Origin of the sequence: Streptomyces sp. NPDC093261, from assembly GCF_044753645.1 — a bacterium.
Taxonomy (GTDB): domain Bacteria; phylum Actinomycetota; class Actinomycetes; order Streptomycetales; family Streptomycetaceae; genus Streptomyces.
Genome location: NZ_JBIVNO010000010.1, coordinates 1 through 57,671 on the forward strand (window position 1 = coordinate 1; position 57,671 = coordinate 57,671).

Below are 57,671 nucleotides of genomic sequence, written 5' to 3' on the forward strand. Positions count from 1 at the left end.
CGCCACCGGCGCACGGTCGCGCGATCAGTCTCCAGCCGTGCGGCCACCGCGGTGTTGTTCAGCCCGTCCGCACAGGCCAGCACGATCCGGGCCCGTCTGGCCAGACCCTGCGCGGTCGTCCGGCGTTTGGCCCACCCCTGCAACACCAGCCGCTCGTCATCGGATAACACCAGCGGCTGCAGCCTGCTGTCGCCCACACCTCCAGCAGACCGCAGCCGACTGGCCGCTGTCACCGCCCAGACTGCAATCTGAAACGAACGACGACTCACGTGGCGAAACGTGAACTCAAGACCAGATCACTAGGGACCGGGCCCCAGGGCCTACCCGTTCGGCACGTGGCGGCGGGCCCGCAGTGCCAGGCTCAGGGCCAGGACCGTCTGCGGGTCGTCGAGGTCCGTGCCCAGCAACTCCCCGATCCGGGCCAGCCGGTTGTAGAGGGTCTGCCGGTTCAGATGCAGCTCGCGGGCCGTCTCCGCCTTGCGGCCCGCGTGCGCCAGATAGGTCTCGAGGGTGGGCAGCAGCGGCGGCCTGGAGCGGTGGTCGTGATCGCGCAGCGGACCGATCGCGCGGTCCACGAAGGCCGCCAGGTCCGGATGGTCGCGCAGCCGCCACAGCAGCAGGTCGATGTCGAGGCGCCGGGCATCGTGCCAGGGACGCTCCGGCAGGCCCTGCGCCGCCGTCGCGGTCTCCGCCGCGTGCCGCAGCCCGGCCGACGCCGCCGCCCAGCCGCCCCCCGCCCCGACCACCACGACCGGTGGCCGGGCGCCCGGACGCTGCGTCCCGGCCCGCTCCACCCCCGACCGCAGTGCCGCGGCCACCCGGCCGGCGACCGCGGAACGCTCCGACTCCGAGCGCAGGCCCAGCAGCAGCGGCACCCGGCCCTCCACCGGCCGCACCCCGAGCAGCACCGGCACGCCCACCGACCCCAGCTCCTCCGCGACCGCCCGCGCCAGCACCGCCCAGCCCCCGCCGCCCGGCGCTGGGCCGTCCGCCAGCCGCATCACCACCGGCAGCAGCGGGCCGCCGCCCGGCTTGAAGCCGAGCACCCGGGCCTGCGCCGGGGCGTCCTCGGCGGTGATCCGGCCTTCGGCGAGGTCGGTGAGGAAGTCGCCGCGCCCGCGCGCCGCCAGCTCCTCCTCCTGCCGGGCCTGCATCAGCACCACCGCGAGGATGCCCGCGGCCCGCTCGGCGGCGATCCGGTGCACCGGTTCCACCGGCGCACCCACCGGCAGCAGCACCAGCCGGGCGCGTACCGAGCCCGTGCCCGGCCCGCCCCCCGGCACATCCACGATGATCGTGCCGGCCGGGGGCGTGTCCTTGTGCTGTCCGCGCAGTCCCTCCCACACCTGGAGCGGATCCGTGTACGCGGGCCCGGTCCCGGCGGCGTACAGCAACTGGCCGTCGGCGGTCTCCAGGAACACCGGGTTGCCGCCGAAGTCGGCCAGGATGCCGAGGACCTGCGGCGCCCCGCCCCCGCAGAGCACCGCCTCGGTGCACCGGCGGTGCACCTCCTCGGCCCGCTGGAGGAGCGCGTAGTGCCCGTTGACGATCTCGGTGTGGATCTCCTCGGTGACCGCCACGAACGGCACCTCGCGGTGCAGCTGGACGAGCGGCAGCCCGGCGCTGCGGGCCGTGTCCACCAGGGCGGCGGGCAGCCGGCTGAAGCGCGGGCCCAGCTCCACCACCAGGGCCGCGATGCCACGCTCGGCCAGGGTGCGGACGAACGCGCGCTGGTCGGCGGGGCGGGTGCCGAGGCCGTAGCCCGTCGTCAGGAGGAGTTCGCCGCCCTTCAGCAGCGAGGCGATGTTCGGGACTTCGCCCGCGTGCACCCAGCGCACCGTGCGGTGCAGCCGGTCGGCGCCGGCGAGCACCTCCGGCAGCCCGCCGCGCAGCCCGGGCAGCTCCAGCGCCCGCTGCACGGTGATGCCGGTGCCCTGGGAGCCCGGGGGGTCGAAACGGCTGTCCATGCGGTGACGCTACCCGCGCGGACGCCCCGGGCGCACCGGGGCCCCGGTCGGGCGGCGGTCGGGCGGAGGGTGAGCCAGGTCAGAGGGGCTGGATGTTGTGGTTGTAGCGGAACACGTTGTCCGGGTCGTACTGGCGTTTCACCCGCGCCAGCCGGTTGAGGTGCTCGGTGCCGAGGCCGGCCACCACCCGGTCCCTGCCCTCGTCCCCGATGAAGTTGAGATAGACCGCCCCGGTGCTCCAGGGGCGGGCGTCGGCGCGCACGCCCCGCACCCACCCCAGGGCCCGCTCGTCGTCCGCCGGGTCCGCCCAGACACCGAGCGGGTGCACGGCCCAGGGGGCGTCCCGGAAGGGGACCGGATACCCGGCGGGCCCGGAGGCGATCGCTCCGCCCTGTGGGAAGAGCAGCTGCCGACAGGCCGAGGGGACGGGCATCGAGGGGGCGCGGGCGCAGAAGGCGTCGACCAGCTCGTCGGGCAGGGCCCGCACATACTCGACCGACCAGTGGTTGCGCAGCCCGGGTGGAGAGTCGAGCAGGCACTGCACATCGGCGTACGGCATCGTGGCGACGACCTCGGACTCGTGTGGCAGCGCCAGCAGCGGCCGGGCGAGCTTGCGCAGCCCCTCCTCGCCGCCGGCGTAGGTGACCAGCACACCGCACAGCAGGGTCCCCACCGGGTGCCCGGGGACGAACGGTGCCGGCGCCCCGGCCACGTACTGCACGGTGCCGCCCAGCTCCGGCGCGCCGGTGTCGAGGAGGTCGCGGTAGGTCCGCACGGCCTCCGGTCCCCTCTCGGGCGGGAACATGAGCAGGGCGATCGAGAACTCGGGCAGCTCGTGCAGCTTGAGGGTGAGTGCCGTGGCGACCCCGAAGTTCCCGCCGCCGCCGTGCAGCGCCCAGAACAGTTCGGGATGCTCCTCGGCGGTCGCGAGGACCGGGGTGCCGTCCGCGGTCACCAGCTCCACGCCGAGCAGGTTGTCGACGGCCAGCCCGAAGACCCGGTCCAGCCAGCCGGTGCCGCCGCCGAGCACGAAGCCGCCGACACCGGTCGTGGAGACCCGGCCGCCGGTGGTCGCGAGACCGTGCGGCTGGGTGGCGCGGTCCAGATGGCTCATCAGGGCGCCACCCTCGACCCGTACCGACGCGGACCCGGGGTGGACCGTCACCCGGTGCATCCGGCGCAGGTCCACCACCAGCCCGTTGTCGTTGACCGCCATCCCCGTGACACTGTGGCCGCCGCCGCGGACCGCGATCTTCAGATCGAGGTCCCGGGCGAAGCGCACGGCACGGATGACGTCGACCTCGCCCGCGCACTGCGCGATGACGGCCGGACGGCGGTCGATCATCGCGTTGAAGACGGCCCGGGCGTCGTCGTAGCCCCGATCGCCGGGAGCGAGGACCTCGCCCTCCAGACGCGCACGGAGCGCGGCGAGCGCCGCACGCGCCTTCGAAAGGGGAGCCATGGCGACCGGCCCCCTTCCCGCAGGGGACAGAACTGCCTTCAGCCTAGGCGGACCCGGGGCGCGGGTCCTGTTCGGCCGGGGCGCGGGAGCCGGCCCCCGGGCCACGGTGCGTGCCGTGGCGGCCGTGGGCGGCGAAGCCCCTGGCCGGCCGGGCGCTCACACGGCGAGGGCCCCGCCCGGTTCCTCCGCGGCGTGCGCCTCCACCGCAGGGGCGTGCGCCGGGACAGGGAGGCCGCGCTGTCCCGCCATCGCGGCCGCGACCACGAGCAGCGGCCGGGGCCCGCCGGACGCCGCCGCTGGTGGTGAGGTCGGGCGTGACGGACAGCACCATGCCGCCGGCCCGCCTCCTCAGCCCCCGTACGCCCCGGACGCCGTCAGGCGCAGTGCCGTGTCGATCAGCGGCACATGGCTGAAGGCCTGCGGGAAGTTGCCGACCTGGCGCTTCAGGCGCGGGTCCCACTCCTCGGCGAGCAGGCCCAGGTCGTTGCGCAGGGCGAGCAGCTTCTCGAAGAGTTTGCGGGCCTCGTCCACGCGGCCGATCATCGCGAGGTCGTCGGCCAGCCAGAAGGAGCAGGCGAGGAACGCGCCCTCGTCACCCGGCAGCCCGTCCACGCCCTCCTCCTCGCCCGCGGTCGGGTAGCGCAGGACGAAGCCGTCGGGCGTGGACAGCTCGCGCTGGATCGCCTCGATCGTGCCGATCACCCGCTTGTCGTCCGGCGGCAGGAAGCCCATCTGCGGAATCAGCAGCAGCGAGGCGTCCAGCTCCCTGGAGCCGTAGGACTGTGTGAAGGTGTTGCGCTCCTTGTCGTAGCCCTTCTCGCAGACGTCCCGGTGGATGTCGTCGCGCAGCTCGCGCCACTTCTCCAGCGGGCCGTCCGCGTCCCCGGACTCGATCAGCTTGATCGTGCGGTCCACCGCCACCCAGGCCATGACCTTGGAGTGCACGAAGTGGCGGCGGGGGCCGCGCACCTCCCAGATGCCCTCGTCCGGCTCGTCCCAGTGCTGCTCCAGATAACGGATCAGCTTGAGCTGGAGCAGAGAGGCGTAGTCGTTGCGGGCCAGGCCCGTCATATGGGCCAGGTGCAGGGCCTCGGTGACCTCTCCGTACACGTCCAGCTGCAACTGGTGCGCGGCGCCGTTGCCGACGCGCACGGGCGCGGAGTTCTCGTAGCCGGGCAGCCAGTCCAGCTCGGCCTCGCCCAGCTCCCGTTCGCCCGCGATGCCGTACATGATCTGGAGGTTCTCGGGGTCGCCCGCCACGGCGCGCAGCAGCCATTCGCGCCAGGCCCGCGCCTCCTCGCGGTAGCCGGTGCGCAGCAGCGAGGACAGGGTGATCGCCGCGTCGCGCAGCCAGGTGTAGCGGTAGTCCCAGTTGCGGACGCCGCCGATCTCCTCGGGCAGCGAGGTGGTGGGCGCGGCCACGATGCCGCCCGTCGGGGCGTAGGTCAGGGCCTTGAGTGTGATCAGGGAGCGGACCACGGCCTCACGGTAGGGACCGTGGTACGTGCAGTGCTCCACCCACTCGCTCCAGAACTCCTCGGTCGCCTCCAGCGACTGCTCGGGCTCCGGCAGCGGCGGCGGTTTCTGGTGTGAGGGCTGCCACGAGATGGTGAACGCGATCCGGTCACCCGGTGCGACCGTGAAGTCCGCGTAGGTCGTCAGCCCCTTGCCGTAGGTCTCGGCGGGGGTGTCGAACCACACGGAGTCGGGCCCGGCCACGGCCACCGTGCGCCCCTCGTGCTTGTGCACCCACGGCACCACTCGCCCGTAGGAGAACCGCATCCGCAGCGCCGAGCGCATGGGCACCCGGCCCGTGACACCCTCCACGATCCGGATCACCTGGGGCGCGCCGTCGCGCGGCGGCATGAAGTCGATCACCCGGACCGTGCCGCGCGGGGTGTCCCACTCGGACTCAAGGATCAGGGACTCACCGCGGTAGCAGCGCCGGGTGGCCGCCGGCGGCGCGACGTCCGCCGCGTGCGCCGGGCCCAGCCTCCAGAAGCCGTGTTCCTCTGTGCCGAGCAGCCCCGCGAAGACGGCATGGGAGTCGAATCGGGGCAGGCACAGCCAGTCCACGGTGCCGTCCCGGCAGACCAGCGCCGCGGTCTGCATGTCTCCAATGAGTGCGTAGTCTTCGATGCGCCCGGCCAATGCAACTCCAGTCGAACGGCCACGTCGCCCCAGGTGGGGCGGTTGCTCTTGCGGTCAGGGGGTCGGTGAGACAGACGTTGTTCACCGATTCATTCGAAAATGAAGCAGTCGATGTTCAACGAACTGACGAGCTGTTGTAGTTCCGGTGACGGCCGGGGTGGTGCCGTTTGCCGGGGTGCTCGGCAGCGATGGTCCGAGCAGGATACGACGCACGTGGATGGTCCGCGTGCCTGTCCGGCCAACGGTACGGCTCCGAACGAGTGAGGGGGGAGAGGCGGCGGGGGCTCCGTGGTGAGATGTGCGCGAAGCGTGGCCGGAAGCAGCCCCCTCCGGGCGCTGATACGCTGGTAGCCCGTGGACCGGTGGGCACGAAACCCCCGAACCGCAGCGACGGCACCGCCGGACATCCTTCGGAGGCGAGCCGGACCGCACCCCAGACCGCGACCACGGGAGCCCCCTCTTGGCCATGCCGCCCGCTGCTTTCCGAAACAGCACAGCCACGACGACCAAGCACATCTTCGTCACCGGGGGTGTCGCCTCTTCGCTCGGCAAGGGTCTGACGGCCTCCAGCCTGGGCATGCTGCTCAAGGCCCGGGGCCTGCGCGTCGTGATGCAGAAGCTCGACCCGTATCTGAACGTGGACCCGGGCACGATGAACCCCTTCCAGCACGGTGAGGTGTTCGTCACCAACGACGGCGCCGAGACCGATCTGGACATCGGCCACTACGAGCGGTTCCTCGACCGCGACCTGGACGGCTCCGCCAATGTCACCACGGGCCAGGTGTACTCGACGGTGATCGCCAAGGAACGGCGCGGCGAGTACCTGGGCGACACGGTCCAGGTCATCCCCCACATCACCAACGAGATCAAGCACCGCATCCGGCGCATGGCCACCGACGAGGTGGACGTCGTGATCACCGAGGTGGGCGGCACCGTCGGCGACATCGAGTCGCTGCCGTTCCTGGAGACCGTCCGCCAGGTCCGTCACGAGGTGGGCCGCGACAACGTCTTCGTCGTGCACATCTCGCTGCTGCCCTACATCGGCCCCTCCGGCGAGCTGAAGACCAAGCCGACCCAGCACTCGGTCGCCGCCCTGCGGAACATCGGTATCCAGCCGGACGCGATCGTCCTGCGCTGCGACCGCGAGGTGCCGACCGCCATCAAGCGCAAGATCTCGCTGATGTGCGACGTGGACGAGGCCGCCGTGGTCGCCTGCCCGGACGCCCGTTCGATCTACGACATCCCGAAGGTCGTCCACTCCGAGGGTCTGGACGCCTATGTCGTGCGCAAGCTGGACCTGCCCTTCCGCGACGTGGACTGGACGACCTGGGACGACCTGCTCGACCGCGTCCACAACCCCCAGGACGAGATCACCCTCGCCCTGGTCGGCAAGTACATCGACCTGCCCGACGCCTATCTGTCGGTGACCGAGGCGCTGCGCGCGGGCGGCTTCGCCAACAGGGCCCGCGTGAAGATCAAGTGGGTCACCTCCGACGACTGCAAGACCCCGTCCGGCGCCAAGGCGCAGCTCGCCGACGTGGACGGCATCTGCATCCCCGGCGGCTTCGGCGACCGCGGTGTGCTCGGCAAGGTCGGCGCCATCCGCTACGCCCGCGAGAACCGGATTCCGCTGCTCGGCCTCTGCCTCGGCCTGCAGTGCATCGTGATCGAGGCCGCGCGCAACCTCGCCGACATCCCCGACGCGAACTCCACCGAGTTCGACCCGGCCACCGCCCACCCGGTCATCTCCACCATGGCCGAGCAGATGGACATCGTCGCCGGTGAGGGCGACATGGGCGGCACCATGCGGCTCGGCATGTACCCGGCCAAGCTGGCCGAGGGGTCGATCGTGCGCGAGGTGTACGACGGCAAGGAGTACGTCGAGGAGCGCCACCGCCACCGCTACGAGGTGAACAACGCCTACCGGGCCGAGCTGGAGAAGAAGGCCGGCATCGTGTTCTCCGGCACTTCGCCGGACGGCAAGCTCGTGGAATACGTCGAGTACGCGCGCGATGTGCACCCTTACCTGGTGGCCACGCAGGCCCACCCCGAGCTGCGCTCCCGCCCGACCCGGCCGCACCCGCTGTTCGCCGGGCTGGTGAAGGCGGCCGTGCAGCGGCAGCGGCAGGAGACCGCGGGCAAGAACGGCAAGTGACACAGGCGGTACGGTGGCCGGGGTACGCGTCCTTCGGGAGGCGTGCCCCGGTTTCGTGCAAGGCGTGGGAGGAACAGGGCGACATGACGATCAAGGACACCCCCGAGGAGTGGGAGATCCGGGCGAGTGAGACCCCGTTCGTCGGCAAGAAGACCTCCGTCCGCGCCGACGACGTGGTCATGCCGAACGGTTCGGTCGTCCGCCGTGACTACCAGGTCCACCCGGGATCGGTGGCCGTCGTCGCCCTCGACGAGCAGGACCGGGTGCTGGTGATCCGGCAGTACCGCCACCCCGTACGCCAGAAGCTGTGGGAGATCCCGGCCGGCCTGCTGGACATACCAGGGGAGAACCCGCTGCACGCCGCCCAGCGCGAGCTGTACGAGGAGGCGCACGTCAAGGCCGAGAACTGGCGGGTGCTGACCGACGTCTACACCACGCCGGGCGGCAGCGACGAGGCCGTGCGGATCTTCCTGGCCCGCGATCTGTCCGAGGCCGACGGGCAGCGCTTCGAGGTCGAGGACGAGGAGGCCGACATGGAGCTGGCCCGGATCCCGGTGGACGACCTCGTCCGCGGTGTGCTGGCCGGCGACCTCCACAACAACTGCCTCGTCGTCGGCGTTCTCTCCCTGGTCGCGGCGCGCGGCGGCGAGGGCCTGGACGCCCTGCGGCCGGCCGAGGCGCCCTGGCCGGCCCGGCCGTTCGAGGCCTGACATCCGTCCGGGCCGCGGCTCCGCAACCCCCCGCCGCGGGGTCCCGGGCGCGGGATGCCGCCCCGACGCCGCCGGTCGTACGATCGCCTGATCCGATCGGGGGATGTGTCCGCCCCGCTCCACCGGGATCGTCGCAGAGCGTGAACTAGGCTCTGAGGGACGACCCGCCCCAGGACCCGGCGGGCCTGTGTGAGCAGTGGGACGGGAGCGTGGCCCGTGACGGATCAGGCGGTGGCGGCCGGCGGCGACGAGCTGTCAGAGGACGCTCGGCGTCCCGCCGCCACGGAAGGTCGGTTCCTCGGCCGCGCAAGGGAGTTGAGAGAACTCCACATCGACATCGAGCGCGCCGGGCTCGACACGATCTCCGGCCGCAAGGCACCCCGCGCCCGGGTGCTGCTCATCGCGGGACGGCCCGGCTACGGGCGCACCGCGCTCGCCGAGGAGCTGGTCCGCCAGGTCGCGCACCGTTACCGGGACGGCGTGCTGCGCGCCCGCCTCAGCGAACCCGACGGCACCCCCGTACCGACCGAGCGCACCGCCCGCGAGCTGCTCGCCGGCCTCGGCCTGCCGGCCCCGGCCGGCGCCGACGAGGACGAGCTGGGCCAGGCGGTACGCGAGGCCCTCGCCGATCGCCGGGTGCTGCTCCTGCTGGACGACGCGGTGGCCGCCGACCAGGTCGACGCGCTGCTGCCGGACACCCCGGACTGCCTGGCCGTCGCCGTCTCCGGGGGCCCGCTGACCGGGATCGCCGATGTGCGTCCGTGCACCCTCGGCGGACTGGACACCAAGTCGGCCCTCGAACTGCTCACCCGGTACACCGGCTCGGTGCGGATCACCGTCGACCCGAGCGCCGCCGAGCGGCTCGTCGAGGAGTGCGCGGGCCACCCCGCCGCGCTCGTCCTCGCCGGCGGCTGGCTCGCCGCCCACCCCAAGGCCGCCGTCGCCGACCTCGCCAAGCAGCTGCACACCGTGGGGGAGGACGCGGCACCGCCGGCCCGTGTCTTCCGGCTGGCGTACGGGGCCCTGCCCGTCGCCGCCCAACGGACGCTGCGCCTGCTCTCCCTCGCCCCCGCCGGCCTCGTCGACCCGCACACCGCCTCCGCGCTGGCCGGCTGCTCGGTGGAGAGCGCACACACCACCCTCGACGGCCTCACCGCGCTCGGCTTCCTGCACCGCGTGGACTCGTCCGTTCCGCAGTACGAGGTCCCCGGTTTTCTGCACCCGCTGCTGCGCGCGCTCACCGGAAGCCAGGACCGCCCGGCCGAGCTCCAGCTCGCCCGTGCCCGGATGCTGGAGCGGACCGTGCGGCTGCTCCAGTCCTGCCGTGCGATCACCGAGACCGACAGTCCGCAGGGCCGCGAGAAGCTCGCCGTGCTGCCGCGGGCCCTGCGTTTCCCTACGGCCCGGGCCGCCGGGGAGTGGCTGGGGGCGAGACAGCCGGCTCTGCTGGCCGCCGCCCGGCTGGCGGTCGCCGACGGCGAGCTGGACACGCTGGCCCGCCGGCTGATGGCCGCGCTGGTCAGGGCCCTGGTCGCCCATGTCGGTACGCAAGCGGCCGCGCCCGAGCTGTACGCCATCCACCAGCTCGTGCTGGATGTCGCCGAGCGCCGCGACCTGCCCCGGGAGCGGGCGGCGGCCTTGCTGAACCTCGCCGATCTGGACGCCCAGACGGGCCGTACCGTCAAGGCGCTGGCCCGCTACCGGGCCGCGTTGGACGCCGGGCGGGCGGCGAACGACCCGTATGCGACGGGCCGCGCGATGGAATCCGTAGGAGGCGCCCACCAGGAGCTGGGAGACTACGACCGGGCCGCCGACTGGTACGGTCGGGCGCTCGCCCAGCGGCTCGCCCGCGACGAGCGCACGGACGCCGCCCGGCTCTACGGCCGCATCGCCACCGCCCACACCTACGCGGGCCGCTACGGCGAGGCGCAGCGCAACTGGCGGGCGGCGATCGCGGCACACCGCAGAAACGGCGATGTGGCCGCCCACGCACGGGCGTTGAGCGAGCTGGCCCGCGTCCAGGAGTACGCGGGGCGGCCCGAGGAGTCGCTGCGCACCTGCCACGAGGCGGTCGAGTGGGCGCGGCGCGCCGAGGACGACCGGCTGCTGGCGGCCCTGCGGCTCAGGCTCGCCGACACCTTGGAGCGGCTCGGCGACCCGGCGGCGGCGCGTCTGCACCGCGGCGCGGCGGAGCGCATCCTGGGTGACGAGCGCCAGGTGGAGCCATCGGTGGCGAAACCGGATGCCAACGCCTACGAAATCCGCAGTGCATCCGGTGAAGATTGATGCAATGAAAGGCTAGACACCGGGAACACCTTCATTAAACTGGCTCTACCGCACGTTCTCCTGCGGTGTCTCCCGGTGTGCCCCTGCGCGTCGGGTATGTCTTGCAATGCCCCACATTCCCTGAGCCAAGGACCGTGATCGACGTGAAGGTCGGCATCCCCCGCGAGGTCAAGAACAACGAGTTCCGGGTGGCCATCACCCCCGCCGGCGTGCACGAGCTGGTGCGCAACGGCCACCAGGTCGTCGTCGAGCGGAACGCCGGTGTCGGCTCCTCGATCCCGAACGAGGAGTACGTCGCGGCCGGCGCCCGGATCCTGGACACCGCCGACGAGGTCTGGGCCACCGCCGACCTGGTGCTGAAGGTCAAGGAGCCCGTCGCCGAGGAGTACCACCGCCTCCGCAAGGACCAGATCCTCTTCACCTATCTGCACCTGGCCGCCTCCAGGGAGTGCACGGACGCCCTCCTGGAGTCCGGCACCACGGCCATCGCCTACGAGACGGTCGAGCTGCCGAACCGAGCCCTGCCGCTGCTCGCCCCCATGTCCGAGGTCGCGGGCCGGCTGGCCCCGCAGGTCGGCGCCTACCACCTGATGGCCGCCAACGGTGGTCGCGGTGTGCTGCCCGGCGGTGTCCCGGGTGTGCCGGCCGGCAAGGCCGTCATCATCGGCGGCGGCGTCTCCGGCTGGAACGCCGCGCAGATCGCCATCGGCCTGGGCTTCCACGTGACCCTGCTCGACAGGGACATCAACAAGCTCAAGGAGGCCGACAAGATCTTCGGTACGAAGATCCAGACCGTCGTCTCCAACGCCTTCGAGCTGGAGAGGGCCTGCCTCGACGCCGACCTCGTCATCGGCGCCGTCCTCATCCCGGGCGCCAAGGCCCCGAAGCTGGTCACCAACGAGCTGGTGTCGCGGATGAAGGCCGGAAGTGTCCTTGTCGACATTGCGATCGACCAGGGCGGCTGCTTCGAGGACTCCCGTGCGACCACCCACGCCGAGCCGACCTTCCGGGTCCACGAGTCGGTCTTCTACTGCGTCGGCAACATGCCCGGCGCGGTCCCCAACACCTCCACCTACGCGCTGACCAACGCCACGCTGCCCTACATCGTGGAGCTGGCCAACCGCGGCTGGGTCGAGGCGCTGCGCCGCGACGCCGCGCTGGCCAAGGGCCTCAACACCCATGACGGCAAGGTGGTTTACAAGGAGGTCGCCGAGGCGCACGGCCTCGAGCACGTGGAGCTGACCTCCCTGCTCGACTGAGGCCGGGCAACGACCCGGGTTCGATTTCCCGGTGTCCCAAGGCGATCGGTCAATTCACCTCGTCAACACCGCGCAGCCGGCCGGACCTTGCCCGACAAGGTCCGGCCGGATGTGTGTATGGTCACTTTGCGACACTCGTTCAACTCGTCTCGAACGCAACTCTTCAACCGTTTCGCACACCGGTGAAACCTGGCGAACGGTGCCCGGACACCCTTGACAGCGGGATGTTTCATTGCCGACACATCGGGCCGGGTCCGGCGGATTGTGTTGCTGCGGACCGCCGACACGCCATAGAGTCGCCAACCGTCGGCATGGTGCCACGCTGACCTATCTAGAAGTTTCCTGGTCACCAAGGAGGTAAGACGACTTGTGAATGAGTCGACATTTACTCCCGGGGGTGGTCAACCAGGAATGCCTGCGCGGGGCGCGGTCCCCACGGGGCTCGAGGCTGTCGGCTCCGTCGCTGTCCGTACCTTCGCAGCCCACCAGAGCCAGAACCCCCACCTGGCTCCGACAGCACACCAGAGCATGGATGGCCCACACGTGAACGCCATGGCCGGCGGCCCGAGCGGCGAGGTCCACAACCACTTCGCCGACTACGACGAACTGCCCGACGGGCACTTCTACGACCCCGACGCCGAATACGAGCCCGACCCCGAGTACGCGGCCACGCTCGCGCCCGACGCGGCCCGCCAGCGCCGCGAGCGCATCGGCCCGACCGGCCGCCCGCTGCCGTACTTCCCGATCCCCGGTCCGCTGACCGACCACGGGCCCGCGAAGATCATCGCGATGTGCAACCAGAAGGGCGGCGTGGGCAAGACGACGTCGACCATCAACCTGGGTGCCGCGCTCGCGGAGTACGGGCGCCGCGTGCTGCTCGTCGACTTCGACCCGCAGGGCGCGCTGTCCGTGGGCCTCGGCGTCAACCCCATGGAACTCGACCTGACGGTCTACAACCTGCTCATGGAGCGGGGCATGTCCGCGGACGAGGTTCTGCTGAAGACCGCCGTCCCCAACATGGACCTGCTGCCGAGCAACATCGACCTGTCGGCGGCCGAGGTCCAGCTGGTGTCGGAGGTCGCGCGCGAGTCGACGCTCCAGCGCGCTCTGAAGCCCCTGATGGCCGACTACGACTACATCGTGATCGACTGTCAGCCCTCGCTCGGCCTGCTCACCGTCAACGCGCTAACCGCGGCGCACAAGGTGATCGTGCCGCTCGAGTGCGAGTTCTTCGCGCTGCGCGGTGTCGCGCTGCTCACCGAGACCATCGAGAAGGTCCAGGAGCGGCTCAACCCCGAGCTGGAGCTCGACGGCATCCTCGCCACGATGTACGACTCCCGGACCGTGCACAGCCGTGAGGTCCTCGCGCGTGTCGTCGAGGCGTTCGACGACCACGTCTACCACACGGTGATCGGCCGGACCGTGCGCTTCCCGGAGACCACGGTCGCCGGTGAGCCGATCACCACGTACGCCTCCAACTCCGTCGGTGCCGCCGCCTACCGCCAGCTCGCCAGGGAGGTGCTCGCCCGGTGTCACGCCGAGTGAGTCTGCCGGGGGCCGACGAACTGTTCCGTACCACCGGGGGAATGGCGCTCCAGTCGTCCACCCCCAGGCGCCAGGCCCACGGCGAGGCCCGGGTGCCGGCTCCCGCGGGCGAGAGCGACGCGACGGCCGCGGCGGAGGACGCGCCGTCGGCGGTGCCCGTACAGGGCGGCGACGGGGAGGGCGACGAGCATGTCGCGGCGGATGTCGCGGAGGCGGAGGCCGGGGAGTCGCGGACGCGCTCGGCGACCGGCGAAGGGCCCGCACGGCGGCAGTCCCCGCAGGAAGGTTCTGCCGGTGCCGCCGCGGCCCAGCCGCGCAAGCGGGGGCGTGCGGCCGGGCGGCGGCCCAGCGGACGGGAACGGCACGACGAGAAGATCACCGTGTATGTGTCCGCCGAGGAGCTGATGGACCTCGAACACGCCCGCCTGGTGCTCCGGGGCGAGCACGGGCTCGCGGTGGACCGCGGGCGGATCGTGCGCGAGGCGGTCGCCGTGGTGCTGGCCGATCTGGAGTCCCGCGGGGACGCGAGCATCCTCGTACGTCGGCTCCGGGGGCGCTGAGCAGGTAGCCTGCGACGGCCATGACCTCGTACGACGGCTCCGCTCCCGCTTCCGGTTCCTCCGGCTCAGGCGGCCGTCGGCGTGCACTGGGACGCGGACCGGGCGCCTCGCGGGCCGGGCGGCCCGCGCACGACGAGAGCCCAGGAGCCGAACCCGTCCGCGAGACCGGCACGGCACCGCCCGCCGTCGCCGGCGAGCCCGAGCCCGGCCGGGAGGCCGTGCTCGACGGAGCGAACGGACCGGCCACCGCCACCGCGGAGGACGGCCCCGCGACCGCCGGACCGACCGGCCTGGCAAGCCGACAGGACGCCCCGCAGGAGCCCGCCGAGACCGCCGCGGGCACCGATGGCCCCGAGCGGGCCGATGGCCCCGAGCGGGCCCCGGAACCCGCCGGGGAGCCCACGAGCCCCGTCGAAGGACCCGAGGCGGCCCTCGGCGCGTCGGCCGGGTCGTCCGGCGCCCCCGCGCTCCCCGGTGCCGTGACAGGCCCGTCCTCGGGCGCCACGGCCGGTGTCGCGGGCCGCGAGGCCCTCGCCGGAGCGGAGACCTTCCCAGGCCCGGTGCTCGTGGCCACGCGGGCGTCCGAGAGCGACACGGCTGCGCACAGCCCGGAGCCCGCCGACGGTGTCTTCACGGTGCGGCTGGTCAACTTCGAGGGGCCCTTCGACCTTCTGCTCCAGCTGATCTCCAAGCACAAGCTGGACGTCACCGAGGTCGCGCTGTCCAAGGTGACCGACGAGTTCATGGCGCACATCCGGTCCATGGGGCCGGACTGGGACCTCGACCGGACGACCGAGTTCCTCGTCGTCGCCGCGACCCTGCTCGACCTCAAGGCGGCACGTCTGCTGCCCGCCGCCGAGGTCGAGGACGAGGCGGACCTCGCGCTGCTCGAGGCCCGGGACCTGCTGTTCGCGCGGCTCTTGCAGTACCGCGCCTACAAACAGATCGCCGAGATCTTCAACCGGCGCACCGAGGCGGAGGCCCGGCGCCACCCCCGTACCGTCGGCCTCGAACCCCACCACGCCGAGCTGCTGCCCGAGGTCGTCATCAGCATCGGCCCCGAGGGGTTCGCCAGGCTCGCGGTCAAGGCGATGCAGCCCAAGCCCAAGCCGCAGGTGTATGTCGACCACATCCACGCCCCGCTCGTCAGCGTGCAGGAGCAGGCCGGGATCGTGGTGGCGCGCCTGAGGGAGCTGGGGGAGGCCAGCTTCCGTGTGCTCGTGGAGGACACCGACGACACCCTCACGGTCGTCGCCCGCTTCCTCGCGCTGCTGGAGCTGTACCGGGAGAAGGCCGTGGCGCTGGAGCAGGAGACCGCCCTCGGTGACCTGACGGTGCGCTGGACCGGCGGGGACGGGGACAGAACACCAGTGGTCACGGACGAGTTCGACCGACCGCCCGAGGAGCCCAAGGAGGAGAAGAAGGCGTGAGCGAGGAGACCCGTGAGATTCCCTCCGGCTTGAGCCCGGTGGCGGAACTCGACCTCAAGCCCGCCCTGGAGGCCGTGCTCATGGTCGTGGACGAGCCCGCCACCGAGGAGCACCTGGCGAAGATCCTCGAGCGGCCCCGGCGGCAGATCGCCGACGCGCTGCGGGAACTCGCCGACGAGTACACCGTGCAGGGGCGCGGGTTCGAGCTGCGGTTCGTGGCGGGCGGCTGGCGCTTCTACACCCGGGCCGACTACGCGCCCGCGGTGGAGCGCTTCGTGCTCGACGGCCAGCAGGCCCGGCTCACCCAGGCCGCCCTGGAGACCCTGGCGGTGGTCGCGTACCGCCAGCCGGTCAGCCGCAGCCGCGTCTCCGCGGTCCGCGGAGTGAACTGCGACGGGGTCATGCGCACCCTCCTCCAACGCGGTCTGGTCGAGGAGGCGGGCACGGAACCCGAAACAGGTGCGATCCTGTACAGGACGACGAACTACTTCCTGGAGCGGATGGGCCTGCGCGGCCTGGACGAGCTTCCGGAGCTCGCGCCCTTCCTCCCGGAGGCGGAGGCGATCGAGGCCGAGACCCAGGAGGGCGTTCCGTCGTTCGACCCGGACGCTCCCGATGCTCCGGACGCGGACGACGATCCCCCGACGAACACGACGACGGAATTTTGATGCGAAGCAGCGGCAGCGGCAGGAACGGCGGGCGCGGCAACCACCGCGGTGCCGGCAACAACAGGGACGAGAGGCAGGGCCAGGGCCGTCCCCGCAAGCCCCGCCCGGAGGAGCGCCGCTACGACGTGGGCCCCGGCGCCTCCCAGGACGGCCCCAAGTCCGGGCGCGGCGGCGCCGCGCGTGGCGGTGCCAAGGGCGGCCCCAAGCAGTCCCCGCAGCGCGGGGGCCGTACGGAGCCCGGGCGCTCGCGCGAGTACGAGGCGCGCGCCGAGGAGCGTAACCGCGAGCGGTACGCCGGCAAGAAGGACATCAAGCTGCCCAAGACCTTCCCCGGCGCCGAGCAGGAGGGCGAGCGGCTCCAGAAGGTGCTCGCGCGCGCGGGGTACGGCTCCCGCCGTGCCTGCGAGGAGCTGATCGAGCAGGCCAGGGTCGAGGTCAACGGCGAGATCGTCACCGAGCAGGGCCTGCGGGTCGACCCCGAGAAGGACGAGATCCGGGTCGACGGGCTGACCGTGGCCACGCAGTCGTACCAGTTCTTCTCGCTCAACAAGCCGGCCGGCGTCGTCTCCACGATGGAGGACCCGGAGGGGCGCCAGTGCCTCGGGGACTACGTCACCAACCGCGAGACCAGGCTCTTCCACGTCGGCCGGCTCGACACCGAGACCGAGGGTGTCATCCTGCTCACCAACCACGGCGAGCTGGCGCACCGGCTGACCCACCCCAAGTACGGCGTCAGGAAGACCTACCTCGCGCACATCGTGGGCCCGATCCCGCGCGACCTCGGCAAGAAGCTCAAGGACGGCATCCAGCTGGAGGACGGGTACGCGCGCGCGGACCACTTCCGGGTGGTCGAACAGACCGGCAAGAACTACCTGGTCGAGGTGACCCTGCACGAGGGCCGCAAGCACATCGTGCGCCGGATGCTCGCCGAGGCCGGCTTCCCCGTCGACAAGCTCGTGCGCACCGCCTTCGGGCCGATCACCCTCGGCGACCAGAAGTCGGGCTGGCTGCGCCGTCTGTCGAACACCGAGGTCGGCATGCTGATGAAGGAAGTCGACCTCTAGACGCTCGTCACGCGTTGAGGGCCCAGAACACCGGAGCGGCCGGTTCCCGTTGTGCGGGAGCCGGCCGCTTCCACGCACCTCCGGCGACTCCGACTCGATCGCCTGCCTGACGGTCGCCTTCGCCGGCGCCCGCCCGGGCGCCGAGGTCTGGCCGGAGCCGTGGGCGGACCGCATCGAGTACGGGGCGAGCCGCGGACACTCGGGGCGCCCTGGGACGCGTGAGTGGCCCGGGCGGTGCGCCGACCGCGCAGGCGGGCGCATCCGCGGCGGCGTCCCGCCCGGCGGGCGGTGCGCATCCCCACGTCGCGGGCTGACTACGCTGGTGACCAGACGTTGCCGAACATCAGCAAGGAGCATCACCGTGCCGGTACGAGCGGTCCGGGGCGCCGTCCAACTCGAACGGGACGAGGCCGGGCACATGGACGAGCGGGTCGGGGCCCTGCTCACCGCCATCCTGGAACGCAACGACCTCACCACCGACGACCTGATCAGCATCTGGTTCACCGCGACGCCCGATCTGCACAGCGACTTCCCGGCGGCCGCCGCCCGGGGCCTCGGCATCGTCGACGTACCGCTGATCTGCGCCCAGGAGCTGGACATCGAGGGCGCGATGCCCCGGGTCGTCCGCATCCTCGCCCATATCGAGTCCGACCGCCCGCGCGCCGGCATCGCCCATGTCTACCTCGGCGCCGCGGCCGCCCTTCGCAAGGACATCGCCCAGTGAGAACCGCACTCGTCATCGGCACGGGACTGATCGGCACCTCGGCGGCCCTCGCGCTCGCCGCGCGCGGGGTCACCGTGCACCTCGCCGACCACGACCCCGAGCAGGCCCGTACGGCCGCCGCGCTAGGCGCCGGCACCGACGAGGCGCCCGACGGCCCCGTCGACCTGGTGATCGTCGCGGCCCCGCCCGCGCACGTGGCCGCCGCGCTCGCCGACGCCATGCGGCGCGGCCTGGGGCGCGGCTACATCGACGTGGCCAGCGTCAAGGGCGGTCCACGCCGAGAGCTGGAGGCCCTCGGCGTCGATCCGGCCGTCCTCGCGCACTACATCGGCACCCACCCCATGTCCGGCCGTGAGAAGTCCGGCCCGCTGGCGGCCGGCGGCGACCTCTTCGAGGGCCGGCCCTGGGTGCTCACACCGACCCGCGACACCGACACCGAGGTGCTGAACCTCGCACTGGAGCTGGTCTCGCACTGCCGTGCCGTGCCGGTCGTCATGGACGCCGACGCCCATGACCGGGCCGTCGCGCTGGTCTCGCACATGCCGCACCTGGTCTCCAGCATGGTGGCCGCGCGCCTGGAGCACGCGGAGGAGGCGGCCGTACGGCTGTGCGGGCAGGGCATCCGGGACGTGACCCGGATCGCGGCCTCCGACCCGCGGATGTGGATCGACATCCTGTCCGTGAACCCGGGCCCGGTGGCCGATCTGCTCTCGGAGGTCGCCGCGGACCTCGACGAGACCGTACGGGCGCTGCGCTCCCTCCAGGCCGCCGACGCGGCGAAGCGGCGCGAGGGCGCCCACGGCATCGAGGACGTGCTGCGCCGCGGCAACGCGGGCCAGGCCCGGGTGCCCGGCAAGCACGGCAGCGCCCCGCGGGTGTACGAGACCGTCGCGGTCCTCATCTCCGACCAGCCCGGCCAGCTCGCCCGGATCTTCGCGGACGCGGGCATGGCCGGCATCAATATCGAGGACGTCCGCATCGAGCACGCGACCGGGCAGCAGGCCGGCCTGGTACAGCTGATGGTGGAGCAGAGGGCGGCGCCCGCGCTGAGCGCGGCACTGCGGGAGCGGGGCTGGACGATCCGCCAGTAGGGCGACGGGCGGTCCCCGCCGTCCGTCCGTCATACCGGGTCCGGCGAGCCAGTAACCTTGTGCGGGGCGCCCTCGCGTCCCGCCCACACCACCACCCCGCACCAGGAAGGTGTCCCCACCGTGGAAAACGGCGCCGCCCGGACCGCCCCGGCAGTGATTGTCGCCATCGACGGCCCCTCCGGCACGGGCAAGTCCAGCACCTCCAAGGCCGTGGCCGCGCAGCTCGGGCTGAGCTACCTGGACACCGGCGCCCAGTACCGGGCGATCACGTGGTGGATGGTCAGCAACGGTATCGACATAGCGGACCCCACCGCCGTCGCGGCCGTCGCGGGCAAGCCGGAGATCGTCTCCGGCACCGACCCGTCGGCGCCCACCATCACCGTGGACGGCTCGGACGTCTCCGGCGCGATCCGCACCCAGGAGGTCACCTCCAAGGTCAGCGCGGTCAGCGCGGTGCCGGAGGTGCGGGCCCGCATCACCGAGCTGCAGCGTTCGCTCGCCGCGGGCGCGCCGACCGGCATCGTCGTCGAGGGCCGTGACATCGGCACCACCGTGCTGCCGGACGCCGACCTGAAGATCTTTCTCACCGCCTCCCCGGAGGCACGTGCCGCCCGCCGCAGCGGCGAGCTGAAGGGCGCGGACCTGCACGCCACCCGAGAGGCGCTGATCAAGCGGGACGCCGCCGACTCCAGCCGCAAGGCCTCCCCGCTGGCGAAGGCGGACGACGCCGTCGAGGTGGACACCACCGACCTCACCCTCCAGCAGGTCATCGAGTGCGTCGTGACCCTCGTCGAGGAGAAGCGGGCGGCGAAGTGACCGAGGCTCCCTCCGAGCGGGGCGCCGAAGTCGGGAGGCGCATCGGCGTCCCCCTGATGTACGGGCTGTGGAAGCCGCGGGTCCTCGGCGCCTGGAAGGTCCCCGCGACCGGCCCGGCGATCTTCGCGGTCAACCACTCCCACAACATCGACGGTCCGATGGTCATGGGCGTGGCGCCCCGGCCGACGCACTTCCTGATCAAGAAGGAGGCGTTCATCGGACCGCTCGACCCGTTCCTGACCGGGATCGGCCAGCTGAAGGTGGACCGCACGAGCGCCGACCGCACGGCCGTCACCCAGGCGCTCGGCGTGCTCGAGAACGGGGGCGTCCTCGGTATCTTCCCGGAGGGCACGCGTGGCGAGGGCGACTTCGCCTCGCTGCGCGCCGGACTGGCCTACTTCGCGGTCCGCAGCGGGGCGCCGATCGTGCCGGTGGCCGTGCTGGGAAGCGCGGAGCGGCGCGGACGGTTGATAAAGGCGCTGCCCCCGCTGCGTAGCCGTATAGACGTCGTCTTCGGCGACCCGTTCGAGGCGGGCGACGGCAGCGGACGGCGCACGCGCAAGGCGCTCGACGAGGCGACCGTGCGCATCCAGGAGCGGCTCGGCGAGCACCTGGAAAACGCCAGGCGCCTCACCGGGCGCTAGGCGACACTTGAGTAGTGGATCACCGTAGGTGCGGTGTCCACCGATCACCACGATGAACGAGGTACGGACTTCATGAACGACGACATCCAGCCCGAGGGCTCGGCAGAGCACGAGTACGACCACGGGGCGCTCGGCGACGCCGAGTACGCGGAGTTCATGGAGCTCGCCGCGGAAGAGGGCTTCGACATCGAGGACGTCGAGGGCGCCATCGAGGAGGCCGGGCACGGCCCGCTGCCCGTGCTCGCCGTCGTCGGCCGCCCCAATGTCGGCAAGTCGACTCTGGTCAACCGCATCATCGGCCGCCGTGAGGCGGTCGTGGAGGACAAGCCGGGCGTCACCCGCGACCGCGTCACCTACGAGGCCGAGTGGGCGGGCCGCCGTTTCAAGGTCGTCGACACCGGCGGCTGGGAGCAGGACGTCCTCGGCATCGACGCCTCCGTGGCCGCCCAGGCGGAGTACGCGATCGAGGCGGCCGACGCGGTCGTCTTCGTCGTCGACGCCAAGGTCGGCGCCACCGACACCGACGAGGCGGTCGTGCGTCTGCTGCGCAAGGCCGGCAAGCCCGTGGTGCTCTGCGCCAACAAGGTCGACGGCCCGAGCGGCGAGGCCGACGCGGCGTATCTGTGGAACCTCGGCCTCGGCGAGCCCCACCCCGTCTCCGCCCTCCACGGCCGCGGCACCGGCGACATGCTGGACGCCGTCCTGGAGGCCCTGCCCGAGGCGCCCGCCCAGACCTTCGGCAACGGCGGGGTCGGCGGGCCACGCCGTATCGCGCTGATCGGCCGTCCGAACGTCGGCAAGTCCTCGCTGCTGAACAAGGTCGCGGGCGAGGAGCGCGTGGTGGTGAACGAGCTGGCCGGCACCACCCGCGACCCGGTCGACGAGCTGATCGAACTGGGCGGCAAGACCTGGAAGTTCGTGGACACGGCCGGTATCCGCAAGCGGGTCCACCTCCAGCAGGGCGCGGACTACTACGCCTCGCTGCGCACCGCGGCCGCGGTCGAGAAGGCCGAGGTCGCCGTCGTGCTGCTCGACGCCGCCGAGAGCATCTCGGTCCAGGACCAGCGCATCGTCACCATGGCGGTGGAGGCGGGCCGTGCGCTCGTCCTCGCCTACAACAAGTGGGACACCCTCGACGAGGAGCGCCGCTACTACCTGGAGCGGGAGATCGAGACCGAGCTGGGGCAGGTCGCCTGGGCGCCGCGGGTGAACGTCTCGGCGCGCACCGGACGTCATATGGAGAAGCTGGTCCCGGCGATCGAGACCGCGCTGGCGGGCTGGGAGACCCGCGTTCCGACGGGCCGGCTCAACGCCTTCCTCGGGGAGCTGGTCTCCGCGCACCCGCACCCGGTCCGCGGCGGCAAGCAGCCTCGCATCCTCTTCGGCACGCAGGCGGGCACCAAGCCCCCGCGGTTCGTGCTCTTCGCCTCCGGCTTCATCGAGGCGGGCTACCGCCGGTTCATCGAGCGGCGGCTGCGCGAGGAGTTCGGCTTCGAAGGGTCGCCGATCCACATCTCCGTCCGCGTCCGGGAGAAGCGCGGCAGCAAGAAGAAGTGACGTGACACAGCCGATACGGCGGTATGCGAGAGGGGCGGCCCGAAGGGGGCCGCCCCTCTCGCATACCGCGTGAAGCCCTCCGCTGCCGCTCAAAGCCCCCTGCGCGGTGCCGGCGGCAGCGCCGGGACGGGGTGCATGCCCCGGGCCTGCCGGGCCACCTGCTGCCAGACGGTGTTCGCCGCGGCCGACTGGCCGTGCTGGGCGGTCAGATGACCGGTGGCGTGCTGGGGGGTGCCATGGCGTGTGCCGTAGGTGCCGATGCCGTACGAGCCCGTGTCGTGCGGGGAACTGGAGAAGGCGACGAAGCCCAGGTCCTCCTCGCCGCTGCGGTCGCCCGGGCAGGCCCGGAAGGCCCGGACGTACTCGGCGCAGAGCTCGTCGTAGATCGGCGTGGTCGAGGCGCCGAGCGAAGGGTCCTGAGCCGCTCGCCCGGAGGGGATCGGCTGATAGGACTGGCGGCGGGGGACGTCATATGCGTGCACGTAGGTGCCAACGACCCCGCTGCTCAAGGGATGCGGTCGATTGGTCCGGTTCGTCAGTGTCTGTCTCCCGAGGGGCGGTGCGCCGTTCCGGGCGCGGGGCGGTGAGGGGCGCGGGGAGCCGCGTGAGAGCCACGGCCGGCCTCGCGCCCGGTGGACGGACCGCGCCTCAGGTGCCCGCGAGCGGCAGGGCGGCGGCGACCAGCTTCCCGTTCGCCGCCGCCTTGTCCAGTGCGTCGCGCAGCAGGTCCTCCCGCGGCTGGCGGCCGATCGAGCCCACGGGCGCCGCGAACATCAGCACCTGCTGGTGCTTGTTGGCGGCCGCCCGCCAGCCGTCGGTGACCTGGAGCGGCTGGTGCGCCTGCCACCAGGCGATCGGCTGTCCGCCGTTGCCGCCGGGCTGGAGTACCGCGTGCAGCTGGCCCACGGCGAGCAGCACCGACCAGCCGTGCAGTACCGGGGGGACCGCGAGGATCTCGGTGAGCGGCATGAAGCCCTGCTCGATGAGCAGGGGCAGGAAGTCGTCGCCGACTCCGGTCCCGCCGGGGCGGACGATGGGCGCGGTCGGCTCCACGACGAGCGCCGGGTGCAACTCCCCGGCGATCAGGACGAGTCCGCTGGTGACGCCCAGCACCGCCTGCTCGGGGGCGCCGTGGACGGCTCCCGTGTCGGCGGTGATGGAGCGGACGGCGCCCTGCAACTGCTCCTCCGTGACCTGGACGACCTGGGAGGGCAGGCAGGTGGCATGGGCGAAGGCGAGGACGGCGGTCTCCTCGCCGATGAACAGGACGGTGCTGGTGCGCTCCTGCTCGGAGTCGCCCGGGGTGCGGCAGGACGTGCAGTCGTAACTGCCCGGGGCGTTCTCTCCGGCGAGCAATCGGTCGGCTTCTTCGTCGCCGATCTCGGCGCGTACGGCGTCGCTGACGTCGAGCATGCGCGGCACGGGTGGCTCCCTCGGGATGCGGTGCGTGACAGTGCCGGGTGGCTCCCGGCCCATGAGCCCGGCGGTCCCCGGCTCATGAAGAAGACAACGGGCGATCTGTGGCCGGAGTCACGCCCGGGAGCGAACGGAATCGAACCATCCGACGCGCAGGGTGAGGGGGTGGGCGGAATGCGTTACTCCACGTTAACTTCCCGTGTGTGTAGATGAGTTGGTTGCGTGAAGTGAGTCACGGATATCGGGGGCGAGTGGTCGAAAAATCCTGAAATCAGCGAATGAAAGGGGTGGCCGGAAATCGACGATACCGACGGTAACCTCGAACTGGCCTGCGAGGACAGGGAGTTGGTTGATGTGGGGAGCCCAACCTCCTTACATTCCTCCGCCGTGTGCAACTTGCACCGCCCGGGTACGTCCACCGACCGCGCCGCACAGCCGGCGCGCAGCATCACCTCCGGTGGACGGGGCGGCGCGCGACGACCGCGTTCCATGCGCGGCCGACGTGCTCCGCCCAGGGGGACCCCGGGTACGTGGAGAGGGAATTACATGTCTGAATGTGCCGATAGCACCCGTAAGACCCGTACGACCCGTACGACGGCGGTCCTCGCCGGAGCGGCCCTGCTCGCCCCGCTCGGACTGCTCGCCGCGACCGGTGACGCCGCCGCGGCCGACGGGGGAGTGTGGGACCGTATCGCCCAGTGCGAGAGCGGCGGGAACTGGCACATCAACACCGGCAACGGCTACTACGGAGGACTCCAGTTCTCCGCAGGCACCTGGCGCGCGTACGGCGGCACCGCCTACGCCCCGACCGCCGACCAGGCCTCCAGCGGGGCCCAGATCGCCGTGGCCACCAAGGTCCAGCAGGCACAGGGCTGGGGCGCATGGCCCGTCTGCTCCGCGCGTGCCGGAGCGAGCGGAACCGCGCCCGCCTCGGGCGCCGCGCATACGTCCTCGGGAACCGCGCACGCGTCGCGCCCGGTCTCGGAGCCCGCGACCACCGAGTCCGCCCCGTCGAAGCAGTCGTCGAAGGCGCCGGAGCGCTCGACGGGACACAGCGGTCGCGGGACGTCCCGCGGCGACTACACCGTCCGCAGCGGCGACACCCTCAGCGGCATCGCCGAGCGGCACGGAACCACCTGGCAGCGGCTCTACGCGCGCAACAAGGCGGTCATCGGCGGTGACCCGAACCTGATCGTGCCCGGGCAGCGGCTCGCTCTCTGACCGGCTCGGCTTCCGGGCCCCGGCGTCGTTCGAGGCGACGCCGGGGCCCCGCGGCGTTCCGGCCGCGTCCGGGCCGCGGCGCGCGGAGCCTCGCCGCCCGTGGGAGGCTGGGAGAATGCCGGAGACGGCCGACTGGGCCAGGGCGGCGCGGACGCCACCCGCTTCGGGGTGCGTCGGCCGACGTAGGAGCCCTGTCGCGCCCGGCGGCCGAAAGGTTCCCCGCACGGGCTATCGATGCGGCAACCGTTACGGCACAACATGGCCATGCCGCCCAACCGGCCCCCGCACCATCGCGTCTCATGGAAACGGCAGGAAAACGGGACGAGGAATCCAGGGACGCATGCACATCTCCTTCCTGATACACAACGCCTACGGGATCGGAGGGACGAACCGCACGACGTACAACCTCGCGAGCTCGCTGGCCGAGCACCACGATGTGGAGATCGTCTCGGTCTTCCGCCACCGCGAGGAGCCCGTCTTCGCGTCCGATCCCCGCGTACGGCTGCGCCACCTCGTCGACCTGCGTGCGGACGGCCCCGACCGCGGCCGTCCCGAGCTGGAGCGGCCCGCCCGGATCTTCCCGCGCGCGGAGGGCCGCTACCGGCAGTACAGCCTCTTCACCGACCGCCGTATCGGTGAGCATCTCGCGGCCACCGAGGCCGACGTGGTGGTCGCCACCCGTCCGGGCCTCAATGTGCACCTCGCCCGCCAGACCCGGCGCGGCCCGCTCCGCGTCGGACAGGAGCACCTCACCCTGGACAGCCACTCCAAGGCCCTGCGCATGGTCCTGCGCGGCGCCTACCCCGGCCTGGACGTCCTCACCACGACCACCGAGGCCGACGCGGACGCCTACCGCGCCCGGATGCGGCTGCCCGGCGTGCGGATCGAGGCCCTGCCCAACCCCGTGCCCGCCCCGCCCGTCCCCCCCGCCGACGGCACCGCCAAGTGGGTCGTGGCCGCCGGGCGGCTCGCCCCCGTCAAGCGCTACGACCTGCTTGTCACCGCCTTCGACCGGGTGCGCGCCGAACGGCCCGACTGGCGGCTGCGCATCTACGGCGGCGGCGAGCAGAAGGAGGAACTCCGCGCCCTTGTCGACCGCCTCGGCCTGTACAACCACGTCTACCTCATGGGGCCCGCCCACCCCCTCGAGCCCGAGTGGGCCAAGGGCTCCCTCGCCGCCGTCACCTCCCGCTCGGAGTCCTTCGGCATGACGATCGTGGAGGCCATGCGCTGCGGACTGCCTGTGGTCTCCACCGACTGCCCGCACGGTCCCCGGGAGATCATCCACGACGGCGTCGACGGACGCCTCGTCGAGTCGGGCAGCGCCGTCGCCGTCGCCGCCGGACTGCTGGAGCTGATCAACGACGACGCGCTGCGGCAGCGGATGGCGGCCGCAGCGTTGCACGCCTCCGCACGCTTCGACCCGGCCCGTATCGCCGAACGTTATGAGTCCCTGTTCACCGGCACCGCCCCGCGCGGCAGCCGGCTGCGCGGCTCGCTGCACCGCACCAGGGCGGCACTGCTCGGCGGTGCCCAGGCGGTCCGCGACGCCGGGCGCGGCGCACTGGGAAGGCGGCGCCCCGCATGATGACCGAGACCCCGCGCACCCGGCACGGACACTCCGCCACGCCCCTGCGCGCCGACTGCGTCGCCGACACCGCGGGCGGGCTTACCTTCGACATCGCCGGCACCGGCGGGACGGACCCCGCCCATCTGGTGCTGCGCCGCCGCGACGGCGAGGAGACCGCGCTGCCGCTGACCCCCGCCGAGAACGGCCGGCTGCGCGCCGCCCTGCCCAGCGGCGTCAACCTCCCCGAGGGCCGCTGGGATGCCTACGCACGCTTCGGCGAGGACGAGCCGCGCCGCCTGGCACCCGGCGTCAGCGATCTGCGCTCCCTGGTGGACCGCGCGCCCGGCGACACGGCGGACCGGATCGCCGTCCGCATCCCGTACACCGCCAAGGACGGTACCCTCGCCGTCCGCAGCTGGCTGCGCGCACCGCACGCCGAGGCGGGCGACCTCCACGTCGGCGAGGGCGGGCTGGAGGTGAGCGGCCGGGTGTACGGCACCGGGCTGGCGCCGGACGCCTACGCCGAGGTCCGCGAGCGGGGCGGCCCGCGGTCCGTGCTGCGCGCCGACGTCACCGCGCGGGAGGCGGAGTTCGGTTTCACCGTGCCCTACGCGCCCCTCGGCCCCGGCATCTGGGACCTGTGGCTGCGTCCGGGCGGGCCGGAGGGGCCGCGGGTGCGGATCGCCCGGCTGCTCGACGACGTCGCGGACAAGAAGCCGGTCTTCCGCTACCCGAAGGCCGCCGTGCGGGCGGAGCACGGCGAGGTGCGGGCGTGGCCGTACTACACGGTCGACAACGACCTGTCGGTGACCGTGAGCGCGGTGGGCTGATCCTCCTTGCGGACAAGGTCCGTCCGCAAGGGCTGGCAGACTCGGACCATGCTGGAGACCTCGGCCCGACTGCTGCGCCTGCTGTCCCTGCTCCAGACCCACCGCGAGTGGTCCGGGGCGGACCTCGCCGCACGCCTCGGCGTCAGCGCCCGCACCGTGCGCCGCGACGTGGACCGGCTGCGGGAGCTGGGCTACCCCGTCAACGCCGGCCCGGGCACCGGCGGCGGCTACCGGCTCGGCGCGGGAGCCGAGTTGCCCCCGCTGCTGCTGGACGACGACGAGGCGGTGGCCATGGCGGTGGGGCTGCGCACGGCCGCCGGGCAGGGTATCGACGGCATCGGCGAGTCCTCCGTGCGCGCGCTCGCCAAACTCGAGCAGGTGCTGCCGGACCGGCTGCGCCGCCGGGTGGCCGCCCTCCACGCGTTCACCGTGCCGATGCTGCACAGGCCCGGGGCCTTCGGAGTCGACCCGGCCGTCCTCACGGAACTCGCGCATCTGTGCCGGGACGCGGAGCGGCTGCGCTTCGAGTACGGCGACCGCCCCGGCTCGGACGGGGGGACCGCCGCCCCCGGCTCCTTCACCCGCCGTACGGTCGAGCCGTACCGCCTCGTGTGCACCGAGCGGCGCTGGTACCTCGTCGCCTGGGACCTCGACCGGGAGGACTGGCGTACCTTCCGCGTCGACCGCATCACCCCGAAGCCGCCGCACGGTCCCCGCTTCACCCCGCGCACCCCGCCGGCGGACGACCTGGCCGCGTATGTGTCGCGGGGCGTCTCCACGTCCGCGTACGCCGTGCGGGCCGTGGTGCGGCTGCTGGTGCCCCTGGCCGAGGCGGCCGAGCGGATCTCACCGTCGGCGGGAGTGCTCCAGGCGGAGACCGACGGCAGCTGTCTGCTGCGCACGGGCGCAGCGACCCTCGAGGTGATGGTGATTCACCTCATGATGACCGGCTTCCCGTTCGAGGTGCTGGAGCCGGCCGAACTCACCGACGCCCTCAGGACGGCTCGTGACCGGCTTGATGCCGCCGTGGCTCGGGCTGAGGGGCCTGGGCGGCGTACCGGGGATGGTGCAGATCGAACGCCGGGGCCTCGGAGCGGATCCGGGGCAGGGTGACGAAGTTGTGCCGCGGCGGAGGGCAGGAGGTCGCCCACTCCAGCGAGCGGCCGAAGCCCCACGGGTCGTCGACGTGGACCTTGGTGCCGTACTGCGCGGTCCGCCAGACGTTGTAGAGGAACGGCAGCGTCGACATGCCGAGCAGGAACGCGCCGATGGTGGAGACCGTGTTGAGCGCGGTGAAGCCGTCGGCGGCCAGATAGTCGGCGTACCGGCGCGGCATACCCGCGGCGCCCAGCCAGTGCTGCACCAGGAACGTGACATGGAAGCCGACGAACAGCGTCCAGAAGTGGATCTTGCCGAGGCGTTCGTCCAGCATCTTCCCGGTGAACTTGGGCCACCAGAAGTAGAAGCCGCCGAAGGTCGCGAAGACGACGGTGCCGAAGACGACGTAGTGGAAGTGGGCGACCACGAAGTAGGTGTCGGTGACATGGAAGTCCAGCGGCGGCGAGGCCAGGATCACCCCGGTGAGCCCGCCGAACAGGAACGACACCAGGAAGCCCGTCGCCCACAGCATCGGCGTCTCGAAGGACAGGGAGCCCCGGAGCATCGTGCCGCTCCAGTTGAAGAACTTCACGCCCGTGGGCACCGCGATCAGGAACGACATGAAGGAGAAGTACGGCAGCAGCACCGCGCCCGTCGCGAACATGTGGTGCGCCCAGACCACCACCGACAGTCCCGTGATGGCCATCGTCGCCGCCACCAGCGTCAGATAGCCGAAGATCGGCTTGCGGCTGAACACCGGGATGATCTCCGTGATGATCCCGAAGAACGGCAGCGCGATGATGTACACCTCGGGATGGCCGAAGAACCAGAACAGGTGCTGCCACAGCAGCGCCCCGCCGTTCGCCGCCTCGAACACCTGGGAGCCGAAGCGCCGGTCCGCCTCCAGGACCAGCAGCGCCGCGGCCAGCACGGGGAACGCCATCAGGATCAGGATCGATGTGAACAGCGTGTTCCAGGTGAAGATCGGCAGCCGGAACATCGTCATACCCGGCGCGCGCATCCCGACGATGGTCGTCAGGAAGTTCACCGCGCCGAGGATCGTCCCGAAGCCCGCCAGCGCGAGACCCATGATCCACATGTCGGCGCCGACGCCCGGCGTGTGGTTCCGGTTGTTGAGCGGCGCGTAGGCGAACCAGCCGAAGTCGGCAGCGCCCTCCGGGGTCAGGAGCGAGGCCAGCACGATCAGCCCGCCGAACAGGAACAGCCAGTACGACAGCATGTTCAGCCGTGGGAAGGCCACATCGGGGGAGCCGATCTGCAGCGGCATGATCTCATTCGCGAAGCCCGCGAAGGTCGGGGTCGCGAAGAGCAGCAGCATGATCGTGCCGTGCAGCGTGAACAGCTGGTTGTACTGGGTCGCGCTCATGATCTGGAGCCCGGGCCGGGCCAGCTCGGCGCGCATCAGCAGCGCCATGACCCCGCCCACCAGGAAGAACCCGAAGGACGTCACCAGATAGAGGTGGCCGATCTGCTTGTGATCGGTCGTGCTCAGCCACTCGACGACCCGCCGTCCCCGGCGCCTGGCCGGCAGGCCCGCCACGGCCGCCCGTGCGGTGTCCGTCCCCATCGCCTGCCCCCTCGCTCGTCGCGTACCGGGCCCGCCGTGTCCCGCGGTTCGGCACACACGCGGGCCCTCGCCATGACGTGTGTCCCCGCACACGTACCGGCCTGGGCGCGTGCGGGGATTCTGTGCCGAAGCCGTGTGCTTCTTATGCGGAGTCAGGTGGTGCGCATCATTCCCGAATCCGTTGGAAAGAGCCGGGAGCGAACTGCGGACCACGCTTTCCGCGGGGTTATTACGCACCCCTTCCGAGCGTGCGCGAACCGGATCCGAATTGCGTTCGAAGTGGTGCGTGGCGCATGCGGAACCCCTCGTACGTGTGACGGCTCCGGGGCGAAACGGGTGTCGTGATTCTGTGACAGAAGCGTGACCGGAGGGGGACGAGTGGTTGCTGGGGCCGGCGGTACGCACTTCCCTGACGGGGGCCCGCGGCCTAACGTGGCGGCATGGCACCCATTCCCACTCCGGACGCCGAACCCGAGGACTCCCCGGAGGCATACGCAGGCATGGAGGCGCACCGGGCCGAGCGGCTCGCCCGTGAGCGCGGCTGGAGCACGGTCCGCTCCCTGCCGCCGGGCACGATCATCACCATGGAGTACCGCGCGGGACGGCTGAACTTCGAGGTCGCCGACGGCAGGGTCAGACGCTGCTGGAAGGGCTGACAGCCGAAGGCCCCGACTCGCTGCGAGCCGGGGCCTTCGTGGTGCGGGGAGGGTGTGCGTACCGGTCCCCGCCGGGCGTGTTCAGCCGCCCGCGAGCGGCCGGGCCGGGGCGGTGCCGCGCGGCACCCGGTCCAAGTGCGGCGGCCGGCGACTGCCCGCCGGGGTGACGGGGGTGCGCTCCCCGCGGGCGGTGTGCGGTCCGGGGGCCAGATGGACCGGCGGCCGGGCCGCACGGGCGGCGGCCACCGGGCCCCGGGCCGGTGCCTCCCCGCCCATGGCCGGGCGGACAGTGGCGCCGCGCGGGGGCGCGGCCACGGGGGCCGGTGCGGGCGCCGGGACGGCACGGCCGGCGCGCCGGCGGTCCCGCAGATCGAGGATGGCCGTCTCCGCGCGGGCGATCAGCGGTTCGAACCAGGGCAGCGCCAGCAGGATCAGCAGTCCCGCCGCCCAGCCGAGGAGCACATCGCTCAGCCAGTGCGTACCGAGGTAGACCGTGGTCAGACCGACGCCCAGCGAGGTCACCGCGGAGAGCGCGGACAACCAGCGCCTGGCCCGCGGCGTCGAGGCCAGATAGGCCAGGATGCCCCAGGTCACCACCGCGTTCGCGGTGTGGCCGCTGGGGAATATATCGCCGCCGCGCCACATCTCGTTCGATCCGATGACGGTCGCGTAGTGCGGACCGAGGCGGCCCATTCCGTACTTGGCGGCGCCCACCGTGATGTTCAGCAGGAGCAGCGCGGCGCCGAGCGAGAGCAGTGGACGCAGTGTGTGCTGCCGCCAGGAGCGCCAGCCCAGCCAGGACGCGACCATCACCGCGGTGGGGCCGCGCTGGCCCAGCACCACGTAGTAGTCGAGGAACGCGTGGATCTGCGGCCACTGCTGGTAGGGCCGGAAGAACATGACCTGCCAGTCGAGCCGGACCAGCCAGGAGGAGACGACGACGGCCCACACGATCGCCGCGTAGAAGGCCAGGGTCGCCGAGAAGAGAACCACTCGGTGCCGGCTCATCCGTGGCACGTCAATGTGGGCCGGTCGTTCAGGCTCACGGTCCAACCGGGCGAAGACCCGGTCCAGACGGCTCAGCTTTCGTTCGGTACGCACTCAATCGACGTTACAGCGAGTGAGCTGCGGGCCCGGCCGAATCACCGGGTTTGTGATGACGATGTGATGTGGGATTCCTCTCAACAGGGGGGGTATTTCTACGGATTCTGTTATCGGCGTGCCGCTGGTCCTTCAATTCCATTGATCGGCCAGGACCTTGGTTATATGGCCCTTATCTATTCGTTCACCGAATGCTGGGGTGGAATTACCCGGCCGCTCACCGTGCGGAACGGAGTGGATCACGGCGGACCGGAGCCGTTCAGCCAGAACGCTCCGTACGCGGCCGACGCCAGCGCGACACCGCCGAACACCACGGCGGACCTGGCCGGACCCACCCGGGCCAGCGCCCGGGCGAGGGGGAGCAACAGGGGGAAAGCGGGCAGCAGCAGACGCGGTTTCGAGCCGAAGTAGCTGGACGCGCACAGGGCGAGTACGGCGACCACACCCGTGTACACGAGCAACGGCAGCGGCTGGCGCTGCCGCACGCCCACCACGTACAGCCAGACGATCAACGCCACCCCGACGATCAGTCCCGCTCCGGCGAGGGCGGAGGGGAAGGAGGTGAACTTGGCCGCGATGAAACGGGCGAAGGCATAACCGCCGTCGAATCCGTTGCGCCACCCCGCCTGGACGTCGAGGTAACCGAGCGGGCCCCGGCCTGTGCGGTGGCCGACCCACAGAACGTAACCGGTGGCGCCGAGCGGGGCGATCAGCATGCCGAGTACTCGGCGCACCCGCGGGACGCCGTCCGCCGGGGGCGTGCGCCGGTCGTCCACGAACGAGATGACCGCCGCCGCCCACACCGCCGCGACCACGGCCACGCCCACCGGCCGGGTCAGACCCGCGAGCGAGGCGAGCACCCCCGCGGTCACCCAGCGGCGGGTGAGGACCGCGTACAGCGACCAGGCGGCGAGCGCGGTGAAGAGGGACTCGCTGTATGCCATCGACTGCACGATCCCGATCGGCAGCACCGCCCACAGCAGCACCAGGCAGACACCCGTCCGGCGGTCGTACACGTGAGCCGCGACGGCGAAGATCCCCCAGGCGGCGGCGAGCGAGGCGAGCGCGGCGACGGCCAGGCCCGCATCGGCGTACGACAGCGGGGTCAGCGCCGCGCCGAGCCGCTCCAGCCAGGGCAGCAGCGGGAAGAACGCCAGGTTCGAATGCACATCGCCGTTCGGGAGGCGGACCTCGTAGCCATAGCCGAGGGCGGCGACCCTGGTGTACCAGAGCGAGTCCCAGCGCGCGGTCAGCAGCCTGTGCGGGCTCGTGCCGCGCTCCGCGCTCCACAGGGCCAGCGTGACGAGGCCCACGGCACGGACGGCCGCGTATCCCAGGAGGGCGGGAGCGGCCCGGCGCAGTGCGCCGGCGGGGGACGGCGTCGCACGCCGGGCAGGATCGTTCATCCGCCCGATTATCAGGGGAGGCGGGAACCGGAACCGCGCGTGTCACGTGGTGTACCGCGGGAGAGGTGGCGTACGCCACACCTTCTCCCAGGGCAGCGTGAGACGTCCACCACGCGACGGCTCGGGGAACTCGCGTACGCTGGCGATTCGCTCGCTTCGTTGCGTCCCCCGGGAACCGCTCTCCCGGCACGGTCGCGGGGCGTCCCCACCCCGCGGATCCGCTGGAGCGAGGGATCATCTGGGAGGTACCTACATGTCCGGGACGACCACGGCCGGCGCCGCGTCGCGCCGCCGGGCGGCCGGGGCGGGCGCGAGCCGATGGGTCGTCCTCGTCGTCCTCTGCGTGAGCCTGCTGCTCGTCGCCGTCGACGCCACCGTGCTGCACGTCGCGATGCCCGCCGTCACCGCGGATCTCAAGCCCGGTGCTATGGAACTGCTCTGGATCGTCGACACCTACCCGCTCGTCTGCGCCTCGCTGCTGATCCTCTTCGGCACGCTGGGCGACCGCGTCGGCCGCCGACGCGTCCTGCTGCTCGGATACGGCCTGTTCGGCATCGCCTCCGGGGCGGCGGCCCTCGCCCACGACGCCCAGGTGCTGATCGCGGCACGGGCGCTGCTCGGCGTGGGCGGCGCGATGATCATGCCCGCGACTCTGTCCATCCTGCGCCAGGTCTTCCCCGACCGGCGCGAGCGGGCGCTGGCGATCGGCATCTGGAGCGCGGTCGCCGCGGTGGGCGCGGCGGTCGGGCCGCTGCTGGGCGGATTCCTCCTCGAACACTTCTGGTGGGGCTCCGTCTTTCTGATCAACATCCCGCTGATGCTGGTCAGCCTGCCGGTCGGGCGGCTGCTGCTGCCGGAGTCGAAGGGCGACGGCGAGGGCCCCTGGGACGTGCTCGGCGCGCTCATGGCGGCGGTCGGCCTCTTCGCCGTGGTGTTCGCCGTGAAGCGGCTCGGCGCCGGGCAGTCGCCGTTCGGCCCCTGCACCCTGCTGCCGCTGCTGGCGGGCGCGGCGCTGTTGGTCGCCTTCGTACGGCGGCAGCGGCGCCGCGCGCACCCGCTGGTGGATCTGCGGATGTTCGCCCGCCCGGCTTTCGGCACCTCGGTCGGATGCATCGTGCTGGCGATGCTGGCGCTGGTCGGCCTCGAACTGATCGCGGCGCAGTATCTCCAGCTCGTGCTGCGTCTGTCGCCGCTTCAGACGGGACTGCGGCTGCTGCCGTTGACGTTCGCGGCGATGGCGGCCGGCCTGGCCGGCTCGCCGCTGCTCCAGCGCTTCGGCCCCCGCCGGACGGTGGCCTCCGGCTTCTGCCTGACGGCCGTTGCCGTGCTCACCCTCACCCTGATGGGCGGCCACGACAACCCGGGCCTGCTCCTCTTCGGTTTCGTCCTGCTCGGATTCGGGCTGGAGACGACCCTGTTCGGCGCGTACGAGTCGATGCTGAGCGAGGCGCCGCAGGCGCAGTCCGGGGGGGCCGCGGCGATCGGCGAGACGTCGTACCAGCTGGGCGCCGGTATCGGGATCGCGCTGCTGGGCAGCGTGATGAACGCGGCGTACACGCCCGGCCTGTCGTCGGTGCCGGGGGTTCCGGCGTCGGCGACCAGGGCCGCCGGCCACTCGCTCGGCGAGGCGTACGAGGTGGCGGGCCGCCTCGGCGGCGTACGGGGCACGGCCCTGCGCCACGCGGCGCGCGACTCCTTCGTCCACGGTCTGCATGTGACGCTCCTGGTCAGTGCCGGCCTGCTGGTGCTGGGCGCGTTGATGGCGCTGCGACTGCCGCGCGTCATGCACTGCCCGCCGCCGGTCACGGAGGGCGAGCCCGCCGTACCGGCACCGCGGAAGACCGAGGACTCCCGCGTCTCGGCGTGACCGGGGTGTTCGCCCGGCCGGCGGCGCGTGCGGGACCGCGGGCGGTCCGGGCCCGGCGAACGCGCAGCGCGGCGTCCGGTACTGGACGCGCGGCCCGGCGCGTCGTACCGTCGGCCCGTCCAGTCCTGATTAGCGCTGCTAGTTTTTGAGTGTCACGGAGGCTGCCCCATGACCCCGTCGCCGACGTTGCCGCCCTTCGACCCGGCCGACCCGCTGGGCATCGACGACCTGCTGGACGCCGAGGACCTGGCCGTCCGCGACACGGTGCGGACCTGGGCGGGGGAGCGCGTACTGCCCTACGTCGCCGAGTGGTACGAGCAGGGCGAGCTGCCCGAGATCCGGGAACTCGCCCGCGAACTCGGCTCGCTGGGCGCGCTCGGCATGTCGCTGAGCGGCTACGGCTGCGCGGGGGCCAGCGCCGTGCAGTACGGCCTCGCCTGCCTGGAACTGGAGGCCGCCGACTCCGGGATCCGGTCCCTCGTCTCGGTCCAGGGCTCCCTCGCCATGTACGCCGTGCACCGGTTCGGCAGCGAGGAGCAGAAGCAGCAGTGGCTGCCCCGCATGGCCGCCGGCAAGGTCATCGGGTGCTTCGGGCTCACCGAGCCCGACCACGGCTCCGACCCCGCCTCGATGCGCACCTACGCCAAGCGCGACGGCTCCGACTGGGTCCTCAACGGCCGCAAGATGTGGATCACCAACGGGTCGGTCGCCGGGGTCGCCATCGTGTGGGCGCGCACCGACGAGGGAATCCGCGGATTCGTGGTCCCCGCCGGCACCCCCGGCTTCTCCGCCCCCGAGATCAGGCACAAGTGGTCCCTGCGGGCCTCGGTCACCAGTGAACTCGTCCTCGACGACGTGCGTCTGCCCGCCGACGCCGTGCTGCCCGGTGTGGTCGGCCTCAAGGGACCGCTCGGCTGTCTCTCCCACGCCCGATACGGCATCGTGTGGGGCGCGATGGGGGCGGCCCGCTCGTGCTTCGAGACCGCCGTCGACTACGCGAGGAGCAGGGAGCAGTTCGGCCGGCCCATCGGCGGGTTCCAGCTCACGCAGGCCAAGCTCGCCGACATGGCGGTCGAACTGCACAAGGGGATTCTGCTCGCCCACCATCTGGGGCGGCGGATGGACGCGGGACGACTGCGCCCCGAACAGATCAGCTTCGGCAAGCTCAACAACGTACGTGAGGCCATCGAGATCTGCCGTACCGCGCGGACGATCCTCGGCGCCAACGGGATCTCCCTGGAGTACCCCGTGATGCGGCACGCCACCAACCTGGAGTCCGTGCTCACCTACGAGGGCACCGTCGAGATGCACCAGCTCGTGCTGGGCAAGGCGCTCACCGGGCTCGACGCCTTCCGGTGAGCCGGCCCGAAGCGGGCAGGGCCGGTGGACGGCCCTGCCTCAGCTCTGGTTGAAGAAGCCGTCCTGCTGACGGCTCGCGGCGTCGCCGCTGATGATCTCCGTGTCCGCGGGGGTCAGCAGGAAGACACGGTTCGAGACCCGGTCGATCGACCCGCGCAGGCCGAAGATCAGACCGGCCGCGAAGTCCACCACGCGCTTGGCGTCGCCGGGCTCCATGTTGGTGAGGTTCATGATGACCGGGACGCCCTCCCGGAAGAGCTCGCCGATGGCCCGGGCGTCCCGGAAGCTGTCCGGGGTCACCGTGCCGATCCGGCGGCCCTTCTCCTCGGCCGTGTCGGACGCGACCTGGACGCGCGGGTCGGTCACCCAGGCATCGCCGTGGTCCTGGCCCTCGGCGTAGTCGTCGTCGTAGTAACGCTCGTCATCGTTGTCGTCGACGAGGCCAAGCCAGGCACTCGCCTTGCGTACCGATCCCATGGACGCCTCCTTCCCAAGCGGTCCTTCAAGCCTTCCGCAACTCCATGGTCGTCCATGATGCGGATGTGGCGCCAAGGGGATAGACGCCGCACGGGGGTTTCGTGACGGTACTGGTGCACAGCCAATCCGTCGAGAGCCCGCGTGTCCCAAGGGCCCTGATGCAAACCACTGCTGACTGTGAGTGAAATATTATTTGCGAAGGCGTATGGGTGACGAGTCGTGCGTACGGGTGAACGAAGGGGCAGATGAGCTGCCACGGCTCAACGACGCACGAGAGACGGGGGAGCGTCGTGTTCGGAATCGTCCGGCCCCGCCGGCACCGGCTCGAGGAGGGTCTCGGGAGGCCCTGGATGGCGCGTCTGCGCGGGGTGTGTCTCGCCTTGCGCGCAGACCACGGCCGGTTCGCACGCCTCGTCACGAACTACGACGGTCGCCGGTCTCGATTCTGACGGCGGCTCAGCCGACGGACCGATGGGGGCTGCGCACCGCCGGGCCCTGCCCGGTGCGCGGCATGCGCACAACTGCTGCGACTGGTGTCAGTGCTGCGGCGACTGCTGTAGCGGGTGCGACCGGTGCGACTGCTGCTCCGACGGGCGCGGGTGCGGGTGTGGCTGTGGCTGTGCTGCGGCTGGGCTGCGGCTGTGGCTGCTGCTGACGAAACTGAGGAAATACTGTTTCCGCTCCGTAAAACAAGCACATGATGTGGTGACCGGTGTGGCACGGGGTCGTTGGTCAGTCGCGGGACCCTTTCCGGCTACTTCCACGACCCGGCCTCCTCGACCCGGCCCCTACCCAAGGCAGGTCCGTGCACGTCACCATCCGTGCCAGGCTTCTGAGGATCCTCGTCCTCGCCCTGGCCGTGCTGCTCGCCCTGCTGGGTGCGGCCGCCGCGGAGCAGTTCTCGGCGTACCGCAACGCGGCCGTCACCGCTGCGAACGCCCGGCTCTCCGTCACGCTCCAGACGCTGGTCCACGCACTGCAGAAGGAGCGGGGGCTGACCCTCGGACACCTCGGCGGCGTACGGCAGTTCCGCGACGGGCTCCCCGCCCGGCGCAGGGCCACGGACACCGCCCGCGCCCGGCTGGAGGCGGCGCTGAGGGGGCGTGACGACACGGTAGCCGCCGCCGTGCGCGTGTCCCTGAGGCGGCTCGACGCACTCGTGGCGATCCGCCGCCACACTGACGACGGCACCGCGACGGTCGAGGAGGCCTTCGACGGCTTCACCGCCCCCATCATCGTCCTCGACCGGCTCGGCCTCGGCCTCGACGATGTGCGCGACGGCCGACTGCGCGCCGCCTGCCAAGCGCTCCGAATCCTCGGCGGCGTCAAGGAGTTCACCGCCGAGGAGCACGCCCTCGTGCTCGGCGCGATGCCCGCAGGACGGTTCCGCTCCGACGACTACCTTCGCTTCCTCCAACTCCGCGCGGGCAGGCTCGCCGCCCTGGAGAGCTTCGGGCGCTCGGCCACCGTGGACCAGCGGCGCCGGCTGGACGCGGCGCTCGGCACTCCGGACGCCGTACGCGCGCTCGCCTACGAGGGCACCGCGGTGCGCGGCGGCGGCCGGCTCGGCTCGCGCACCCTTGTGCCCGTGACCCGGTGGGAGTCCATGGCCTCCACCCTCAACGGCCTGCGCTCGGTGCAGATCTCGCTCGGGCGGGACATCGAGGACCGCGCCGCCGCACTCGAAGGCGCGGCCCGCCACGGACTGCTGTTGTTCACGCTGTTCGCCCTCGGGACGGTCGCCACACTCGGTCACCTCGCCCTCGACTGCGTACGCTCCGTGTCCACACCGCTTGACGCCGTCGCCGCGCAGGCGCGGGAGATGTCCGGCACCCGGCTGCCGCTGACGCTCGTCGCCGTGCGGCACGGCGGCCCGGGCCGGACGCCGCCGCCCGCGCCGCTCGCCGTGCCCGGCCGGGCCGCGCCGGAGGTGCGCCAGGTGGCCGAGGCGTTCGACCGGGTGCAGCGCGTCGCCTACGACCTCGCGGTCCAGCAGGCGGTGCTGTGCCGCGACACCGCCGAGCTGCGGTCCGGCGCCGGACGTCGTGAGCGGAACCCGGTGCGCCGTCGGGTCGGTGCGCTCGACGGGCTGGAGCGTGAGGACGCCGACCCGGCCGCCCTCGCATGACGCCCCGGCCCGCACGAAGGACGCGGCTTGCACGTCAATTCCTCAGCTCCGGCCGGGGAGATGCGTGAATTCGGGATCGCCGAGTCCGTCGTCCCCCCTCGCCGTTCTTCACCGCTGCCCGGGCCTCGCTCCGGGCGAAGCCGCCGGCGTCGCCGGAGCTGATCTCCTGACAGCCGAAGCGGCCGAACGCAAGGGCACGGGGACGTACGAGGCCGCACGAGAACGCGCGGGGACGTACGAGACGTACGAGGGCGCGCGGGGACGTACGAGACGTACGAGAACGCGCGGGGAGATACGAGGACGCAGGACGCACGGGGAAATGCGGGAATCGCGAAACGCAGGGAGGGGAGGGGAGGGGAAACGCGTGTGAAGGCATGGGGAGAACGCGTGAGGCGCCCTGGATCTCTGGATCAGGGGGAGCAGCGGGGTCGGCTCAACAGGAGCAGGACCACACGCGACCGAAGTCGATGTGGGAGCGGGTGACCAGCCGCTGCTGTGGACGCATGTGCCAAGTGGAACAGGCATCCGATTCCGCGTCAACCGCCTTGAGACGCACGGCTCACAGTATGGACAGCCTTGACAGTGAGGGGAAACGCCCCCGTACTCTCGGGGCACGGCCCTGCTGAGGGGCTCGGCCGTGCAGCACTCGTGTGAAGGCACCACCCGTGTTCGATCCGACGCATCACGGAGCCTTCACATGTCTTCCGACACCCTCGCCGAACCGGTGGCGGCCGCCGAAGAGGCCGCACTCCCGCGCACCGTCCCGATGACGCTCGGCTTCGCGCTCAACGGCACGTCCATCGTCAACGTCAGCGTCATCGCCGTACAGGTCCTGCTCCACTCGGCGCAGCTCCTCCACCACCGCATCTTCCGGGTGATGCCGCTTCCGAGGGCGGCCACCCTTCGGTGCGTCCTCGTCACCTCGGTGCTCAGCGTCGGCCGGCGCCATGGGGAGAAGGACTACGCCCGCGGCGCGGAGCGCACCCGATGAGCACCGCACGCCGTTCGCTGGTGATCGTGGGTGCCGGACCGCGGGGCACCGGCCTGCTGGAGCGGATCGCCGCCAACGCACCCGAGCTGTGCGCCGGTGCGGAGCTGGACGTGCACCTGGTGGACCCGCATCCGCCCGGCGCCGGACGCATCTGGCGCGAGGCGCAGTCGCCCCTGCTGTGGATGAACTCGCATGCCGAGGACGTGACCATGTTCACCGACGAGACGGTGGCCATGGAGGGCCCGGTGCGCACGGGCCCGACCCTGCACGAGTGGGCGGGCATCGACGGACGCGTCTTCGCCGGACGCCTGCGGCAGGGCGCGTACTTGCGCTGGGTGTACGAGCAGGCCGTCGCCGCCCTGCCAGCGGGCATCCGCGTCCACCACCACCCCCGGCTCGCCGTCCGGGTCGACGGCCCTCACGACGGCCGGCAGCGGGTCTGGCTCCAGGGACGGACCGAGCCGCTCCTCGCCGATCTCGTCGTGCTCACCCTCGGCCACCTCGACGCGGAACTCGACGACGAGCAGAGCGCCTTGGCCGCGTATGCCCGCGCTCACGGACTGGTCCATCTGCCGCCCGACTTCACGGCCGACAGCGACCTGTCCCCGCTGAGGGCCGGCGAGCCCGTCCTGGTCCGCGGCTTCGGACTCGCCTTCGTCGACCTCATGGTGCTGCTGACCGAGGGGCGCGGCGGCCGCTACGAGGGGGACGCCTATGTTCCGTCCGGACGGGAGCCGGTCCTGTACGTGGGCTCCCGGCGCGGCGTCCCGTACCACTCCAAGATCGGCTACGACTGGACGGGCGAACGGCCGCCGCTGCCCCGGTTCTTCGGGCCCGCCGAGATCGACGCCCTGCTCGCGCGCCCGGACGGCTTCGACTTCCGGCGGGACGTGTGGCCGCTGATCGAGAAGGAGCTGGGCTTCGCCCACTACCACCGGCTGTTCGCCGCTCACCCCGAGCGCACCGCGGTGGCCTGGGCGGACTTCGAGGAGAAGTACGCCGTCGCCGACCCGGCATCGCTGCCCGCGCTGGTGGCCGCCGCTGTTCCCGACCCGGCCGACCGGCTCGACCTCACCACGCTCGACCGCCCGCTGGACGGGGTGCGGTATCCGTCGCACGCCGCGCTCCAGGAGGGGCTGCGCACCTACATCGAGGCGGACCTGGCCCGGCGTCACGACCCGGCGTACAGCGCCGACCTGGCGGTCTTCCTCGGACTGCTGTCGGTCTACGGGCATCTGGTGCGCCTCGGGGACATCGGGCCCTGGTGGCACGGCTTCTTCAGCTTTCTGGCGTCCGGGCCGCCGGGACCGCGGCTGCGGCAGATGCTCGCGCTGTCGCGTGCGGGCGTCCTCCGCTTCCTCGGCGCCGACATGACCGTCACCGCCGAGGAGGGGGTCTTCCGGGCGACGAGCGCCACCGTGCCCGGCGTGGCGGTCGAGGCCCGCGCGCTCGTCGAGGCACGGCTGCCGCACCCCGCGGGTGAGCGCACCCGCGACCGGCTGCTGAGGGCGCTGTACGCGGACGGTGCCCTCACCACCGACGAGGGGCTGCTCGCCGTGGACCCCGTGGACGGACGCCTCCTGGACCGCTCGGGCCTGCCGCATCCGCGCCGTTTCGCGCTGGGCCCGCACACCGACGCCCGGGGCGCCGGCGCGTTCACCAGGCCCCGCACGGGAGGACCGGCGTTTCGGCAGAACGACGCCGCCGCGCGGGCCGCGCTGTCCTTCCTGCGCGAGATGCCCTGCCGCGCGGCGGCCTGACGCGGTCCTTGCACACCCCCCACGACTGCCGAGACGGGCCCGCGCGTCGGGCCCGCCCCTGGAAAGGTTCCCCTCCGATGACCTCATCGCACGGCCGGGGGCTGCTGCACCTGGCCGCAGCCGTCGACCCGCGGCCGGCTCACGACGCCGACACCCCCGTGGAGCTGGCGCGGCTCGCGGAACGCGGCGCACTCGACTTCGTGACGCTCGACGCGGGCTTCGCGGGGTCCGGTTCCGATGCGTTCGACGACGGCTTCGCGGGGTCCGGTTCCGATGCGTTCGACGACGGCTTCGCGGGGTCCGGTCCCGATGCGTTCGACGACGGCTTCGCGGGATCCGGCCCCAACGTGCCCCGCTCTGCCCAGGACACCCCCGACGCCCTCGCCGTACTGGCCCGCGCAGCACCCGTCACCAGCCGAATCGGCCTCGTGCCGACCGTGGCGGCCGGTCCCGTCGATCCATGCCGCGTCCCGGCGGGCATCGCGACCCTCGACCGGCTCAGCCACGGCCGGGCGGGCTGGCAGTGGCGGCCGGCGGGCGGGTCAGCCGGCACATCCCCCGAGTACCCGGCCGTGCCCGCCCGACAGGGGCCTCCGCCCCGGCCCCGGGAGCGCCGGGAGGAGGGCCCCCCGCAGGGGCACCCCGTCCGTGTCGTCGACGCCACCGACCCCCACGGCCGCAGGATCGCCGGCCGCCACGCCGATGTGGCGCTGGTCAGCGTGGGGAGTCTCGCGCAGGCCGCGACCGTCCGCGCCGAACTCCGGGACGCGGTACGGGAATCGGGCCGGGAGGCCGGGAGCCTGCGCGTCCTCGCGGCGCTGACCGTGGACCTCGGCGACGGCGAGTGCGCGGCCGAGTCGGGCTGGGGAACCTTCCGGTTCGGGCACGATCGTGACCTCGGGGAGGCCGGGAGGGGAGCCCGGCCGCTGTACCGCGGGGGCCCCGTCGACCTGGCCGAGCTGATCGCCGCCTGGCACGACACGGGAGTCGTCGACGGCTTCCACCTCACGCCCGCCGAGCCGCGCCGTGACCTGGAACGGCTCGTCAACGGCACGGTCGCGCTGCTTCAGCACCGCGGCCGGTTCCGCACCTTCTACCCGGGCAGCACGCTCAGGGAGCATCTGGGCCTTTCCCGGCCCACCACCCGGCACGTCATGACAGGGGGAGCGTCATGAGCCGGGTGCGAGCCGGGTACCGCATCGGCGCTCCCGGGGCCGTCGTCGCGGAGACGGACGGGTTCGTCCGTACGGACGCGGCCGTCGATTTCGCACCCCGGCCCGACGGATCCGCTGTGAAAGGGTTGATCACATGACGACGGACGCATCCGACGAGTGGAAGCGGTGGCACGAGCACCGTACCGAGCAGGTGTCGGCGCCCTACGGGCCGCTCGCGCTGACCGGCACCTACTGGCTGGAGGACTATCCGGACGGTCTACTTCCGGCCATCCCCGGGAGCTGGGCGGCCGACGAGGAGGGGGTGGTGCTGACGGCCGCCGCGGACGACGGACTGACCGTCGACGGAGAGCCCTTCACCGGTGAGATCCGTCTCGGCGCCGATCCCGGTCCCGTCACCGCGGCCCGTGTCGCGGCGGGCGGGCGCCGCCTGGTCGTCCTCGTCCGCGAAGGTGTCTGGGGTCTGCGCGACTACGACCCCGACGCTCCCGCACGCCGGGCCTTCCAGGGCATCGACGCCACACCCCACGATCCGCGCTGGTCGGTCGAGGGGCACTTCACCCCGTACGGAGAGCACCGCACCGTACGCGTCGAGAACGCCGACGGGCAGCACCGTGGCCTCGCGCTCGGCGGTGTCCTGGCCTTCACGCTCGACGGGCAGGACCTCACCCTCCAGGTCTCGGTCGAGGGCGACGGCTCGCTGTGGGCCGTCTTCGCCGACGCCACCAGCGGGGACAGCAGCTACCGCTTCCGGTTCCTGCGGCCGCCGGCGCCCGATGCCGAGGGGCGTACGACGGTGGACTTCAACCGCTCCCTCCTGCCGCCGTGCGCCTTCGCGGACCACTTCATCTGCCCCTTCCCCCCGCCGGGCAACACACTGGGCATCGCGATCGAGGCGGGGGAGCGCGTCCTGCTGTAGCGAAGGCCCGCAGAGGCTCCGTCACCCTCCGCGAGTGACAGGGCAGTTGAAGGCTGTACGGCCGAAAGGCGCCCTTGCGTCGATCGGCCACACGGCCGAATACTCCCCCTCAGCGCTTGTCAGGAGCACGGCATATTCGGAATCCGGACGAGTCGGCTCCCGGCTGCGCCTCACGGGCCCCATCCCCCACGTGGGCCCCCGACTTCCCTTGGAGGGAACGACAAGTGAGGATCAGGCGCACCAACCCCACGAGCGGCATCGCGAGACGGACCCGGCTGATCGCCGTGGCCGCCGGACTCGTGGCCGCTGCCGCGTTCGCCGTCCCCAGCGCGAACGCGAGCGACGCCCACACCTTCAGCGCGAACCAGCTCGGCAAGGCCAGTGACTCGGTGCTCAAGGCGGATGTCCCGGGCACCGCCTGGGCCGTCGACCCCGCGGCCAACCGCGTCGTCGTCACCGTCGACAGCACGGTCTCCCAGGCCGAGATCGCGAAGATCAAGAAGGAGGCCGCCGGCAACGCCGGTGCCCTCACCATCAAGCACACCCCGGGCAGGTTCAACAAGCTGATCTCCGGCGGCGACGCCATCTATGCGAGTAGCTGGCGCTGCTCGCTCGGCTTCAACGTCCAGGACTCCAGCGGGAACTACTACTTCCTGACCGCCGGGCACTGCACCGACGGCGCGGGCACCTGGTGGTCGAACTCCTCGCACTCGACCACGCTCGGCACCACGGCCGGTTCCAGCTTCCCCGGCAACGACTACGGCATCGTGCGCTACACCAACAGCTCGGTGAGCAAGTCGGGCACCGTGGGCAGCGTGGACATCACCAGCGCGGCCACGCCCTCCGTCGGCACCACCGTCTACCGCCGCGGCTCCACGACCGGCATCCACAGCGGCCGCGTCACCGCTCTCAACGCGACGGTCAACTACGGCTCCGGCGACATCGTCTACGGCCTCATCCAGACCACGGTCTGCGCCGAGCCCGGCGACTCCGGCGGCCCGCTGTACTCCAACGGCGGTGTCGCCTACGGTCTCACCTCCGGCGGCAGCGGTGACTGCACCTCCGGCGGTACGACCTTCTTCCAGCCGGTGACGGAGGCCCTCAGCGCCTACGGGGTCCACGTCTACTGATCCCGCCCCACCGGCGTCCCCGTACGACCCGATCCGCGGCAGGGGAGCCCCCGCACCCAAGAGCCTCTTGGGTGCGGGGGCTCCCTTGTGTGTACCTTGTGTGTGCAATCGGTGCGGAAGCAACTCTCGTTCTCTCTTTCGCTTCCGGAACCCGCGTCCGAAGCGCGAAATCCGGACAGGACTAGACCTCGTGGGCCGCACAGGGTTAACCCCCGCATGGCATTTGCAGTGGGAATCCAGGCGGGAGGGATCAGGGAAGGGTCAGCGGGCGGGGGGCGCACGGCTGTTGGCGTGTGCGCGTCCTGAAGTCGACCTTGTGTGCTCCCTGTGAGCCTCGGAATAGTGGGCGCCGCACGGTGGGCCCGGGCGTGGCTTCTGTGGTACGCCGCCTCCGTGCCCCTACGCCTTCCGGTCGCGGTGTGGCCCCCACAGTCCCCACGGCCGACCCCCCACAGGAGGACGTGAGTTGAAGCATCGACGCATAACCCGGCGGCGGGCCGCCCTGGCCGGCGCGGGCGCCGCCGCGCTGATCGCCGCGGGCGTTACCTTCCAGAATGCGAACGCCAGCGAGACCTCGACGGCCGGAACGCCCCACACCCTCTCGGTGGTCGCGGCCGGAAAGCTCGCCTCGACGCTCGGCGAGGACCTGGGTGCCGACGCGGCCGGAACGTATTACGACGCGAAGACCAGTCAGCTCGTCGTCAATGTGCTGGACGAGACGGCCGCGAAGACCGTCCAGGCGGCGGGCGCCAGGGCGAGACTCGTCCAGAACTCGCTGACCGAACTCGCGGGCGCCCGCACCACCCTCCGGAAGGACGCGACGCTCCCGGGCACCTCCTGGGCGACCGACCCCAGGACCAACAAGGTCGTCGTCACGGCCGACCGGACCGTGTCCAAGGCGGCGTGGGCGCGGCTCTCCCAGGTGGTCGACGGGCTCGGCGGGAAGGCCGAACTCAGGCGTTCGCAGGGCACGTTCAAGCCCTTCATCGCGGGCGGCGACGCCATCACCGGCTCGGGCGGGCGCTGCTCGCTCGGCTTCAACGTGGTCAAGGACGGCCAGCCGTACTTCCTGACCGCCGGACACTGCACCCACGCGATCAGCAGCTGGTCGGACTCCAGCGGCAAGAAGATCGGCGAGAACGCGCAGTCCAGCTTCCCGGGCAATGACTTCGGCCTGGTCAAGTACACCGCGGACGTCGACCATCCGAGCGCCGTCGACCTCTACAACGGCTCCCCGCAGGCAATCACCAAGGCGGCCGACGCGACCGTCGGCGAGAAGGTGACCCGCAGCGGCTCGACGACCCAGGTCCACTCCGGCACGGTCACCGGTCTGGATGCCACCGTGAACTACTCCGAGGGCACGGTCAGCGGTCTCATCCAGACCGACGTCTGTGCCGAGCCCGGCGACAGCGGCGGCGCGCTCTTCGACGGCGGCAGCGCGATCGGCCTCACCTCCGGGGGCAGCGGCGACTGCACCTCGGGAGGCCAGACCTTCTTCCAGCCGGTCACCGAGGCGCTCTCGGCGACGGGTGCCCGGATCGGCTGACCGTCCGGCAGCCCCGGCTCCCTCGACAGTCCCGCCCCGCGCGTCCGGGGGCGGGACTGTTCGGCGGGGCTCCCGTCCGCTTCGGCGGGCCGGACCGCAAGCGCCCCGGTCAGGCGCCCACGTAGGCCGCCAGGTGCTCGCCGGTGAGGGTGGAGCGGGCGGCGACGAGGTCGGCGGGGGTGCCTTCGAAGACGACCCGGCCGCCGTCGTGGCCTGCGCCCGGGCCGAGGTCGACGATCCAGTCGGCGTGCGCCATGACCGCCTGGTGGTGCTCGACGACGATGACCGACTTGCCCGAGTCGACGAGCCGGTCGAGCAGCCCGAGCAGCTGCTCGACATCGGCGAGGTGGAGGCCGGCGGTCGGCTCGTCGAGGACGTAGACGCCGCCCTTCTCGGCCATGTGCGTGGCCAGCTTGAGCCGCTGCCGCTCGCCGCCGGACAGCGTGGTGAGCGGCTGGCCGATGCCGAGGTAGCCGAGCCCGACGTCGACGAGGCGTTCGAGGATGCGGTGCGCGCCCGGTGTGCGCGCCTCGCCGGCGCCGAAGAACTCCTCGGCCTCGGTCACCGACATCGCCAAGACCTCGCTGATGTCGCGTCCGCCGAGGTGGTACTCGAGGACCGATGCCTCGAACCGCTTCCCCTCGCAGTCCTCACAGGTGGTGGCGACGCCGGCCATCATCGCCAGGTCGGTGTAGATGACTCCGGCGCCGTTGCAGGTGGGGCAGGCACCCTCGGAGTTGGCGCTGAACAGCGCCGGCTTCACGCCGTTGGCCTTGGCGAACGCCTTGCGGATCGGGTCGAGGAGCCCGGTGTAGGTTGCCGGGTTGCTCCGCCTGGAGCCGCGGATCGCGCCCTGGTCGACCGAGATCACACCCGCGTCGGCGGGGATCGACCCGTGGACCAGCGAGCTCTTGCCGGAACCGGCGACACCGGTGATGACGGTCAGCACTCCGAGCGGGATGTCGACGTCGACGTCTCGCAGGTTGTGCGTCGTCGCGCCGCGGATCGCAAGCCGGCCGGTGGGCTTGCGCACCGTCTCCTTGACAAAGGCCCGGTCGTCTAGATGGCGGCCGGTGATGGTGCCGCCGGCCCGCAGCCCCTCGACGGTGCCCTCGAAGCAGACGGTGCCGCCCGCCGTACCGGCGCCGGGGCCGAGGTCGACGACGTGGTCGGCGATCGCGATGACCTCCGGCTTGTGCTCCACGACGAGCACCGTGTTGCCCTTGTCCCGCAGCCGCAGCAGCAGGTCGTTCATCCGTTGGATGTCATGGGGGTGCAGGCCGGTGGTGGGCTCGTCGAAGACGTAGGTGACATCGGTGAGCGAGGAGCCCAGATAGCGGATCATCTTGGTGCGCTGCGCCTCGCCGCCCGACAGCGTGCCCGACGGCCGGTCGAGCGCGAGGTAGCCGAGCCCGATCTCCGTGAACGAGTCGAGGGTGTGCTGGAGCTTGGCGAGCAGCGGCGCCACCGAGGGCTCGTCGAGGCCGCGGACCCAGTCGGCCAGATCGCTGATCTGCATCGCGCACGCGTCGGCGATGCTGATCCCCTTGATCTTCGATGCCCGGGCACCCTCGCTGAGCCGGGTGCCGTCGCACTCGGGGCAGGTGGTGAAGGTGACCGCCCGGTCCACGAACTCCCGGATGTGCGGCTGCATCGCCTCCCGGTCCTTGGAGAGCATCGACTTCTGGATCCGGGGGACCAGCCCCTCGTAGGTCATGTTGATGCCCGCGATCTTCATCCGCGTCGGCTCGCGGTGGAGGAAGTCGTGCAGCTCCTTCTTGGTGTAGTCGCGTATCGGCTTGTCCGGGTCGTAGAAGCCCGACTCGCTGTAGAGCCGGTAGTTCCAGCCGCCCGCCTTGTAGCCGGGGACGGTGATCGCGCCCTCGGTGAGCGACTTGGAGTCGTCGTAGAGCTGGGTGAGGTCGAGGTCGGAGACCGTGCCCCGGCCTTCGCAGCGCGGGCACATGCCGCCGGTGCGGGTGAAGGTCGCCTTCACCGCCTTCTGGGCACCGCGCTCGACGGTGATCGCGCCGCTCGCCCGGACCGAGGGGACGTTGAAGGCGTATGCACTGGGGGGCCCGATGTGGGGCTCGCCGAGCCGGCTGAAGAGGATGCGCAGCATGGCGTTGGCGTCGGTGGCGGTGCCGACCGTGGAGCGGGGGTCGGCGCCCATCCGCTGCTGGTCGACGATGATCGCGGTGGTCAGCCCGTCGAGGACGTCGACCTCGGGCCGCGCCAGGGTCGGCATGAAGCCCTGCACGAAGGCGCTGTAGGTCTCGTTGATCAGCCGCTGCGACTCCGCGGCGATCGTGTCGAAGACCAGCGAGCTCTTGCCCGAGCCGGAGACACCGGTGAACACCGTCAGCCGGCGCTTCGGGATCTCGATGCTGACGTCCTTGAGGTTGTTCTCACGTGCGCCGTGTACACGGATCAGATCGTGGCTGTCGGCGATATGCGGCGCGGGCGACTGCGTGTCCGTGCTCTGGGCCATGCCTGTCGGGTCTCCCTCTGTCTGTCTCGCGGGGCCGCCTTCGCCCCTCCCGCCCTTGTGCTGCCGCCGAAGCCTAGCCCCGGCCCACGTCCGCCGTTTGTGCTGGTGAGGCAGGGGCATGCGGATGTCGTACGCCAGTTCGAAAATTGGTCTATGGTGGGGGTGAGGGAGATGGGAACGGACGTTCGAGATCCGTTTGTGGGGCTCACGGCTACGGGAGGTGCGGGTGCCAGGCTTCACGCATCTGCACACCGTCTCCGGGTTCTCCCTGCGCTACGGCGCATCGCACCCGGAACGGCTGGCCGAGCGTGCCGGTGAGCTGGGCATGGACGCCCTCGCACTCACCGACCGGGACACCCTCGCGGGCACGGTCCGGTTCACCCGGGCCTGTGCGGCGGCGGGCGTACGGCCGCTGTTCGGGGCGGAGCTGGCGGTGGCGGCGCCCGAGCCCGGACGGCGGAGGGGGCTCCCCTCCGGTCCCCCCGGTCGTGCGGGGGAGGAGCGGAGAGCCTGGGAGAGGCGCCGTGTCCCCGTGCGCGGTGGTGCCTTCATCGACGAGTCGACACCCCGCGCGGTCTTCCTCGCCCGGGAGGGCGCCCGCGGCTGGGCCGATCTGTGCCGGCTGGTCACCGCCGCCCACTCCTCGTCCGAGGGCACCCCGCTGCTGTCCTGGACCGACAACCACGCCGACGGGCTGACCGTCCTGCTCGGCCCGGAGTCCGATGTGGGCCGGGCCCTCGCCGCGGGGCGCCCGGACCGTGCGGCCAGGCTCCTCGCGCCCTGGCGGGAGGTCTACGGCGACGCCCTGCGCCTGGAGGCCGTCTGGCACGGCCGTACCGGCGCCGGCCCCGGCTCCCTGCGCCTGGCCGCCCGCACCGTCGGCTTCGCCGCCGAGCAGGGGGTGCGCCCCGTGCTCAGCAACGCCGTCCGGTACGCCGACCCCGGCCTCGGCCCGGTCGCCGACGTCCTGGACGCCGCCCGCCGGCTCGTTCCCATCGACCCCGCCAAGGACCTGGACTCCGGGGAGGCCTGGCTCAAGGACGCGCCGTCCATGCTGGCGGTGGCCGAGCGGGTCGTGGAGGCCGCCGGGTACCGTCGCGACACCGCCCACCGTCTGCTGGAGCAGACCCGGATGACGGCCGCCGAGTGCCTGGTGGACCCCGAGGACGACCTCGGCATCGGCACGGTCCACTTCCCCGAGCCGCATCTCGTCGGCGCCGGCCACCGCACCGCCCAGCGCGCGCTCGCCTCCCGGGCGGCGGCGGGCATGGTGCTGCACGGCTACGACACCCGGCGCGCCTACTGGGAGCGGATGCACGACGAACTGGACATCATCGCCCACCATGGCTTCGCGTCCTACTTCCTCACGGTCGCCCAGGTCGTGGACGACGTCCGGAAGATGGGCATCCGGGTCGCCGCGCGCGGCTCCGGCGCGGGCTCACTCGTCAACCACCTGCTCGGCATCGCGCACGCCGACCCCGTCGAGCACGGGCTGCTGATGGAGCGCTTCCTGTCCAAGCGCCGCATGGCCCTGCCCGACATCGACATCGACGTGGAGTCCGCCCGCCGGCTGGAGGTCTACCGCGCGATCATCGACCGGTTCGGCACCGAGCGGGTCGCGACGGTCGCGATGCCGGAGACGTACCGCGTCCGCCATGCGATCCGTGACGTGGGCGCGGCCCTGTCCATGGACCCGGCCGACATCGACCGCATCGCCAAGTCCTTCCCGCACATCCGTGCCCGCGACGCCCGCGCGGCGCTGGAGGAGCTGCCCGAGCTCGGGCGGCTGGCGGAGGAGGTCCGGCAGCAGGGGGAGAAGTACGGCCGGCTGTGGGAGCTGGTCGAGGCCCTGGACGCCCTGCCGCGCGGAGTCGCCATGCACCCGTGTGGGGTCCTGCTCTCCGACGCCTCCCTCCTCGCCCGTACGCCGGTCATGCCGACCAGCGGGGAGGGCTTCCCCATGTCCCAGTTCGACAAGGACGACGTCGAGGAGCTGGGGCTGCTCAAGCTCGATGTGCTCGGGGTGCGGATGCAGTCCGCCATGGCGCACGCGGTCGCGGAGGTGGAGCGGACCTCCGGGGAGCGGATCGACCTGGACGCCCTGGCGCCGGGCGACCCGGCGACGTACCACCTCATCCGCTCCACCGAGACCCTGGGCTGCTTCCAGATCGAGTCGCCGGGCCAGCGGGACCTGGTCGGGCGGCTCCAGCCGGCCGGCTTCCACGACCTGGTCGTCGACATCTCGCTGTTCCGGCCCGGTCCGGTCGCGGCCGACATGGTGCGGCCGTTCATCGAGGCGCGTCACGGGCGGGCGCCCGTCCGCTATCCGCATCCCGACCTGGAGGAGCCGCTGAAGGAGACGTACGGCGTCGTCGTCTTCCATGAGCAGGTCATCCACATCCTGGACATCATGACCGGCTGCGGGCGCGACGAGGCGGACCGGGTGCGGCGCGGGCTGTCCGACCCGGAGTCGCAGGGGCGGATCCGGGTCTGGTTCGCCCAGCAGGCGGCGGCGAACGGATACGACGCGGAAACGATCCAGCGCACCTGGGAGATCATCGAGGCGTTCGGCTCGTACGGCTTCTGCAAGGCGCACGCGGTCGCCTTCGCCGTGCCGACGTACCAGTCGGCCTGGCTGAAGGCCCATCACCCGGCCGCCTTCTACGCCGGTCTGCTCACGCACGACCCCGGGATGTACCCGAAGCGGCTGCTGCTGGCGGACGCGCGGCGGCGCGGGGTGCCGATCCTGCCGCTGGATGTGAACAAGTCGGGAGCCGCTCACCGCATCGAACTGGTGTCTGAAAAAGGGGGTTCCGTCGGGCAGTGGGGGCTCCGGCTCGCCCTTCGCGATGTGCACGGCATCAGCGAGGCCGAGGCGCGGCGGATCGAGGCCGGGCAGCCGTACTCCTCCCTGCTCGACTTCTGGGAGCGTGCCCGCCCGAGCCGCCCCGTCGCCCAGCGGCTCGCACAGGTCGGCGGGCTGGACGCGTTCGGCGCCAACCGCCGTGATCTGCAACTGCACCTGACCGAGCTGCACCGGGGCGCCCGGGGCGCGGGTGGTGGCCAACTCCCCCTGGCCGGCGGGCGGAAGACGGCCTCCGCCGGGCTGCCCGACCTCTCCCCGGAGGAACGGCTCAGCGCCGAGCTGGGCGTGCTCTCCATGGACGCCTCGCGCAACCTGATGGACGATCACCGTGCCTTCCTCGACGAACTGGGCGTGGTGTCGGCCCGTCGGCTGCGCGCGGCACGGCACGGCGAGACGGTGCTGGTCGCGGGCGCCAAGGCGGCCACCCAGACCCCGCCGATCCGCTCCGGCAAGCGGGTCATCTTCAGCACGCTCGACGACGGCACGGGCCTGGTCGACCTCGCCTTCTTCGACGACTCCCACGACGCCTGCGCCCACACCGTCTTCCACTCCTGGCTGCTGCTGGTGCGCGGGGTGGTGCAGCGACGGGGGCCCCGCAGCCTCAGCGTGGTGGGCACCGCCGCCTGGAACCTCGCAGAGCTGGCCGAGCTGCGCGCCGAGGGCGGGCTCGAGGTGGTGGCGGCGCGGCTGGCGGAGCCCGCGACGCGGCAGCCGGACGGTGGCGACGCGGCGAAGGGCCGCCGCATCCGGATGTCCACGGGGTACGAGATGAACCCCTGGGCCGATCTGCGTCCCGCGGGCGAAGGGCCGGCGGGCGGAAAGAAGTTGTGGCACCAGAGTCCGGGGAGTGCGGGATGACCATCCTCTGCGTACGTTTCCAGCTGCCGGCGATGTACGAGGCGGCCCTGCCGGGGCTGCTCGGCCTCCTGGAGGAGTTCACCCCCGTCGTCGAGGCGCTGCCGCCCGACGGGGCGCTCGCCGATCTGCGGAGCGCCGAGCGGTACTTCGGGCGGGACGACGCAGAGCTGGCCGCGCTGATCCGGGTACGGGCCCTCGCCCACCACGGAGTGGACTGTGCGATCGGGGCCGGGCCCGGGCCCATGCTGGCCCGTATGGCCGTGCGGGAGGCGGCGCCCGGAGCGGTCCGCGTGGTGCCCGAAGCGCCCGGCGCCGTCCGGGAGTTCCTCGACGGACTGCCGGTCAGGGCACTGCCCGGCCTCGGTGGCGTCACCGCCCGCACCCTGCGCGAGTACGGGCTCGACACGGTCGGCAAGGTCGCCGCCGCGCCCCTGTCGACGGTGCAGCGGCTGGTCGGGGTCCGGGCGGGCCGCGAACTGCACGAGAAGGCGAACGGCGTCGATCGCGGCCGGGTCGTACCGAACGCCGTCTCGCGCTCCCTTGCCTGCGAACGCCCCTTCACCCGCGACGAGCTGGACCCGGACCGGCACCGCCGCGCCCTGCTGTCGGCCGCCGAGGAGCTGGGCGCCCGGCTGCGCAACCTGGAGCGGGTGTCCCGCACCCTCACCCTCACCGTGCGCTACGCCGACCGCTCCTCCACGACCCGTAGCCGCACCCTCACCGAGCCGACCGCGCACTCGGCGGCGCTCACCGTGGAGGCGTACCGCATGTACGAGGCGCTCGGTCTGCAACGCGCCCGGGTCCGCGCGATCGCCCTGCGCGCCGAGGGGCTGAGCACCGCTGACCAGGCGGCCCACCAGCTCACCTTCGACCCCGTGGACGAGAAGGTACGCCGTCTGGAAGAGGTCGCGGACCGCGCGCGAGCCAGGTTCGGACCGCGCGCGGTGATGCCGGGGACGCTGGCCGCGTAGCGTCAGTCGGCCCAGGGGGGAGCGATGCGCGTGCCGTCGGCCGGCTCGGCCTTAAGCCCGACGGAGGTGGTGACCCAGGAGACGGCGACCTCGTCCGTGGGGTTCCGCAGGCCGAGGGCCGTGCCGGGGTTGACGATCACCGTGGTTTCGAGGGGCTGCGGCGCGCGCACGGGTTCGCGTTCTCCCGGCTCTCCCAGGGCGGCGCGACCGTGACTGAACCCGCCGCCCACCTAGGGGTGACAAAGCAGGCGGCGAGTCAGCTCGTCGAAGAGATCGTGCGCAAGGGCTACGCCGAACGGCGGCCGCATCCCGAGGATGCGCGCGCCCGGCTGATCGTGCTGACCGGGCGGGGCCGGGCCTGCACCCGGGCCGCCGAGGAGGCCGCGGCGGAGGCCGTGCGGCCATGGGTGGAGCTGCTCGGTGAGGGTGAAATTCGCCTGCTCCAGAGCCAATTGCTCCGTATCGCGCCCTCCGGGCCCATCGAACCCGTCTGGTGATGAGTCCTCACATTCGTTCGAGGCATTACCAGGAACCGCGGCAGCCATCCTACGGCTCCGAAATTTTTTACTGACGCGTAACTTCACACTTCCACTACTCGTCCGTAACTTGACGAGTGAACCAGCATCCCGTGATCCGGATCACAGGGCTAAGGCCGTCACACCTCCCTTGAGCCGCAAGGAGATCACCCGATGTTGCCCTGGAAACGAGCGCTCAGACCCCTGGCCGCGCTGCTGCTGGCCGCCGCGTTCGCCGTCGTTCCCGCCGCCACTGCCACCGCCGATGCAGCCGCCGCACCGAGCACCGGCTGGAACGACTACTCCTGCAAGCCCTCCGCCGCCCATCCCCGTCCCGTCGTACTCGTCCACGGGACCTTCGCGAACTCCATCGACAACTGGCTGGCCCTGGCGCCCTATCTGGAGCACCGCGGCTACTGCGTCTTCTCCCTCGACTACGGCCAGCTGCCAGGTGTCCCCGTCTTCTACGGACTCGGGCCCATCGCCACGTCCGCCGGCCAGCTCCAGACCTTCGTCGACCAGGTGCTCGCCGCGACCGGCGCCGCCAAGGCCGACATCGTCGGGCACTCGCAGGGCGGCATGATGCCCCGCTACTACCTCAAGTTCCTCGGCGGGGCCGCCAAGGTGAACGCTCTCGTCGGCATCGCGCCCGACAACCACGGCACCACCCTCGACGGCCTCACCAACCTGCTGCCCTACTTCCCCGGCGCCTCGGACCTGATCTCCAACTCCACGCCCGGACTCGCCGACCAGATCGCCGGCTCCGCGTTCCTGACCAAGCTCAACGCCGGCGGCGACACCGTGCCAGGCGTCCACTACACCGTCATCGCCACCAAGTACGACGAGGTGGTCACCCCGTACAGCTCCCAGTTCCTGAGCGGATCAGACGTCCACAACGTCCTGTTGCAGGGCCTGTGCGGCCTCGACCTCTCCGAGCATGTGCTGATCGGGCTGACCGACCGGATCGCCTTCCACGAGGTCGCCAACGCCCTCGACCCCGCGCACGCGACCCCCACCACCTGCGCCTCGGCGCTCAGCTGATCCCCGGCCACCACCGTGAGACGTCCGCAGCCGTCCCCAGCCGCTGCGGCCGTCCCCGGGGCCTGTCCGACCTGAGCCGCCGGACAGGCCCCGGAACCCCAGCGCCCGCGCCGGCCGCCGCCCGCTGACCGGGTTCCCTGTCGGCCCGTGCGCGACCGCGGGCACGGCGCCCGACCCGGCCGGCAGAACAGGCACGGCACCGGCGGCGGCGAGAGCGGCGACTCCACGGCGTACGGACAGGGGGAGCTCCTCGGAGCGGTCCGGGGCGGGGTGACGGAACCCGTGGGGGGCGATCAGCAAACTAGCCCTGGAAACCCGCGGAGTCGCCTGCTGGAGGCGGGCGGAGGAGATCCTTATGGTCGCGTTAAGGCAGGGCTAACGAGGGGATCAGGAACGGTTGTTGGAGGGCTGCCCTGTTCACGGCGGGCTTCCGCACGGCGGGCTTCCGCCCCGCGGGCCGCTGCCTCGGCCGGACGGCTCAGTAGTCTGTGGCCCATGACGGATACCGGCGGGGACCACCGGACGGGCGAGGAGGTCAGGCCGGCCCGTGCCGCCGATGTGCAGGCGGTGCGGGGCGTGACCGATGCCGCGTATCGCCACTACATCGAGCGCATCGGAGTCGTGCCGATGCCCATGGAGGCGGACCATACGGCGAACGTGGCCGCGGTGCGGGTGTTCGTGACGGGAGAGCCCATGACCGGTGTCGTGGTGGTGGAGGCCCGCGGGGACCATCTCCTCCTCGACAGCATCGCCGTGCACCCCGACGCGCAGGGACGGGGTGTCGGGCGGCGGCTGCTCGCCTTCGTCGACGCGCATGCGCGGGCGCTCGGACTGTCCGAGGTCAGGCTCTACACGAACGCGATGATGTGGGAGAACCAGGAGATCTACCCGAGATACGGGTACGAGGTCCTGGAGCGCCGTGTCGACGGGCCGTACGACCGTGTGCACTATCGCAAGCGGCTGAACTGAGCATCCCCTGTCGTGCCAGGGGCGACGGGCGCGCGCCTCAGGCCTCCGGCCACCAGAGGCGGGCGATGTCCTTGCGGATCTCCGAGCGCTCGGCGGGGCGCTCGTCCTTCTCCTCCCGCACCCGGCGGGAGTCGGTCCTCTTCAGCGGCTTGTGCACGGTTACGCGGCGCATGGCTGCCTCCTTGTGCCTACCGGATTCCGCGCGGGGGCGAAGGTAGGCGTTTCCGGCGAGGGTTCCTCATCGATCGCGGTCTGTCTGTGGCGGCTGTCACCCATCGACTGTCAGTGGTGGCTGTCACCCTGGCCGTATGACCAGGGACATGACCAGGAACATGGCCAGGAACCGGGCACCCGAAACATCGGCGGCCCAGGAAGCCCGGGTGGACTGGGATCGGGCGGCCGCCGGTTTCGACGACGAGCCGGACCACGGGCTGCGCGATCCGGTGGTCCGCGAGGCCTGGGCGGCCCGGCTGGGGGAGTGGCTGCCGCCCCGGCCCGGTCACGTCCTGGACCTCGGGTGCGGCACGGGGAGCCTGTCACTTCTGGCGGCCGAGCGGGGGCACCGGGTGACGGGGGTGGATCTGTCGCCGGCCATGCTCACCCGCGCGCGGGCGAAACTGGCGGGCCATGACGCCCTGTTCCTCGTCGGCGACGCCGGGGCCCCGCCGGTCCGTGAGCGGTCCTTCGACGCCGTCCTCGTACGCCATGTGCTGTGGACGCTGCCCGACCCCGGCCGCGCCCTGCGGCACTGGCGGGAACTGCTGCGCCCCGGGGGACGGCTGGTGCTGGTCGAGGGGGTGTGGGGGACCCTCAGTCCGGTCGGCATACCCGCCGGACAGCTGACCGCGCTCCTCGCCCCGCTCGCCCGTGATGTGCGCGTCCAACGGCTGTCGGACGACGCCCGGCTGTGGGGCAAGGAGGTGGACGACGAGCGGTACGCGGTGGTGGCGGTGCCCTGACCGCCGCCCTGACCTCAGGACGTCCCGGTCGGGCCGGCCAGCGCCTCGAAGTCACCGCCGCGCGCGAGGAGTTCGAGGATGTCCAGGGCCTCTACGGCGGCCGCGGCGGCCACCGGGTCCGTCCGCGCGAGGCCGCTCGCCGCGAACTCGTCCTCGTCGAGGCGGAGCACGGTCGAGCCGTCCGCGGAGCGCCACAGGTCCAGGTCGAGGTCCTCGACGACCAGTTCGCCGCCGGAGCGGACGGCCGGGCGGGTGATGTCGCAGTACCAGCCCTTCAGGGCGCCCCGCCCGTCGCGTACCTCCTTCACCGCGTACCACCGGTCGCGCCAGTAGTACTCGGTGAAGACGTCACCGGGCTCGAACCGCACGAAGCCGAAGTCACGGACGCCGTCGCCGGCCCAGAGGGCGCGTACGGCGATCCGGGTGCCGTCGTCGTGGAGCAGTACGGCCGGATAACGGATCTTCGTGCTACCCGCCTTGACGAGGACGACCTCCACCCGGGTCGCGGACCCGGCCGAGTTCACGGTCACTGTCACAAGGGCGCACGGTACGCGGGCGGGACGCGGGGCTGCCTCTCATTTTCCGGCGGGTGCGGGAGAATCGGCCCGTGACGTTGAAGATCAGGATTGACGGGAGCGCACCGCCGTACGAGCAGGTACGGGCGCAGATCTCCGAGC

The 57,671-nt window shown here is 72.0% G+C and carries 47 protein-coding genes and 4 pseudogenes (1 of these 51 running past the window's edge); 37 read left to right on the forward strand and 14 right to left on the reverse strand.

Annotation, left to right across the window (positions count from 1 at the left end):
* The 4 genes from ACIP94_RS21220 to ACIP94_RS21235 all read right to left on the reverse strand — a co-directional run.
* Positions 1 to 197, reverse strand: a 197-nt coding sequence (locus ACIP94_RS21220; RefSeq protein ID WP_402427605.1) for a helix-turn-helix domain-containing protein, incomplete at its 3' end; no start/stop codon positions are given.
* A 123-nt stretch (positions 198 to 320) separates the two neighbouring features.
* On the reverse strand, positions 321 to 1,967 hold the full coding sequence (locus ACIP94_RS21225) for a PucR family transcriptional regulator (protein ID WP_402427608.1): 1,647 nt from the start codon (positions 1,965 to 1,967) through the stop codon (positions 321 to 323).
* Positions 1,968 to 2,046: 79 nt separating this feature from the next.
* Complete coding sequence (locus ACIP94_RS21230; protein WP_402427611.1) at positions 2,047 to 3,429, reverse strand: FAD-binding oxidoreductase; 1,383 nt, start codon at positions 3,427 to 3,429, stop codon at positions 2,047 to 2,049.
* A 348-nt stretch (positions 3,430 to 3,777) separates the two neighbouring features.
* On the reverse strand, positions 3,778 to 5,580 hold the full coding sequence (locus ACIP94_RS21235) for a glycoside hydrolase family 15 protein (RefSeq protein WP_402427614.1): 1,803 nt from the start codon (positions 5,578 to 5,580) through the stop codon (positions 3,778 to 3,780).
* Positions 5,581 to 6,046: 466 nt separating this feature from the next.
* Here ACIP94_RS21235 and ACIP94_RS21240 point away from each other — a divergent pair, with 466 nt between their 5' ends.
* The 15 genes and pseudogenes from ACIP94_RS21240 (at position 6,047) to der (ending at position 22,089) form a co-directional block, all read left to right on the forward strand.
* Positions 6,047 to 7,735: a CTP synthase gene (locus tag ACIP94_RS21240; protein ID WP_402427616.1), complete on the forward strand. Its 1,689-nt coding sequence runs from the start codon at positions 6,047 to 6,049 to the stop codon at positions 7,733 to 7,735.
* Between the two features lie 83 nt (positions 7,736 to 7,818).
* The gene (locus ACIP94_RS21245; RefSeq protein WP_402427619.1) at positions 7,819 to 8,445 is read left to right on the forward strand and encodes an NUDIX domain-containing protein; all 627 of its coding nucleotides are present in this window, start codon (positions 7,819 to 7,821) and stop codon (positions 8,443 to 8,445) included.
* Between the two features lie 216 nt (positions 8,446 to 8,661).
* Entirely contained in the window at positions 8,662 to 10,731 is a 2,070-nt protein-coding gene (locus ACIP94_RS21250; protein WP_402427622.1) for a tetratricopeptide repeat protein, read from the forward strand.
* A 134-nt stretch (positions 10,732 to 10,865) separates the two neighbouring features.
* Positions 10,866 to 11,990, forward strand: a complete 1,125-nt coding sequence (gene ald, locus ACIP94_RS21255) for an alanine dehydrogenase (RefSeq protein WP_402427625.1) — start codon at positions 10,866 to 10,868, stop codon at positions 11,988 to 11,990.
* A gap of 411 nt (positions 11,991 to 12,401) precedes the next feature.
* Positions 12,402 to 13,535 (forward strand): ParA family protein, encoded by a 1,134-nt coding sequence (locus ACIP94_RS21260; protein WP_402427628.1) that lies wholly within the window; start codon positions 12,402 to 12,404, stop codon positions 13,533 to 13,535.
* Positions 13,520 to 14,095, forward strand: coding sequence for a hypothetical protein (locus ACIP94_RS21265; RefSeq protein WP_402427631.1), 576 nt, complete (start codon positions 13,520 to 13,522; stop codon positions 14,093 to 14,095). The genes ACIP94_RS21260 and ACIP94_RS21265 overlap by 16 nt, the downstream gene beginning before the upstream one ends.
* A gap of 20 nt (positions 14,096 to 14,115) precedes the next feature.
* Positions 14,116 to 15,525 carry a segregation/condensation protein A gene (locus tag ACIP94_RS21270; RefSeq protein WP_402427634.1) on the forward strand — a complete coding sequence of 470 codons (1,410 nt, stop codon included), beginning with the start codon at positions 14,116 to 14,118 and terminating at the stop codon, positions 15,523 to 15,525.
* On the forward strand, positions 15,522 to 16,193 hold the full coding sequence (scpB, locus tag ACIP94_RS21275; protein ID WP_402427637.1) for an SMC-Scp complex subunit ScpB: 672 nt from the start codon (positions 15,522 to 15,524) through the stop codon (positions 16,191 to 16,193). Before ACIP94_RS21270 ends, scpB begins: the two co-directional genes overlap by 4 nt.
* Entirely contained in the window at positions 16,193 to 17,257 is a 1,065-nt protein-coding gene (locus ACIP94_RS21280; protein ID WP_402427639.1) for a pseudouridine synthase, read from the forward strand. Before scpB ends, ACIP94_RS21280 begins: the two co-directional genes overlap by 1 nt.
* A gap of 70 nt (positions 17,258 to 17,327) precedes the next feature.
* Positions 17,328 to 17,479, forward strand: a pseudogene (locus ACIP94_RS21285) (ADP-ribosylglycohydrolase family protein); the annotation flags it as partial.
* A 139-nt stretch (positions 17,480 to 17,618) separates the two neighbouring features.
* Positions 17,619 to 17,981 carry a chorismate mutase gene (gene aroH / locus ACIP94_RS21290; protein ID WP_402427642.1) on the forward strand — a complete coding sequence of 121 codons (363 nt, stop codon included), beginning with the start codon at positions 17,619 to 17,621 and terminating at the stop codon, positions 17,979 to 17,981.
* A complete protein-coding gene (locus tag ACIP94_RS21295) occupies positions 17,978 to 19,072 on the forward strand; it encodes a prephenate dehydrogenase (protein WP_402427645.1) in 1,095 nt (364 codons plus the stop codon). The genes aroH and ACIP94_RS21295 overlap by 4 nt, the downstream gene beginning before the upstream one ends.
* A 120-nt stretch (positions 19,073 to 19,192) precedes the next feature.
* Positions 19,193 to 19,888 carry a (d)CMP kinase gene (cmk, locus tag ACIP94_RS21300; protein ID WP_402427648.1) on the forward strand — a complete coding sequence of 232 codons (696 nt, stop codon included), beginning with the start codon at positions 19,193 to 19,195 and terminating at the stop codon, positions 19,886 to 19,888.
* Positions 19,885 to 20,532 (forward strand): lysophospholipid acyltransferase family protein, encoded by a 648-nt coding sequence (locus tag ACIP94_RS21305; protein WP_402427650.1) that lies wholly within the window; start codon positions 19,885 to 19,887, stop codon positions 20,530 to 20,532. Before cmk ends, ACIP94_RS21305 begins: the two co-directional genes overlap by 4 nt.
* A gap of 72 nt (positions 20,533 to 20,604) precedes the next feature.
* Positions 20,605 to 22,089, forward strand: a complete 1,485-nt coding sequence (der, locus tag ACIP94_RS21310; RefSeq protein ID WP_402427653.1) for a ribosome biogenesis GTPase Der — start codon at positions 20,605 to 20,607, stop codon at positions 22,087 to 22,089.
* A gap of 89 nt (positions 22,090 to 22,178) precedes the next feature.
* Here the strand turns inward: der and ACIP94_RS21315 are convergent, their stop codons facing one another.
* Positions 22,179 to 22,598 (reverse strand): hypothetical protein, encoded by a 420-nt coding sequence (locus tag ACIP94_RS21315; RefSeq protein ID WP_402427656.1) that lies wholly within the window; start codon positions 22,596 to 22,598, stop codon positions 22,179 to 22,181.
* Between the two features lie 139 nt (positions 22,599 to 22,737).
* Complete coding sequence (locus tag ACIP94_RS21320) at positions 22,738 to 23,511, reverse strand: hypothetical protein (protein ID WP_402427659.1); 774 nt, start codon at positions 23,509 to 23,511, stop codon at positions 22,738 to 22,740.
* A 540-nt stretch (positions 23,512 to 24,051) separates the two neighbouring features.
* Here ACIP94_RS21320 and ACIP94_RS21325 point away from each other — a divergent pair.
* From ACIP94_RS21325 to ACIP94_RS21340, 4 genes are all read left to right on the forward strand, one after another.
* The gene (locus ACIP94_RS21325; protein ID WP_402427661.1) at positions 24,052 to 24,726 is read left to right on the forward strand and encodes a transglycosylase family protein; all 675 of its coding nucleotides are present in this window, start codon (positions 24,052 to 24,054) and stop codon (positions 24,724 to 24,726) included.
* 340 nt (positions 24,727 to 25,066) lie between these two features.
* Positions 25,067 to 26,314 carry a glycosyltransferase family 4 protein gene (locus tag ACIP94_RS21330; protein ID WP_402427664.1) on the forward strand — a complete coding sequence of 416 codons (1,248 nt, stop codon included), beginning with the start codon at positions 25,067 to 25,069 and terminating at the stop codon, positions 26,312 to 26,314.
* Positions 26,311 to 27,126 carry a hypothetical protein gene (locus ACIP94_RS21335; protein WP_402427667.1) on the forward strand — a complete coding sequence of 272 codons (816 nt, stop codon included), beginning with the start codon at positions 26,311 to 26,313 and terminating at the stop codon, positions 27,124 to 27,126. Before ACIP94_RS21330 ends, ACIP94_RS21335 begins: the two co-directional genes overlap by 4 nt.
* A gap of 48 nt (positions 27,127 to 27,174) precedes the next feature.
* On the forward strand, positions 27,175 to 28,239 hold the full coding sequence (locus tag ACIP94_RS21340) for a helix-turn-helix transcriptional regulator (protein WP_402427670.1): 1,065 nt from the start codon (positions 27,175 to 27,177) through the stop codon (positions 28,237 to 28,239).
* Here the strand turns inward: ACIP94_RS21340 and ctaD are convergent.
* Positions 28,121 to 29,812 (reverse strand): cytochrome c oxidase subunit I, encoded by a 1,692-nt coding sequence (gene ctaD / locus ACIP94_RS21345; RefSeq protein WP_402427673.1) that lies wholly within the window; start codon positions 29,810 to 29,812, stop codon positions 28,121 to 28,123. The genes ACIP94_RS21340 and ctaD overlap by 119 nt on opposite strands.
* Before the next feature lie 440 nt (positions 29,813 to 30,252).
* On the opposite strand from ctaD, the gene ACIP94_RS21350 reads away from it, so the two are divergent.
* Entirely contained in the window at positions 30,253 to 30,468 is a 216-nt protein-coding gene (locus ACIP94_RS21350) for an I78 family peptidase inhibitor (protein WP_402427675.1), read from the forward strand.
* An 81-nt stretch (positions 30,469 to 30,549) separates the two neighbouring features.
* Here the strand turns inward: ACIP94_RS21350 and ACIP94_RS21355 are convergent, their stop codons facing one another.
* A complete protein-coding gene (locus tag ACIP94_RS21355; protein ID WP_402427677.1) occupies positions 30,550 to 31,569 on the reverse strand; it encodes a phosphatase PAP2 family protein in 1,020 nt (339 codons plus the stop codon).
* A gap of 239 nt (positions 31,570 to 31,808) precedes the next feature.
* A complete protein-coding gene (locus tag ACIP94_RS21360) occupies positions 31,809 to 32,975 on the reverse strand; it encodes a glycosyltransferase family 39 protein (RefSeq protein WP_402427680.1) in 1,167 nt (388 codons plus the stop codon).
* 253 nt (positions 32,976 to 33,228) lie between these two features.
* Here ACIP94_RS21360 and ACIP94_RS21365 point away from each other — a divergent pair, with 253 nt between their 5' ends.
* On the forward strand, positions 33,229 to 34,842 hold the full coding sequence (locus ACIP94_RS21365; RefSeq protein ID WP_402427682.1) for an MFS transporter: 1,614 nt from the start codon (positions 33,229 to 33,231) through the stop codon (positions 34,840 to 34,842).
* Between the two features lie 168 nt (positions 34,843 to 35,010).
* Entirely contained in the window at positions 35,011 to 36,201 is a 1,191-nt protein-coding gene (locus tag ACIP94_RS21370) for an acyl-CoA dehydrogenase family protein (RefSeq protein ID WP_402427685.1), read from the forward strand.
* 39 nt (positions 36,202 to 36,240) lie between these two features.
* Here ACIP94_RS21370 and ACIP94_RS21375 read toward each other — a convergent pair whose 3' ends face one another.
* Complete coding sequence (locus tag ACIP94_RS21375; RefSeq protein ID WP_402427688.1) at positions 36,241 to 36,678, reverse strand: cell division protein SepF; 438 nt, start codon at positions 36,676 to 36,678, stop codon at positions 36,241 to 36,243.
* 290 nt (positions 36,679 to 36,968) lie between these two features.
* Between ACIP94_RS21375 and ACIP94_RS21380 the strand changes: the two are divergent.
* From ACIP94_RS21380 to ACIP94_RS21415, 8 genes and pseudogenes are all read left to right on the forward strand, one after another.
* Positions 36,969 to 37,261: pseudogene (locus ACIP94_RS21380) on the forward strand (hypothetical protein); the annotation flags it as partial.
* Positions 37,262 to 37,483: 222 nt separating this feature from the next.
* The gene (locus ACIP94_RS21385) at positions 37,484 to 38,806 is read left to right on the forward strand and encodes a nitrate- and nitrite sensing domain-containing protein (RefSeq protein WP_402427691.1); all 1,323 of its coding nucleotides are present in this window, start codon (positions 37,484 to 37,486) and stop codon (positions 38,804 to 38,806) included.
* Positions 38,807 to 39,503: 697 nt separating this feature from the next.
* Positions 39,504 to 39,797 carry a hypothetical protein gene (locus ACIP94_RS21390; RefSeq protein WP_402427694.1) on the forward strand — a complete coding sequence of 98 codons (294 nt, stop codon included), beginning with the start codon at positions 39,504 to 39,506 and terminating at the stop codon, positions 39,795 to 39,797.
* The gene (locus tag ACIP94_RS21395) at positions 39,794 to 41,557 is read left to right on the forward strand and encodes an FAD/NAD(P)-binding protein (protein ID WP_402427696.1); all 1,764 of its coding nucleotides are present in this window, start codon (positions 39,794 to 39,796) and stop codon (positions 41,555 to 41,557) included. Before ACIP94_RS21390 ends, ACIP94_RS21395 begins: the two co-directional genes overlap by 4 nt.
* A 77-nt stretch (positions 41,558 to 41,634) precedes the next feature.
* A complete protein-coding gene (locus ACIP94_RS21400; protein WP_402427699.1) occupies positions 41,635 to 42,732 on the forward strand; it encodes an LLM class flavin-dependent oxidoreductase in 1,098 nt (365 codons plus the stop codon).
* A 133-nt stretch (positions 42,733 to 42,865) separates the two neighbouring features.
* Positions 42,866 to 43,648, forward strand: a complete 783-nt coding sequence (locus ACIP94_RS21405; RefSeq protein WP_402427702.1) for a DUF1684 domain-containing protein — start codon at positions 42,866 to 42,868, stop codon at positions 43,646 to 43,648.
* Positions 43,649 to 43,872: 224 nt separating this feature from the next.
* Positions 43,873 to 44,778 carry a S1 family peptidase gene (locus ACIP94_RS21410; RefSeq protein ID WP_402427704.1) on the forward strand — a complete coding sequence of 302 codons (906 nt, stop codon included), beginning with the start codon at positions 43,873 to 43,875 and terminating at the stop codon, positions 44,776 to 44,778.
* Positions 44,779 to 45,244: 466 nt separating this feature from the next.
* The gene (locus tag ACIP94_RS21415; RefSeq protein WP_402427707.1) at positions 45,245 to 46,324 is read left to right on the forward strand and encodes a S1 family peptidase; all 1,080 of its coding nucleotides are present in this window, start codon (positions 45,245 to 45,247) and stop codon (positions 46,322 to 46,324) included.
* Positions 46,325 to 46,433: 109 nt separating this feature from the next.
* Here the strand turns inward: ACIP94_RS21415 and ACIP94_RS21420 are convergent, their stop codons facing one another.
* Positions 46,434 to 48,815 (reverse strand): ATP-binding cassette domain-containing protein, encoded by a 2,382-nt coding sequence (locus ACIP94_RS21420; RefSeq protein WP_402427711.1) that lies wholly within the window; start codon positions 48,813 to 48,815, stop codon positions 46,434 to 46,436.
* Between the two features lie 226 nt (positions 48,816 to 49,041).
* Here ACIP94_RS21420 and ACIP94_RS21425 point away from each other — a divergent pair, with 226 nt between their 5' ends.
* The gene (locus ACIP94_RS21425; protein WP_402427714.1) at positions 49,042 to 52,539 is read left to right on the forward strand and encodes a DNA polymerase III subunit alpha; all 3,498 of its coding nucleotides are present in this window, start codon (positions 49,042 to 49,044) and stop codon (positions 52,537 to 52,539) included.
* The gene (locus tag ACIP94_RS21430) at positions 52,536 to 53,510 is read left to right on the forward strand and encodes a DNA polymerase thumb domain-containing protein (protein WP_402427716.1); all 975 of its coding nucleotides are present in this window, start codon (positions 52,536 to 52,538) and stop codon (positions 53,508 to 53,510) included. The genes ACIP94_RS21425 and ACIP94_RS21430 overlap by 4 nt, the downstream gene beginning before the upstream one ends.
* A gap of 2 nt (positions 53,511 to 53,512) precedes the next feature.
* Here ACIP94_RS21430 and ACIP94_RS21435 read toward each other — a convergent pair.
* A pseudogene (locus tag ACIP94_RS21435) lies at positions 53,513 to 53,653 on the reverse strand (cupin domain-containing protein); the annotation flags it as partial.
* Between ACIP94_RS21435 and ACIP94_RS21440 the strand changes: the two are divergent.
* From ACIP94_RS21440 to ACIP94_RS21450, 3 genes and pseudogenes are all read left to right on the forward strand, one after another.
* A pseudogene (locus ACIP94_RS21440) lies at positions 53,651 to 54,007 on the forward strand (MarR family winged helix-turn-helix transcriptional regulator); the annotation flags it as partial. The pseudogenes ACIP94_RS21435 and ACIP94_RS21440 sit on opposite strands and share 3 nt — an antisense overlap.
* Before the next feature lie 192 nt (positions 54,008 to 54,199).
* Positions 54,200 to 55,066, forward strand: a complete 867-nt coding sequence (locus ACIP94_RS21445; protein WP_402427719.1) for an esterase/lipase family protein — start codon at positions 54,200 to 54,202, stop codon at positions 55,064 to 55,066.
* Positions 55,067 to 55,561: 495 nt separating this feature from the next.
* Positions 55,562 to 56,035 carry a GNAT family N-acetyltransferase gene (locus ACIP94_RS21450; RefSeq protein WP_402427721.1) on the forward strand — a complete coding sequence of 158 codons (474 nt, stop codon included), beginning with the start codon at positions 55,562 to 55,564 and terminating at the stop codon, positions 56,033 to 56,035.
* A gap of 37 nt (positions 56,036 to 56,072) precedes the next feature.
* On the opposite strand, the gene ACIP94_RS21455 is transcribed toward ACIP94_RS21450, so the two are convergent.
* Positions 56,073 to 56,207 carry a hypothetical protein gene (locus tag ACIP94_RS21455; RefSeq protein WP_402427724.1) on the reverse strand — a complete coding sequence of 45 codons (135 nt, stop codon included), beginning with the start codon at positions 56,205 to 56,207 and terminating at the stop codon, positions 56,073 to 56,075.
* Between the two features lie 160 nt (positions 56,208 to 56,367).
* On the opposite strand from ACIP94_RS21455, the gene ACIP94_RS21460 reads away from it, so the two are divergent.
* Positions 56,368 to 56,994, forward strand: coding sequence for a class I SAM-dependent methyltransferase (locus tag ACIP94_RS21460; protein WP_402428457.1), 627 nt, complete (start codon positions 56,368 to 56,370; stop codon positions 56,992 to 56,994).
* Positions 56,995 to 57,008: 14 nt separating this feature from the next.
* Here ACIP94_RS21460 and ACIP94_RS21465 read toward each other — a convergent pair whose 3' ends face one another.
* Complete coding sequence (locus ACIP94_RS21465; RefSeq protein ID WP_402428459.1) at positions 57,009 to 57,524, reverse strand: DUF402 domain-containing protein; 516 nt, start codon at positions 57,522 to 57,524, stop codon at positions 57,009 to 57,011.
* 77 nt (positions 57,525 to 57,601) lie between these two features.
* Between ACIP94_RS21465 and ACIP94_RS21470 the strand changes: the two genes are divergently transcribed.
* Positions 57,602 to 57,671, forward strand: the 5' end (the start) of a protein-coding gene (locus ACIP94_RS21470) for a GntR family transcriptional regulator (RefSeq protein ID WP_402427727.1). 299 nt of this gene lie beyond the right edge of the window; the window shows 70 of its 369 coding nt (coding positions 1-70); the start codon lies at positions 57,602 to 57,604; its stop codon lies beyond the right edge, outside the window.

What these genes read in the sequence shown, in the direction of transcription:
- der (WP_402427653.1), top strand. Translation starts at nt 20,605, where the DNA reads ATGAACGACGACATCCAGCCCGAGGGCTCGGCAGAGCACGAGTACGAC.
- ACIP94_RS21325 (WP_402427661.1), top strand. Translation starts at nt 24,052, where the DNA reads ATGTCTGAATGTGCCGATAGCACCCGTAAGACCCGTACGACCCGTACG.
- ACIP94_RS21350 (WP_402427675.1), top strand. Translation starts at nt 30,253, where the DNA reads ATGGCACCCATTCCCACTCCGGACGCCGAACCCGAGGACTCCCCGGAG.
- ACIP94_RS21365 (WP_402427682.1), top strand. Translation starts at nt 33,229, where the DNA reads ATGTCCGGGACGACCACGGCCGGCGCCGCGTCGCGCCGCCGGGCGGCC.
- ACIP94_RS21430 (WP_402427716.1), top strand. Translation starts at nt 52,536, where the DNA reads ATGACCATCCTCTGCGTACGTTTCCAGCTGCCGGCGATGTACGAGGCG.
- ACIP94_RS21370 (WP_402427685.1), top strand. Translation starts at nt 35,011, where the DNA reads ATGACCCCGTCGCCGACGTTGCCGCCCTTCGACCCGGCCGACCCGCTG.
- ACIP94_RS21225 (WP_402427608.1), bottom strand. Translation starts at nt 1,967, where the DNA reads ATGGACAGCCGTTTCGACCCCCCGGGCTCCCAGGGCACCGGCATCACC.
- ACIP94_RS21335 (WP_402427667.1), top strand. Translation starts at nt 26,311, where the DNA reads ATGATGACCGAGACCCCGCGCACCCGGCACGGACACTCCGCCACGCCC.
- ACIP94_RS21450 (WP_402427721.1), top strand. Translation starts at nt 55,562, where the DNA reads ATGACGGATACCGGCGGGGACCACCGGACGGGCGAGGAGGTCAGGCCG.
- ACIP94_RS21400 (WP_402427699.1), top strand. Translation starts at nt 41,635, where the DNA reads ATGACCTCATCGCACGGCCGGGGGCTGCTGCACCTGGCCGCAGCCGTC.
- ACIP94_RS21260 (WP_402427628.1), top strand. Translation starts at nt 12,402, where the DNA reads ATGCCTGCGCGGGGCGCGGTCCCCACGGGGCTCGAGGCTGTCGGCTCC.
- ACIP94_RS21395 (WP_402427696.1), top strand. Translation starts at nt 39,794, where the DNA reads ATGAGCACCGCACGCCGTTCGCTGGTGATCGTGGGTGCCGGACCGCGG.
- ACIP94_RS21455 (WP_402427724.1), bottom strand. Translation starts at nt 56,207, where the DNA reads ATGCGCCGCGTAACCGTGCACAAGCCGCTGAAGAGGACCGACTCCCGC.
- ACIP94_RS21245 (WP_402427619.1), top strand. Translation starts at nt 7,819, where the DNA reads ATGACGATCAAGGACACCCCCGAGGAGTGGGAGATCCGGGCGAGTGAG.
- ACIP94_RS21270 (WP_402427634.1), top strand. Translation starts at nt 14,116, where the DNA reads ATGACCTCGTACGACGGCTCCGCTCCCGCTTCCGGTTCCTCCGGCTCA.
- ACIP94_RS21420 (WP_402427711.1), bottom strand. Translation starts at nt 48,815, where the DNA reads ATGGCCCAGAGCACGGACACGCAGTCGCCCGCGCCGCATATCGCCGAC.
- ACIP94_RS21240 (WP_402427616.1), top strand. Translation starts at nt 6,047, where the DNA reads ATGCCGCCCGCTGCTTTCCGAAACAGCACAGCCACGACGACCAAGCAC.
- ACIP94_RS21445 (WP_402427719.1), top strand. Translation starts at nt 54,200, where the DNA reads ATGTTGCCCTGGAAACGAGCGCTCAGACCCCTGGCCGCGCTGCTGCTG.
- ACIP94_RS21375 (WP_402427688.1), bottom strand. Translation starts at nt 36,678, where the DNA reads ATGGGATCGGTACGCAAGGCGAGTGCCTGGCTTGGCCTCGTCGACGAC.
- ACIP94_RS21340 (WP_402427670.1), top strand. Translation starts at nt 27,175, where the DNA reads ATGCTGGAGACCTCGGCCCGACTGCTGCGCCTGCTGTCCCTGCTCCAG.
- ACIP94_RS21280 (WP_402427639.1), top strand. Translation starts at nt 16,193, where the DNA reads ATGCGAAGCAGCGGCAGCGGCAGGAACGGCGGGCGCGGCAACCACCGC.
- ACIP94_RS21405 (WP_402427702.1), top strand. Translation starts at nt 42,866, where the DNA reads ATGACGACGGACGCATCCGACGAGTGGAAGCGGTGGCACGAGCACCGT.
- ACIP94_RS21360 (WP_402427680.1), bottom strand. Translation starts at nt 32,975, where the DNA reads ATGAACGATCCTGCCCGGCGTGCGACGCCGTCCCCCGCCGGCGCACTG.
- ACIP94_RS21460 (WP_402428457.1), top strand. Translation starts at nt 56,368, where the DNA reads ATGGCCAGGAACCGGGCACCCGAAACATCGGCGGCCCAGGAAGCCCGG.
- ACIP94_RS21330 (WP_402427664.1), top strand. Translation starts at nt 25,067, where the DNA reads ATGCACATCTCCTTCCTGATACACAACGCCTACGGGATCGGAGGGACG.
- ACIP94_RS21230 (WP_402427611.1), bottom strand. Translation starts at nt 3,429, where the DNA reads ATGGCTCCCCTTTCGAAGGCGCGTGCGGCGCTCGCCGCGCTCCGTGCG.
- ctaD (WP_402427673.1), bottom strand. Translation starts at nt 29,812, where the DNA reads ATGGGGACGGACACCGCACGGGCGGCCGTGGCGGGCCTGCCGGCCAGG.
- ACIP94_RS21390 (WP_402427694.1), top strand. Translation starts at nt 39,504, where the DNA reads ATGTCTTCCGACACCCTCGCCGAACCGGTGGCGGCCGCCGAAGAGGCC.